Annotated in this window: 53 protein-coding genes (2 of these 53 only partly in view); 24 read left to right on the forward strand and 29 right to left on the reverse strand. The window is 67.8% G+C overall.

Annotated elements, in window-relative coordinates:
• A protein-coding gene (ada, locus tag AC3WL8_RS05870) for a bifunctional DNA-binding transcriptional regulator/O6-methylguanine-DNA methyltransferase Ada (protein ID WP_492377996.1) crosses the window boundary here: on the forward strand, positions 1-712 show its 3' portion. It extends 359 nt beyond the left edge of the window; 712 of the gene's 1,071 nt are visible here — the last part of the coding sequence; its start codon lies beyond the left edge, outside the window; the stop codon is at positions 710-712.
• Between the two features lie 11 nt (positions 713-723).
• On the opposite strand, the gene AC3WL8_RS05875 is transcribed toward ada, so the two are convergent.
• Positions 724-2,460 (reverse strand): FAD-dependent oxidoreductase, encoded by a 1,737-nt coding sequence (locus AC3WL8_RS05875; protein WP_013952724.1) that lies wholly within the window; start codon positions 2,458-2,460, stop codon positions 724-726.
• Between the two features lie 195 nt (positions 2,461-2,655).
• On the opposite strand from AC3WL8_RS05875, the gene AC3WL8_RS05880 reads away from it, so the two are divergent.
• The 3 genes from AC3WL8_RS05880 to AC3WL8_RS05890 all read left to right on the forward strand — a co-directional run bounded on the left by AC3WL8_RS05880 (position 2,656) and on the right by AC3WL8_RS05890 (position 5,266).
• Positions 2,656-3,387, forward strand: coding sequence for a YceH family protein (locus AC3WL8_RS05880; protein ID WP_211981200.1), 732 nt, complete (start codon positions 2,656-2,658; stop codon positions 3,385-3,387).
• A 226-nt stretch (positions 3,388-3,613) separates the two neighbouring features.
• Positions 3,614-4,516, forward strand: coding sequence for a patatin-like phospholipase family protein (locus AC3WL8_RS05885; protein WP_211981199.1), 903 nt, complete (start codon positions 3,614-3,616; stop codon positions 4,514-4,516).
• 150 nt (positions 4,517-4,666) lie between these two features.
• Positions 4,667-5,266 carry a TetR/AcrR family transcriptional regulator gene (locus tag AC3WL8_RS05890; protein ID WP_013952721.1) on the forward strand — a complete coding sequence of 200 codons (600 nt, stop codon included), beginning with the start codon at positions 4,667-4,669 and terminating at the stop codon, positions 5,264-5,266.
• A 9-nt stretch (positions 5,267-5,275) separates the two neighbouring features.
• Here the strand turns inward: AC3WL8_RS05890 and AC3WL8_RS05895 are convergent, their stop codons facing one another.
• Positions 5,276-5,782 carry a hypothetical protein gene (locus AC3WL8_RS05895; protein WP_211981197.1) on the reverse strand — a complete coding sequence of 169 codons (507 nt, stop codon included), beginning with the start codon at positions 5,780-5,782 and terminating at the stop codon, positions 5,276-5,278.
• A gap of 212 nt (positions 5,783-5,994) precedes the next feature.
• Positions 5,995-6,237, reverse strand: a complete 243-nt coding sequence (locus AC3WL8_RS05900; protein ID WP_228772383.1) for an Hpt domain-containing protein — start codon at positions 6,235-6,237, stop codon at positions 5,995-5,997.
• 136 nt (positions 6,238-6,373) lie between these two features.
• On the opposite strand from AC3WL8_RS05900, the gene AC3WL8_RS05905 reads away from it, so the two are divergent.
• Genes AC3WL8_RS05905 through AC3WL8_RS05915 form a run of 3 tightly spaced genes read left to right on the forward strand, consistent with a single transcriptional unit; the run spans position 6,374 to position 7,907 of the window.
• On the forward strand, positions 6,374-6,586 hold the full coding sequence (locus AC3WL8_RS05905) for a hypothetical protein (RefSeq protein WP_249221354.1): 213 nt from the start codon (positions 6,374-6,376) through the stop codon (positions 6,584-6,586).
• Positions 6,587-6,600: 14 nt separating this feature from the next.
• Positions 6,601-7,698: an ATP-binding protein gene (locus AC3WL8_RS05910; RefSeq protein ID WP_492377997.1), complete on the forward strand. Its 1,098-nt coding sequence runs from the start codon at positions 6,601-6,603 to the stop codon at positions 7,696-7,698.
• Positions 7,695-7,907 (forward strand): hypothetical protein, encoded by a 213-nt coding sequence (locus tag AC3WL8_RS05915; RefSeq protein WP_492377998.1) that lies wholly within the window; start codon positions 7,695-7,697, stop codon positions 7,905-7,907. The genes AC3WL8_RS05910 and AC3WL8_RS05915 overlap by 4 nt, the downstream gene beginning before the upstream one ends.
• 44 nt (positions 7,908-7,951) lie before the next feature.
• Here the strand turns inward: AC3WL8_RS05915 and AC3WL8_RS05920 are convergent, their stop codons facing one another.
• On the reverse strand, positions 7,952-8,425 hold the full coding sequence (locus AC3WL8_RS05920; protein ID WP_010812428.1) for an Lrp/AsnC family transcriptional regulator: 474 nt from the start codon (positions 8,423-8,425) through the stop codon (positions 7,952-7,954).
• 229 nt (positions 8,426-8,654) lie between these two features.
• On the opposite strand from AC3WL8_RS05920, the gene hppD reads away from it, so the two are divergent.
• The 8 genes from hppD to AC3WL8_RS05960 all read left to right on the forward strand — a co-directional run bounded on the left by hppD (position 8,655) and on the right by AC3WL8_RS05960 (position 18,797).
• Positions 8,655-9,734, forward strand: a complete 1,080-nt coding sequence (gene hppD / locus AC3WL8_RS05925; RefSeq protein ID WP_013952717.1) for a 4-hydroxyphenylpyruvate dioxygenase — start codon at positions 8,655-8,657, stop codon at positions 9,732-9,734.
• Positions 9,735-9,921: 187 nt separating this feature from the next.
• Positions 9,922-11,316 (forward strand): amino acid permease, encoded by a 1,395-nt coding sequence (locus AC3WL8_RS05930; protein ID WP_492377999.1) that lies wholly within the window; start codon positions 9,922-9,924, stop codon positions 11,314-11,316.
• A 108-nt stretch (positions 11,317-11,424) separates the two neighbouring features.
• Positions 11,425-12,621: an amino acid aminotransferase gene (locus AC3WL8_RS05935; RefSeq protein ID WP_013952715.1), complete on the forward strand. Its 1,197-nt coding sequence runs from the start codon at positions 11,425-11,427 to the stop codon at positions 12,619-12,621.
• A gap of 236 nt (positions 12,622-12,857) precedes the next feature.
• The gene (locus AC3WL8_RS05940) at positions 12,858-13,430 is read left to right on the forward strand and encodes a 2Fe-2S iron-sulfur cluster-binding protein (RefSeq protein ID WP_211981195.1); all 573 of its coding nucleotides are present in this window, start codon (positions 12,858-12,860) and stop codon (positions 13,428-13,430) included.
• A 9-nt stretch (positions 13,431-13,439) separates the two neighbouring features.
• A complete protein-coding gene (locus tag AC3WL8_RS05945; RefSeq protein WP_211981193.1) occupies positions 13,440-14,438 on the forward strand; it encodes an FAD binding domain-containing protein in 999 nt (332 codons plus the stop codon).
• Positions 14,435-16,648, forward strand: a complete 2,214-nt coding sequence (locus tag AC3WL8_RS05950) for a xanthine dehydrogenase family protein molybdopterin-binding subunit (protein ID WP_492378000.1) — start codon at positions 14,435-14,437, stop codon at positions 16,646-16,648. The genes AC3WL8_RS05945 and AC3WL8_RS05950 overlap by 4 nt, the downstream gene beginning before the upstream one ends.
• A gap of 111 nt (positions 16,649-16,759) precedes the next feature.
• Positions 16,760-17,620 (forward strand): MipA/OmpV family protein, encoded by an 861-nt coding sequence (locus AC3WL8_RS05955; RefSeq protein WP_371827397.1) that lies wholly within the window; start codon positions 16,760-16,762, stop codon positions 17,618-17,620.
• A gap of 175 nt (positions 17,621-17,795) precedes the next feature.
• The gene (locus AC3WL8_RS05960) at positions 17,796-18,797 is read left to right on the forward strand and encodes a Bug family tripartite tricarboxylate transporter substrate binding protein (RefSeq protein ID WP_211981187.1); all 1,002 of its coding nucleotides are present in this window, start codon (positions 17,796-17,798) and stop codon (positions 18,795-18,797) included.
• 138 nt (positions 18,798-18,935) lie between these two features.
• On the opposite strand, the gene AC3WL8_RS05965 is transcribed toward AC3WL8_RS05960, so the two are convergent.
• From AC3WL8_RS05965 to AC3WL8_RS05995, 7 genes are all read right to left on the reverse strand, one after another.
• Positions 18,936-19,730, reverse strand: coding sequence for an SDR family oxidoreductase (locus AC3WL8_RS05965; protein WP_211981185.1), 795 nt, complete (start codon positions 19,728-19,730; stop codon positions 18,936-18,938).
• 229 nt (positions 19,731-19,959) lie between these two features.
• Positions 19,960-21,102 carry a 3-deoxy-7-phosphoheptulonate synthase gene (locus AC3WL8_RS05970; RefSeq protein ID WP_249221276.1) on the reverse strand — a complete coding sequence of 381 codons (1,143 nt, stop codon included), beginning with the start codon at positions 21,100-21,102 and terminating at the stop codon, positions 19,960-19,962.
• A gap of 502 nt (positions 21,103-21,604) precedes the next feature.
• A complete protein-coding gene (locus AC3WL8_RS05975; RefSeq protein ID WP_041228607.1) occupies positions 21,605-22,330 on the reverse strand; it encodes an SDR family NAD(P)-dependent oxidoreductase in 726 nt (241 codons plus the stop codon).
• A 327-nt stretch (positions 22,331-22,657) separates the two neighbouring features.
• The gene (locus AC3WL8_RS05980; protein WP_041228606.1) at positions 22,658-23,461 is read right to left on the reverse strand and encodes an ABC transporter permease; all 804 of its coding nucleotides are present in this window, start codon (positions 23,459-23,461) and stop codon (positions 22,658-22,660) included.
• A gap of 5 nt (positions 23,462-23,466) precedes the next feature.
• Complete coding sequence (locus AC3WL8_RS05985; RefSeq protein WP_492378006.1) at positions 23,467-24,300, reverse strand: ABC transporter permease; 834 nt, start codon at positions 24,298-24,300, stop codon at positions 23,467-23,469.
• Between the two features lie 6 nt (positions 24,301-24,306).
• Positions 24,307-25,164, reverse strand: a complete 858-nt coding sequence (locus AC3WL8_RS05990; RefSeq protein WP_211981182.1) for an ABC transporter ATP-binding protein — start codon at positions 25,162-25,164, stop codon at positions 24,307-24,309.
• Between the two features lie 225 nt (positions 25,165-25,389).
• Positions 25,390-25,764 (reverse strand): heavy metal-responsive transcriptional regulator, encoded by a 375-nt coding sequence (locus AC3WL8_RS05995; RefSeq protein WP_018314485.1) that lies wholly within the window; start codon positions 25,762-25,764, stop codon positions 25,390-25,392.
• A 99-nt stretch (positions 25,765-25,863) separates the two neighbouring features.
• Here AC3WL8_RS05995 and AC3WL8_RS06000 point away from each other — a divergent pair, with 99 nt between their 5' ends.
• Positions 25,864-26,691 (forward strand): SDR family NAD(P)-dependent oxidoreductase, encoded by an 828-nt coding sequence (locus AC3WL8_RS06000; RefSeq protein ID WP_492378001.1) that lies wholly within the window; start codon positions 25,864-25,866, stop codon positions 26,689-26,691.
• A gap of 349 nt (positions 26,692-27,040) precedes the next feature.
• On the opposite strand, the gene AC3WL8_RS06005 is transcribed toward AC3WL8_RS06000, so the two are convergent.
• The 6 genes from AC3WL8_RS06005 to imuA form a co-directional block, all read right to left on the reverse strand.
• On the reverse strand, positions 27,041-29,221 hold the full coding sequence (locus tag AC3WL8_RS06005) for a phosphocholine-specific phospholipase C (RefSeq protein WP_211981180.1): 2,181 nt from the start codon (positions 29,219-29,221) through the stop codon (positions 27,041-27,043).
• Between the two features lie 48 nt (positions 29,222-29,269).
• Entirely contained in the window at positions 29,270-29,455 is a 186-nt protein-coding gene (locus tag AC3WL8_RS06010; RefSeq protein ID WP_211981179.1) for a hypothetical protein, read from the reverse strand.
• Between the two features lie 228 nt (positions 29,456-29,683).
• Entirely contained in the window at positions 29,684-30,643 is a 960-nt protein-coding gene (locus tag AC3WL8_RS06015) for a MurR/RpiR family transcriptional regulator (RefSeq protein ID WP_249221275.1), read from the reverse strand.
• A gap of 238 nt (positions 30,644-30,881) precedes the next feature.
• Complete coding sequence (locus tag AC3WL8_RS06020; protein WP_211981178.1) at positions 30,882-34,292, reverse strand: error-prone DNA polymerase; 3,411 nt, start codon at positions 34,290-34,292, stop codon at positions 30,882-30,884.
• Positions 34,289-35,860 carry a Y-family DNA polymerase gene (locus AC3WL8_RS06025; protein WP_013952698.1) on the reverse strand — a complete coding sequence of 524 codons (1,572 nt, stop codon included), beginning with the start codon at positions 35,858-35,860 and terminating at the stop codon, positions 34,289-34,291. Before AC3WL8_RS06025 ends, AC3WL8_RS06020 begins: the two co-directional genes overlap by 4 nt.
• A complete protein-coding gene (gene imuA, locus AC3WL8_RS06030; protein WP_249221274.1) occupies positions 35,793-36,692 on the reverse strand; it encodes a translesion DNA synthesis-associated protein ImuA in 900 nt (299 codons plus the stop codon). The genes AC3WL8_RS06025 and imuA overlap by 68 nt, the downstream gene beginning before the upstream one ends.
• A 346-nt stretch (positions 36,693-37,038) precedes the next feature.
• On the opposite strand from imuA, the gene AC3WL8_RS06035 reads away from it, so the two are divergent.
• Positions 37,039-37,299 (forward strand): helix-turn-helix domain-containing protein, encoded by a 261-nt coding sequence (locus AC3WL8_RS06035; RefSeq protein WP_013952696.1) that lies wholly within the window; start codon positions 37,039-37,041, stop codon positions 37,297-37,299.
• Positions 37,296-38,615, forward strand: a complete 1,320-nt coding sequence (locus tag AC3WL8_RS06040) for a type II toxin-antitoxin system HipA family toxin (protein WP_211981176.1) — start codon at positions 37,296-37,298, stop codon at positions 38,613-38,615. The genes AC3WL8_RS06035 and AC3WL8_RS06040 overlap by 4 nt, the downstream gene beginning before the upstream one ends.
• An 18-nt stretch (positions 38,616-38,633) precedes the next feature.
• Here AC3WL8_RS06040 and AC3WL8_RS06045 read toward each other — a convergent pair whose 3' ends face one another.
• Positions 38,634-39,542 carry a substrate-binding periplasmic protein gene (locus AC3WL8_RS06045; protein ID WP_013952694.1) on the reverse strand — a complete coding sequence of 303 codons (909 nt, stop codon included), beginning with the start codon at positions 39,540-39,542 and terminating at the stop codon, positions 38,634-38,636.
• Positions 39,543-39,624: 82 nt separating this feature from the next.
• The gene (gene pedF / locus AC3WL8_RS06050) at positions 39,625-40,104 is read right to left on the reverse strand and encodes a cytochrome c-550 PedF (RefSeq protein ID WP_492378002.1); all 480 of its coding nucleotides are present in this window, start codon (positions 40,102-40,104) and stop codon (positions 39,625-39,627) included.
• Positions 40,105-40,380: 276 nt separating this feature from the next.
• On the opposite strand from pedF, the gene AC3WL8_RS06055 reads away from it, so the two are divergent.
• A complete protein-coding gene (locus tag AC3WL8_RS06055) occupies positions 40,381-42,369 on the forward strand; it encodes a sigma-54-dependent Fis family transcriptional regulator (RefSeq protein WP_013952692.1) in 1,989 nt (662 codons plus the stop codon).
• A 30-nt stretch (positions 42,370-42,399) separates the two neighbouring features.
• On the opposite strand, the gene AC3WL8_RS06060 is transcribed toward AC3WL8_RS06055, so the two are convergent.
• Both AC3WL8_RS06060 and AC3WL8_RS06065 read right to left on the reverse strand, forming a co-directional pair.
• Entirely contained in the window at positions 42,400-43,362 is a 963-nt protein-coding gene (locus tag AC3WL8_RS06060) for an MBL fold metallo-hydrolase (RefSeq protein WP_211981171.1), read from the reverse strand.
• Positions 43,362-44,321 (reverse strand): alpha/beta fold hydrolase, encoded by a 960-nt coding sequence (locus AC3WL8_RS06065; protein WP_211981169.1) that lies wholly within the window; start codon positions 44,319-44,321, stop codon positions 43,362-43,364. Before AC3WL8_RS06065 ends, AC3WL8_RS06060 begins: the two co-directional genes overlap by 1 nt.
• Before the next feature lie 92 nt (positions 44,322-44,413).
• Here AC3WL8_RS06065 and pqqA point away from each other — a divergent pair, with 92 nt between their 5' ends.
• The 5 genes from pqqA (at position 44,414) to pqqE (ending at position 47,637) form a co-directional block, all read left to right on the forward strand.
• A complete protein-coding gene (gene pqqA, locus AC3WL8_RS06070) occupies positions 44,414-44,488 on the forward strand; it encodes a pyrroloquinoline quinone precursor peptide PqqA (RefSeq protein ID WP_010809778.1) in 75 nt (24 codons plus the stop codon).
• Between the two features lie 132 nt (positions 44,489-44,620).
• On the forward strand, positions 44,621-45,538 hold the full coding sequence (gene pqqB / locus AC3WL8_RS06075) for a pyrroloquinoline quinone biosynthesis protein PqqB (RefSeq protein ID WP_013952689.1): 918 nt from the start codon (positions 44,621-44,623) through the stop codon (positions 45,536-45,538).
• Positions 45,535-46,245, forward strand: a complete 711-nt coding sequence (pqqC, locus tag AC3WL8_RS06080; protein ID WP_013952688.1) for a pyrroloquinoline-quinone synthase PqqC — start codon at positions 45,535-45,537, stop codon at positions 46,243-46,245. Before pqqB ends, pqqC begins: the two co-directional genes overlap by 4 nt.
• Positions 46,242-46,514, forward strand: coding sequence for a pyrroloquinoline quinone biosynthesis peptide chaperone PqqD (gene pqqD, locus AC3WL8_RS06085; RefSeq protein WP_010809775.1), 273 nt, complete (start codon positions 46,242-46,244; stop codon positions 46,512-46,514). The genes pqqC and pqqD overlap by 4 nt, the downstream gene beginning before the upstream one ends.
• Positions 46,486-47,637 (forward strand): pyrroloquinoline quinone biosynthesis protein PqqE, encoded by a 1,152-nt coding sequence (gene pqqE / locus AC3WL8_RS06090; RefSeq protein ID WP_492378007.1) that lies wholly within the window; start codon positions 46,486-46,488, stop codon positions 47,635-47,637. Before pqqD ends, pqqE begins: the two co-directional genes overlap by 29 nt.
• An 80-nt stretch (positions 47,638-47,717) precedes the next feature.
• On the opposite strand, the gene AC3WL8_RS06095 is transcribed toward pqqE, so the two are convergent.
• From AC3WL8_RS06095 to AC3WL8_RS06130, 8 genes are all read right to left on the reverse strand, one after another.
• Entirely contained in the window at positions 47,718-48,041 is a 324-nt protein-coding gene (locus AC3WL8_RS06095) for a c-type cytochrome (protein ID WP_013952685.1), read from the reverse strand.
• A gap of 120 nt (positions 48,042-48,161) precedes the next feature.
• Positions 48,162-49,904: a PQQ-dependent methanol/ethanol family dehydrogenase gene (locus AC3WL8_RS06100; RefSeq protein WP_153953953.1), complete on the reverse strand. Its 1,743-nt coding sequence runs from the start codon at positions 49,902-49,904 to the stop codon at positions 48,162-48,164.
• 201 nt (positions 49,905-50,105) lie between these two features.
• The gene (locus tag AC3WL8_RS06105) at positions 50,106-51,077 is read right to left on the reverse strand and encodes a quinoprotein relay system zinc metallohydrolase 1 (protein WP_492378003.1); all 972 of its coding nucleotides are present in this window, start codon (positions 51,075-51,077) and stop codon (positions 50,106-50,108) included.
• Positions 51,074-51,853 carry a quinoprotein dehydrogenase-associated SoxYZ-like carrier gene (locus AC3WL8_RS06110; RefSeq protein WP_228772386.1) on the reverse strand — a complete coding sequence of 260 codons (780 nt, stop codon included), beginning with the start codon at positions 51,851-51,853 and terminating at the stop codon, positions 51,074-51,076. The genes AC3WL8_RS06105 and AC3WL8_RS06110 overlap by 4 nt, the downstream gene beginning before the upstream one ends.
• A 17-nt stretch (positions 51,854-51,870) precedes the next feature.
• Positions 51,871-52,683 (reverse strand): ABC transporter permease, encoded by an 813-nt coding sequence (locus tag AC3WL8_RS06115; protein ID WP_013952681.1) that lies wholly within the window; start codon positions 52,681-52,683, stop codon positions 51,871-51,873.
• A 7-nt stretch (positions 52,684-52,690) separates the two neighbouring features.
• Positions 52,691-53,896 (reverse strand): type 1 periplasmic-binding domain-containing protein, encoded by a 1,206-nt coding sequence (locus AC3WL8_RS06120; protein WP_492378004.1) that lies wholly within the window; start codon positions 53,894-53,896, stop codon positions 52,691-52,693.
• Complete coding sequence (locus AC3WL8_RS06125) at positions 53,889-54,917, reverse strand: PQQ-dependent catabolism-associated beta-propeller protein (RefSeq protein WP_013952679.1); 1,029 nt, start codon at positions 54,915-54,917, stop codon at positions 53,889-53,891. Before AC3WL8_RS06125 ends, AC3WL8_RS06120 begins: the two co-directional genes overlap by 8 nt.
• Positions 54,914-55,529, reverse strand: the 3' portion of a protein-coding gene (locus AC3WL8_RS06130) for an ABC transporter ATP-binding protein (RefSeq protein WP_013952678.1). The gene runs 161 nt beyond the window's last position; 616 of the gene's 777 nt are visible here — the last part of the coding sequence; its start codon lies off the right edge, out of view; the stop codon is at positions 54,914-54,916. Before AC3WL8_RS06130 ends, AC3WL8_RS06125 begins: the two co-directional genes overlap by 4 nt.

The raw sequence follows: 55,529 nt of genomic DNA on the forward strand, positions 1-55,529 counted from the left end.
CTTCCACCGCCTCTTCAAGGCCGCCACCGGCCTGACGCCGCGCGCCTATGCCGCCGCGCATCGCGCCAGGAAGCTGCGTGAGCAACTGGGCACCAGCGACTCCGTGACCGAGGCGATCTACGACGCCGGCTTCGGCTCCAACAGCCGCTTCTACGAGACCTCGGACGCGGTGCTGGGCATGACCCCGACGCGCTACCGCGCGGGTGGGGCTGACACCGATATCCGCTTTGCCATCGGCCAGTGCTCGCTGGGCGCGATCCTGGTGGCCCAGAGCGAGCGCGGTGTCTGCGCGATCCTGCTGGGCGACGATCCGCAAACGCTGGTGCAGGACCTGCAGGACCAGTTCCCGCGCGCCAACCTGATCGGCGGCGATGCGCAGTTCGAGCAACTGGTGGCGCAAGTGGTGGGCTTTATCGAGGCACCGTCTATCGGCCTGGCGCTGCCGCTGGATGTGCGCGGCACCGCGTTCCAGCAGCGTGTATGGCAGGCCCTGCAGGAGATCCCTGCGGGCAGCACCGCCAGCTATGCCGAGATCGCGGCCCGCATCGGCGCGCCGCGTGCGGTGCGCGCGGTGGCGCAGGCCTGCGCCGCCAACCACCTGGCGGTGGCCATTCCCTGCCATCGCGTGGTGCGCAGCGACGGCAACCTGTCGGGCTACCGCTGGGGCGTGGCGCGCAAGCGCGAACTGCTGGAGCGCGAGGCGCAAGCCTGAGTGGCGCGCGCTCAGCGCGCCACGGCTGCCTGCACCCGAGCCAGGTAGTCGTGGATCTGCGCCACCACCGCCGCGCCCTCACCCACCGCCGCGGCGACCCGCTTGGTCGACCCCGCCCGCACATCGCCGATGGCAAACACGCCCGGCACGCTGGTCTGCAGCGGATACGGCACCGCCGACGCGCAGCCAAGCTCGCCGCCGCCGGTGCGCACGAAGCCCTTGTCATCGACCTCGACGTTGCAGGTGCGCAGCCACGAGGCATTGGGATCGGCGCCGATGAACAGGAACAGGTGCCGCACGTCCATCGTGACCGGGGCCGGGCTTTCCGCCCGGCATTCGTAGCGCACCGAACTGAGCCACCCTTCCCCCGCCAGCGCGCTGATCTGCGCGTGCGTGTGCAGCGTGATATTGGGCAGCGAACCGATGCGGTCGATCAGGTAGCGCGACATGGTGGCGGCCAGCCCCGGCCCGCGCACCAGCATATGCACGTGTGCCGCGTGCGAGGCCAGGTAGACCGCTGCCTGCCCGGCCGAATTGCCGCCGCCCACCAGCATCGCCGGCTCGTTCTTGCACAGCTTGGCCTCCACCGGCGAAGCCCAGTAGTACACGCCGCGACCTTCAAAGTGCTCCAGCGCGGCGATGTCCGGGCGCCGGTACTGCGCGCCGGTGGCAATCACCACGGTGTGGGTCGGAATCATGCGGCCATCGGCCAGCTCCAGCCGGATCGGGTCCGCGCCGCAATGCAATGCCTTGACCTCCAGCGGGATGGCGATATGCGCGCCAAACTTCAGCGCCTGCACGAACGCGCGCCCGGCCAGCGCCTGCCCGGAGATGCCGGTGGGAAAGCCAAGATAGTTCTCGATCCGGGCACTCGCGCCCGCCTGCCCGCCCGGCGAGCGGCAATCGATCACCGCCACCGACAAGCCTTCGGACGCGGCATACACGGCCGTGGCCAGCCCGGCCGGCCCGGCGCCGACCACCACCACGTCATAGACATGGGCCGGATCGAACTCCGGCAACAGCCCCAGGCACGAAGCCAGCTGCCCTTCGTCCGGCGCGCGCAGCACGCGGCCGTCGGCGCAGATCACCAGCGGGAAGTCGCTGGCGGGCGCGTTGGCATAATCGAGCAGCAATGAGCAGTCACGTTCCGCGTCGATATCGATGACCGTATGCGGGTAGCCGTTGCGCCGCAGGAAGGCCTGCAGTGCCACCAGTTGCGGCTCGGTACCGTGGCCGACCAGCACCGGCCCGCTGCCGAATTCGATCAGCCCCACGCGGCGCAGGATCAGCGCGCGCATGATGCGCTCGCCCAGTTCGGCCTCGGCCACCAGCAGGGCACGCAGCCGCTCGGGTGTGATTGAATAGCCCTGGGTATCGGTCACTGCCACGCCGTCGACCAGCGCCGGGCGGCCGCTGAGCGTGCCGACCTCGGCCAGGAAGTGGCCGGGTCCCTGCTCGGTGATCTGGTGTTCGCGGCCCAGGCCGTCGCGCCGCATCAGGCGCACGCGGCCGCTGCCGATCAGGTACATGCCCCGGCCCGTCTCGCCGATGGCAAAGAGCTTCTCGCCCGCGCGCCAGCTCTGTGGCGTGCCAAAGCGCCGCACGCGCGCCATGTCGTCGGCGCTGAGTTGCGGGAACATCTGGTGCCAGCGTGACTCAAGCGTGGAATACGGCGCTTCCAGGCCGCCACCAGCTTCCGGGCCGGTGTCCTCATCCGGTGCCATTGCCTCCGACTGCGAAATCGCCATGCTCCCTCCCCGTCTGGACCCGCGCCTGCCCTGGCGCATCTTCCCGGTTGCCGCCGCGCGGCCTATCGATAGTAGACCGCGGCGCGCAGAATGCGAGGATCGCACGGCGCAGTTGCGGATTGCGCCGGCTTGGGATTGAATGAGCGCCTCGGCGTGTCGGCATTCGCCGTCACCTTCAGCAAAAAACCAGTCTTGATGCAATCCAACCATGATTCCGACGCCAGCCAGACTGGCGACCGTCCCGCCCGTCCGGCATTGCGCCCCCTGACGCCTGTCGAAGGCCGCGTGCTCGGCGTGCTGGTCGAAAAACAGCACACCGTGCCCGATACCTACCCGCTGTCGCTCAATGCGCTGGTCTCGGGCTGCAACCAGAAGACCGCCCGCGCCCCGGTGATGAACGTCAGCGAGGCCGAGATCCTTGAAGCCATCGACGGCCTCAAGGGCCTGAGCCTGGTCTTTGAAGGCAGCAGCAGCCGCGTGCCGCGCTTCGAACACAATATGCAGCGCGTGCTAGCCGTGCCCAGCCAGTCCGTCGCGCTGCTGGCGCTGCTGCTGCTGCGCGGCCCGCAGACCGCAGCGGAGCTGCGCCTGAATACCGCGCGCCTGCACGGCTTTGCCGATATCTCGTCGGTCGAGGCCTTCCTTGACGAACTGGCCAGCCATGCGCCGCCCTTTGTCGTCCGGCTGCCGCGCGCGCCGGGCGCACGCGAAAATCGCTGGATGCACCTGCTGAGCGGCGAAGTGAGCGCCGCAGCGGATGCCGACGATGCCGAACGCACCACCGGCGGCGCCACCGCCTCGCCGGGCGAGCTCGAACAGCTGCGCGCCGAGCAGCAGGCCCTGACCGAGAAGGTGGCGAAGCTGCAAAGCCTGGTCGAACACATGGCCGGGCAACTTGGCATCCCCGTCGACGAGTTTCTCGACTGACACCCCGCCTGCGCCATACCTGACGGTACCGAACACCCCGCTGCCAGACAGCATTGGTGGTTGGTGGATATTGTAGGCGGTTAATTGCGTTATTAGCTTGCGAAGGCGGAGCCACAGACTCAGACCGTAGCGCGGCAGACGACTTGCCGTTCGACCTGCCCGATGGCCCGGATGTCGCCTATGCTTTGCTCAGGACCGCAGACTGGACAGGGAGACCGGCGCAGACATGGACAAGACAGCCTTCGTATTTGCCGGCGGCGGCAGCCTGGGTGCGATCCAGGTCGGCATGCTGCGCGAACTGGTGGCGTGGGGCGTGATGCCCGATATCGTGATCGGCGCCTCGGCCGGCGCCATCAACGGCGCCTACTTTGCCTGCAATCCGGGCGTGGCCGGCGCCGGCCGGCTTGACGCGCTGTGGCGCGGCATCCGGCGTTCGGACATCCTGCCGTGGAGCTGGCGCAGCGTCTGGAGCATGTTCGGCGGCAACCGCGGCCACCTGGTCGAGGCGGCCGGGCTGCGCGCGCTGCTGGCGCAGCACTTCGGGCCGCGGCGGCTGGAGGCAGCGGAACTGCAGCTGCATGTGGTGGCGACCGACATGCAAAGCGGCGACGAGGTCTTGCTGTCCAGCGGCAGCATCGTCGACGCGGTGCTGGCCAGCGCGGCCATCCCCGGCGTGTTCCCGCCGGTACAGTTCGAGGGCCGCACGCTGATCGACGGCGGCGTGGCCAACAACACCCCGGTATCCACCGCGGTCGCACTGGGTGCCACGCGCGTGATCGTGCTTCCCGCGGGCTTCACCTGTGCTGAGCGCCGCCCGCCGCGCGGCGCGCTGGAGCATGCGTTCAACGCGCTCTCGCTGCTGGTGGCGCGCCAGCTCGTGCACGACCTGCAGCACTTCGCCGACCGCGCGCAGATCAGCGTGGTGCCACCGCTGTGCCCGCTCGACATCTCGCCCTACGACTACTCCAAATGCGGCGAACTGATCGACCGCGCCGCGGCCACCACCGCGCAGTGGCTGCAAGGCAAGGGGCTGGACAGCCAGCGCATACCTAGCGCGCTGGCGCCGCATTCGCACGACGAAGCGGCGCCTAGCTGCAGCGCCGACATCCCGGCGTCGGCGCCCCACTGAAGCGGCTGAGCACGGGTTGGAAGTACACGAACGGATTGTGCCGCGACGCATACTGGTCGCCCTTGTACCGGCCCTTGTCGACGCGGACCAAGGCCTGCCCACGCTGCCCGCGCGCCAGGCTGCCCTCTGGCCATTGCTACAATCCGACAGATGTCCACCCAAGCCGAACGCAGCGCCAGCACCCGCCAGTCCCTAATCGACGCCGCCGCGGCCTTGCTCATCGAGCAAGGCTATGCGGCCTTTTCAGAAGCGCGCGTGTGCGAGCTGGCCGGCAGCAGCCGCGGCTCCCTGCGGCACCATTTCCCCGAAGGCCGCTATGACCTGCTGCCAGCCATGCTCACCTGGCTGCTGGAGCGCGAGGCGGCGCGCCTGGCCGCGCTGGGCCCGCTCAGCCCTTCGCTGCGCCTGCACCTGATGCTGCATGTCCTGGCGACCCGCCCACAGCGGCATACCTCGCTGGCCATACTGGAGGTGTGGATGGCAACGCGTGGCGACGCGCGCCTGGCCACGGCCGTGCGTGCGCCGCTGGAGGCCGTGCCGCAGATGCTGTTCGGCCAGCCGCCGGACGCGCCGCCAGAGCCGGAATGGCTGGCGCTGCGCTGTTTCCTGCACGGCGCCACGCTGCACAGCTTTGCACCGGACTATGACGGCCAGGACTTGTCCGCAGCGGTGCGCTGGCTGATGGCGCGCCTGCCGGCCCCGGCCGGGCTGGACGCCTTGCTGGCGCGCATGCACGCGGACTGGTTGTGAAGCGCCGGATCAGGGCAGCCGCGCCAGCAACCGGTCGCCCAGCGTAGGCGGCAGCGCCAGGCGCCCTGCCTTGCCAGGCGCCGCGGCATCGAAGACCACGGCCTGGCCGTCCCAACTGAGCCGCACCGGCCCGCTGCTGTTGAAGGTGCGCTGGGCCAGCACGCGGTTGCGCTCCACGCCGTAGATGCGCAGCAACACCCGCTCCCGGCCCAGATAGCAGTATTCCGCTGCGTACCGCGCAGCAGCATCCAACGACGGCAGGTGCCGGCAGTTATGCGCGCCGGCCCGCTCCCAGGCGCCGTGGCCATAGGCAATGGCGGTCCAGATACCACCGAGCGCCAGCAGCCGCCCCGCGGTGACCCGTGCCAGCCGCTGCGCGCGGGCCTTGCGCCCGTCCGGGGTGGCCAACACGTGCGACACCACGCGATACACCGCCAACCCCAGCAGCAGCATCGTCACCGCCGCCAGGTGGAAATAGAACGCCGAATCCGGCATTGACGCCATGATCTGACCCATGCCCGCTCCCGGAAAATATCGTCAAACTACCGTCCCGCCGAAATTAAAATCTGGCGCCCGTGCCGTCATATAAATCCGCACCGCATTAATCGGCGCCATTAATTCCAGAATATTGAAAATCGCCGCCCTGATATATCCGAGCATAATCAACCGACCTCACCGGGCCAATCCGGTGTATTCCCGCACCGGACCTGCCGGCGACCGCCGCGGTCTTATTTTTCTGATGGCAGCGCCGCGAGCAGGATGAGCAGCCGCGCTACCGTAGGCGCCACGATCGCGGCCAGCGCAGCAGCGTTGGCGGAATCGCCGTCGCCGGCGGCGTGCTCCAGGCGCTGGGCGAAAGCACGCAAGCCGTGGCAGCCGACGTAGTGGGCAGATGCCTTGAGCCGGTGGGCGACGCTGCGCACCGTGTCGAGCGCACCGTCCGGAGGGCGGCCCGCGCCAGCGCCCGCCATGGTGCCATCCCTGGCTGATAGGCCTGTTGCCTCGCCCGAGGCACCTGCCCTGCAACCAGCCCCGCCACCGGCGATCCGCACGCCAGCGCCCCGCAGCGCCCCACCACCGCACGCAAGGCCACAGGCGCATTGGCAGGTGCTGGGGTGGACGACCGGACTGCTCTGCCTGCTGACGACATGCCTGCTGGCATGGATCTTCGTGCTGTATCGCGAGGTGCGCCGGCGCCGGGCCGCGGAGATTGCGCTGAAGGACAACATCGCGATCCAGTCGGCGCTGCTCGACGGCATTCCCCAGCCCGTCTACCTGCGCGATGCCTCGCTGCGGCTCATCACCTGCACGTCGACCTGACCGAACGCCACGACATGCTGGCCGAGCTGGCGCACGCCAAGACCGAAGCCGAGGCCGCCAACCGCGCCAAGTCCACCTTCCTGGCCTCGGTCAGCCATGAGATCCGCACCCCGATGAACGCCGTCACCGGCATGCTGGAGCTGACCCTGGCGCGCTGCCAGCTGGCCGAGCAGGAACGCCTGCAGCTGGTCACCGCGCACAAGTCGGCGCTGGGCCTGCAGGCGCTGATCGACGACATCCTGGACCTGTCCAAGATGGAGGCCGGCAAGTTCAGCATCCACCCGGCACCCGTTTCGCTGCCCGGGCTGGTCAAGGATACGCTGCTGATCTTCGGTCCGGTGGCGGCGCAGAAGGGCCTGCCACTGACCAGCGGCATCGGCGCCGCCGTCGCGCCACTGCACCAGGTCGATGCGCTGCGTTTCCGTCAGATCATGGCCAACCTGGTGTCCAACGCGGTGCGCTTCACCGACAGCGGCACGATCCATGTCAGGCTTGACGCGCTGGCGCCTCGCGACGGCGTGCAGCAGGTCATGCTGACCGTCTCCGACACCGGCATCGGGATTCCCGCCGACGCGCAGGCGCGGATGTTTGAACCCTTCGAACAGGTGCATGACCGCACCCGCCCCCATGCCGGCGGCACCGGGCTGGGGCTGGCAATCTGCCAGCGCCTGGCCAGCGCGATGGGAGGCCAGATCTCGCTGTCCAGCCAGCCGGGCCAGGGCACGCGCGTCATGGTGACGCTGCCGCTGACGCTTGCCGTCGCCACGGAACTGCCCGAGCCGGTGCCGCCGCCCACGGCGGGCTGCGCACGGCGCCGGGTCAACGTCCTGGTGGTCGAGGACCATGCGCCCAACCGGTTGCTGCTGCAGCGCCAGCTGGAACACCTGGGCCACCGCGTAAGCACCGCCTGTGATGGCCGCGAAGCGCTGGCCAGGCAGGACCAGGCCAGCTTCGACGTGATCGGGTGCGACTGCGCCATGCCGGTCATGGACGCCTGGCATTCGCACGGGCGGTGCGCGCGCGCAAGGATGCCTGCGGCGGCGTGCCGGCGATCGGCTGCACGGCGAGCGCCGTCGCGGCGGACCACGCCGCGGCACTGGCGGCGGGCATGAATGCCGTGATCGTCAAGCCGGTTGGCCTGCAGGTGCTGGATGCGGCGGTGGCAAAAGCCTGCGCCAGTGGCTGCCGGGCGCGCAGGGTGGCCGTGCCAGTGCAGGCCAGCACGCCCGATCGCCAGGCCGGCACGCGTGACGAGGCCGCCCACTGCGGCGTCAAGCCCGGCTCGCGGTCCGTCATGGTGCGCATGTGTGCCGGGCGATGAACGTGCAGTGCGACCGCCTCGACCAGCCGGAAGACTAAGCCCGCTCAGGCCTCCAGCGGCACCGCGCTGGTGCACTTGATCTCGTCCAGGCACACGCTGGACTTCACGCCGCTGACACCCGGGATACGCATCAGCGTATCGAGCAGGAAGTCAGACAGCGACTTCAGGTCCTTGGCGACCACCTTCAGCACGTAGTCGATATCCCCGGTCACCGAGAAGCATTCCTGGATCTGTGCCAGCTCCGCCACCAGGCGCTTGAAGTTGGACAGGTCGCGGATATGCCCGCGCTCCATCGTCACATGGATAAAGGCCACCACGCCAAAGCCCAGCGCCGCCGCATCCAGCCGCGCCTCGTAGCGCTTGACCAGCCCGGCCTCTTCCAGGCGGCGGTGGCGCCGCAAAGTCTGCGCCGGCGACAGCGCGATGGCCTCGGCCAGTTCCAGGTTGGAAGCCCGCCCCTGCTCCTGCAACACCCCCAGCAAGCGGCGATCGGTACGGTCCAGCTCGATCGATTGCACTTTGATTTCCTCATATCAGCGATTCACGCAATCAGATTTCATAATCTAGGGTTTCCCTGCCTGTTTTACGAAATCCAATTTTGCCGTCCGGAATATACACTGCATCCCAAGCAAGCGCACTACAGGCATGTCCTGTAAGAGGTTCCGCCGAGCCGACTGACACCGGCACGACCCCGCCGCCAAGTGCCGCCGCCACAATATTATTTCCCGCCCCTTTAGTGAGAAAGCCATGGCCGACCTGTTTGACAACCCGATGCAGCTGATGGGCTTCGAATTCGTGGAATTCGCCTCGCCCACCCCCAACGTGCTTGAGCCGCTGTTCGAGCAGATGGGCTTTACGCTGGTGGCAAAGCACCGCTCCAAGGACGTGGTGCTGTACCGCCAGGGCGAAGTGAACTTCATCGTCAACCGCGAGCCGCACAGCCACGCCGCCTACTTTGCCGCCGAACACGGCCCGAGCGCCTGCGGCATGGCTTTCCGCGTCAAGGATTCGCACAAGGCCTACGCCCGCGCGCTGGAACTGGGTGCACAGCCGGTGGAGATCCCGACCGGCCCGATGGAACTGCGCCTGCCCGCGATCAAGGGCATCGGCGGCGCGCCGCTGTACCTGATCGACCGTTTCGAGGAAGGCAAGTCGATCTATGACATCGACTTCGAATTCATCGAAGGCGTCGACCGCCACCCGGTCGGCCACGGCCTCAAGCTGATCGACCACCTGACCCACAACGTCTACCGTGGCCGCATGGCTTATTGGGCCAATTTCTACGAAAAGCTGTTCAACTTCCGCGAAATCCGCTACTTCGACATCCAGGGCGAATACACCGGCCTGACCTCCAAGGCGATGACCGCGCCGGATGGTAAAATCCGCATCCCGCTGAACGAGGAATCGTCCAAGGGCGCCGGGCAGATCGAAGAGTTCCTGATGGCCTTCAACGGCGAGGGTATCCAGCATATCGCCTTCCTGACCGACAACCTGATCGAGGTCATCGACCGCCTGCAACTGGCAGGCGTGCCGCTGATGACCGCGCCGAACGACTACTACTACGAAGCACTGGACAAGCGCCTGCCCGGCCACGGCCAGCCTGTGGAGCAACTGAAGTCGCGCGGCATCCTGCTGGACGGCACCACCGAAGGCGGCAAGCCTCGCCTGCTGCTGCAGATCTTCTCCAAGACCGCGCTCGGCCCGGTGTTCTTCGAGTTCATCCAGCGCCGCGGCGACGAAGGCTTCGGCGAAGGCAACTTCAAGGCCCTGTTCGAGTCGCTGGAACGCGACCAGATCGAACGCGGCACGCTCAAGGTCGAGGCCTGACCGGCATCGGCCTTCCCTGACCGGCAGCCCTTGACGGGCACAGCCGGGTCCGGAAACGCGCACACCACCTTCGCGGCAGTCACCCTGCCGCGCGGGTGGTGACGTCCCCCAGGCCCAAGCGTTCGACTCAATACAAGCCAGAAACGCGGGCCCGCATTCCATGAGAATGGGTAGAGGAAACAACTGAATGCATGCAAGCAGCAATGACGGCACGCTCAAGCGCGGCCTGAAGAACCGGCATATCCAGCTGATCGCGCTGGGTGGCGCCATCGGCACCGGCCTTTTCCTGGGCATCGCCCAGACCATTAAGATGGCGGGCCCCTCGGTCCTGCTGGGCTATGCGATCGCCGGCATCGTGGCGTTCTTCATCATGCGCCAGCTGGGCGAGATGGTGGTGGACGAGCCCGTTGCCGGCTCGTTCAGCTACTTCGCCGACAAATACTGCGGCCACTTCGCCGGCTTCCTGTCGGGCTGGAACTACTGGGTGCTGTACATCCTGGTGAGCATGGCCGAGCTTTCGGCCGTTGGCATCTACGTGCAGTACTGGTGGCCCGAGATCCCGACCTGGGTCTCGGCGCTGGCCTTCTTCGTGATCATCAACGCGATCAACCTGTCGAGCGTGAAATCCTTCGGCGAGATGGAGTTCTGGTTCTCGATCATCAAGGTCGCGGCCATCATCGGCATGATCGGCTTCGGCGGCTACCTGCTGGCGTCCGGCAATGCCGGCCCGCAAGCGAGCGTGGCCAACCTGTGGCAGCACGGCGGCTTCTTCCCCAACGGCATGGGCGGCCTGGTGATGGCCATGGCGGTGATCATGTTCTCGTTCGGCGGGCTGGAGCTGGTGGGCATCACCGCGGCCGAGGCGGATTCGCCCGAGAAGACCATCCCCAAGGCCACCAACCAGGTGATCTACCGCATCCTGATCTTCTACGTGGGCGCGCTGGCAGTGCTGCTGTCGCTGTACCCGTGGGAGAACGTGGTCACCGGCGGCAGCCCGTTCGTGCTGATCTTCCACGCGCTGAACAGCAACTGGGTGGCCAATGTGCTGAACGTGGTGGTGCTGACTGCGGCGCTGTCGGTCTACAACAGCGGCGTGTACTGCAACAGCCGCATGCTGTACGGCCTGGCCCAGCAAGGCAACGCCCCCAAGGCGCTGCTCAAGGTCAACCAGCGCGGCATTCCGCTGACGGCACTGGCGTTCTCGGCCGTGGCCACCGCGGCCTGCGTGGTGATCAACTACTTCATGCCCGGCAAGGCGTTTGAGATGCTGATGGGCCTGGTGGTGTCGGCGCTCATCATCAACTGGGCGATGATCAGCCTGATCCACCTGAAGTTCCGCGCCGACAAGCGCCGCGCGGGCCAGGCCACGAAGTTCCAGAGCTGGGGCTATCCGCTCACCAACTACCTGTGCCTGGTGTTCCTGGCCGGCATCCTGGTGGTGATGTACCTGACGCCTGGCCTGCGCCTCTCGGTCTACCTGATCCCGGTGTGGCTGGTGGTGCTCGGCGTGAGCTACCTGGTGCGCCAGAAAAACGCGGCCGCCGCGCTGCAAAGCGGCGTGGCCGCCCAGCAACTGCGCTGAGCGGCAAGGCGGCGCCTGCAGGCTGCGGGCGCCGCCGGTTAGAATTCAGGCTGCGCGACGCCCCCTGCGCCGCGGCAGCTGCCCCCCGACCCAATTCCATCGCACCCCATGTTTGCACACATCGAGGCATTTCCCGGCGATCCGATCCTCTCGCTCAACGAGGACTTCCAGCGCGACCCGCGTACCGACAAGGTCAACCTGAGCATCGGCATCTACTTTGACGACGAGGGCCGCCTGCCGGTGATGCAGGCCGTGGCCAAGGCCGAAGCCGCGCTGCTGGCCGACATGGGCCCGCGCCCCTACCTGCCGATGTCGGGCCTGGTGGCCTACCGCAACGCGGTGCAGGCGCTGGTGTTCGGCGAAGACTCGCCGGCGCGCGCCGCCGGCCGCATCGCCACGCTGCAGACGCTGGGCGGCTCGGGCGCGCTGCGCGTGGGCGCTGATTTCCTCAAGCGCTACTACCCGCAGGCGCAGGTGTGGATCAGCGATCCCAGCTGGGAAAACCACCGCGTGGTGTTCGAGCGCGCCGGCTTCACCGTCAATACCTACCCGTACTATGACGACGCCACCGGCGGCCTGAAGTTCGACGCGATGATGGACGCGCTGCGCGCCATCCCCGCGGGCAGCATCGTGCTGCTGCACGCCTGCTGCCACAACCCGACCGGCGTGGACCTGAACCAGGACCAGTGGCGCCAGCTGATCGCGCTGCTCAAGGCCAACCAGCTGCTGCCGTTTGTCGACATGGCCTACCAGGGCTTTGGCGCAGGCCTGGAAGACGACGCCTTCGCCATCCGCGAGCTGGTGGCGCAGGATGTGCCCTGTCTGGTGGCCAACTCGTTCTCGAAGAACTTCTCGCTGTACGGCGAGCGCTGCGGCGGCCTGAGCGTGTTCTGCAACACCGCCGGCGAAGCCGCCAACGTGCTGGGCCAGCTGACCGGCGCGGTGCGCGCCAACTACAGCAACCCGCCCACGCACGGCGCGCGCGTGGTGGCCAAGGTGCTGACCACGCCCGAGCTGCGCCAGCTGTGGGAAGAAGAACTGGCCCAGATGTGCAACCGCATCGCGCGCATGCGCGAGGCGATCCACCACAACCTGCGCGACCATGTCAGCGGCGAGGCCCTGTCGCGCTACCTGACCCAGCGCGGCATGTTCACCTACACCGGCCTCACCGCCGACCAGGCCGAGCGCCTGCGCGAGCAGCACGGCGTGTACCTGCTGCGCTCGGGCCGCATGTGCGTGGCCGGGCTGAACGAGCGCAATGTCGGCATCGTGGCCAAGGCCATCGGGAGTGTGCTGCAGGGCTAAACCTGACGGCAGACGGCATTACCAGGCGGCGCCTTCGGGCGCCGTTTTTTTTGCGGCGCATGGGACGCGCCAGCGTAATTTCTACAAACGCCGTGGAGTTTTTGACTTTCCAGCCACGGCTTCCCCTGGCTTTCCTCAGGCCATCGCCACGGCCATCCCCGGCACTGAACTTGCAGCCTTCCTGCATCCCAGGCGCCGTCCCCCACCGTGCCGGAGTCCCCACAGAAGGCCCGCAAATGTCCGAAGACAAGGCCCCCGCCCAGTGCAGCACCGCCCTGCCCCCCGGCGCCGCTGCCCGCCCGGTCACGCTGCATATCAACGGCAAGCCCTGCACGCTGCAGCTGGAGCCCCGCTGCACGCTGCTTGACGCGCTGCGCGAAGTGATCCACCTGACCGGCGCCAAGAAGGGCTGCGACCGCGGCCAGTGCGGCGCCTGCACGGTGCTGGTTGACGGGCGGCGCATCAACGCCTGCCTGACGCTGGCGGTGATGCAGGAAGGCCGCCAGATCACCACCATCGAAGGCCTGGCCAGCGGCGACACGCTGCATCCGATGCAGGCCGCCTTCATCGCGCACGACGCGCTGCAGTGCGGCTTCTGCACGCCCGGCCAGATCTGCTCTGCGGTGGGCATGCTGGCCGAGGCGCAGGCCGGTGAGGCGAGCGCGGTCCAGTCGCTGCGCCCGGCGGCCCTGCCGCTCAGCGACGATGAAATCCGCGAGCGCATGAGCGGCAACCTGTGCCGCTGCGGCGCCTACCCCAATATCGTTGCCGCGGTCCGCGAGGTCTGCAACCGGCACGGCAGCCGCTGAGGACCGGGCATGAATCCTTTTTCCTATGAACGGCCCGAGTCTGTCGACGACGCCATGCGCCTGGGCGGCCAGCCGGGGGCGCGCTATGTCGCCGGTGGCACCAACCTGCTCGACCTGGTCAAGGCCGGCGTGGAAGCGCCACGGCTGCTGGTAGATGTCAGCCGGCTGCCGCTGGCCCAGGTGGCAGCGCTGCCCGACCGCGGCCTGCGCATCGGCGCGATGGTCAGCAACACTGATGCGGCCAACCACCCACTGGTGCGCGAACGCTATCCGCTGCTGGCGCAAGCGCTGCTGGCGGGCGCCTGCGGGCAACTGCGCAATATGGCCACGGTGGGCGGCAACCTGCTGCAGCGCACGCGCTGCCACTACTTCTACGATCCCGGCTTCCCCGCCTGCAACAAGCGCAAGCCCGGCTCCGGCTGCGGCGCGCGCGATGGCATCAACCGCATCCACGCCATCCTGGGCGCAAGCGAGCAATGCATCGCCGTGCATCCGTCCGATATGTGCGTGGCACTGGCCGCGCTGGAAGCCGTGGTCGTGGTACGCGCCACCACCGGCGAGCGCCGCATCCCCATGGGCGACTTCCACCGGCTGCCTGGCGACACGCCGCAATGCGACACCATGCTGGCGCCGGGCGAGCTGATCGTCGCCATCGACCTGCCGCCTTCGCCCTATGCCGCCCATGCCCACTACCTGAAGGTGCGCGACCGCGCCAGCTTTGCCTTTGCGCTGGTCTCGGTGGCCGCGGCGCTGGAAATCGACAGCAACACCGTGCGCAGCGCCCGCCTGGCGCTGGGCGGCGTGGCGCACAAGCCGTGGCGCGTGCCGGCGGCGGAGCGGGCCCTGGCGGGCCGTCCGCTGAGCGCGCACAGCGCCGCCGAAGCCGCGCGGCTGCTGCTTGATGGCGCGCATCCCTATGCCCACAACGCTTTCAAGGTGGGACTGGCGCAACGTGCCGTGCTGCGCGCGCTGCAGGTCGCCAGCCGGCCGCAAGGAGCCTCAGCATGAGCGTAACCGGGGCCCCCCTCGACCGTGTCGACGGCATCCCAAAGGTCACCGGCCGCGCCCGCTATACCGCCGACCATCCGCTGCAGGGCCTGGCCCATGCGGTGATGGTGACCAGCACCATCCCCTGCGGCGAGATCACGTCGATGGACACCGCCGCCTGTGAGCGCATGCCAGGCGTGCGGCTGGTGATGACACCCTTCAATGCACCGCACCTGCCCAAGGGCGGAAAGGCCGCCGCGGACATTGCCACGGCCAGGCACGTCATGAGCCTGCTGCAGGACACCGCCATCCACTACAACAACCAGCCCATCGCCGTGGTCGTGGCCGACACCCTGGAGCAAGCGCGCGACGCCGCCCGCTGCCTGCCGGTGCAATACCGGCGCGCCGACGCCGTGCTGGACTTTGCGCAGGCCCGCACACAGGCACGCAAACCCGACGAGGACGAGGACGGATCGGCCGACAGCCATCGCGGCGATCCTGACGCCGGCCTGCGCAGCGCCGCCGCCGTGGTCGACACGGTCTACACCACGCCGATGGAAAACCATAACCCGATGGAGCCGCACGCCACCATCGCCGTCTGGGACGGCGGCGAGTTGACGCTGTACGACGCGACGCAATACGTCACCGGCGTCCGCAAGGTCGCATCGGCCACGTTCGGCATTCCCATGGAGAAGGTTCGCGTGATCTGCCCATACGTAGGCGGCGGTTTCGGCTGCAAGGGCTCGGTATGGTCCCACGTGATGCTGGCCGCGATGGCGGCGCGGCAGGCGGGCTGCCCGGTGAAGCTGGTGGTGGACCGGACGCAGATGTTCGGCACCGTAGGCGCGCGGCCCCTGACTGAGCAGCATCTGGTCGCTGCCGCGGCACAGGACGGCGCGCTGAGCGCAATCCGCCACGATGTGACCGCCGGCACCTCGATGATCGAAGACTGGCTTGAATCCGCGGCGCTGATCACGCGCCGGCTCTATGCCTGCCCCAACCTGCAGACCAGCCAGCGGCTGGTCAAGCTGAACATCGGCACCCCCACTTTCATGCGGGCGCCGGGCGAAGCCACTGGCAGCTTTGCGCTGGAATGCGCGCTGGACGAGCTGGCGGAACAGCTCGGCATCGACCCGGTCGCGCTGCGCCTGCGCAACCACGCCGATACCGACCCTGAGAAGCAGTTGCCGTTTTCCAGCAAATCGCTGCGTGAATGTTATCGGGAGGCCGCCGAGCGCTTCGACTGGGCGCGCCGCAACCCCGAACCGCGTTCGATGCACGCCAACGGCAAGCTGGTGGGCCTGGGCATGGCCACCGCGACCTATCCCACCTATCGTTCGGGCGCCAGCGCGATGGTGCGCCTGCTGCCGGACGGCACCGCACTGGTACGCTCCGGCTCGCAAGACCTCGGCACGGGCACCTATACGGTCATGACGCAGGTCGCAGCCGACGCACTGGGGCTGCCGCCCGAGCGCGTGCGCTTTGAACTGGGCGACACGGCCTTCCCCGAGGCCCCGGTGTCGGGGGGCTCGCAGTCGGTCGCCAGCGTCGCGCCTGCCGTGCAGCAAGCAGCCGCGGCCGCGCGCGGGCAACTGATCCGGCAAGCCGTGGCGGACCCGGCCTCGCCGCTGTCGGGCGTGCCGGCGAAAGACGTGGAGATTGCCGACGGCTGGCTGCAACGCCGCTCCGATCCGACGCAGCGCGAACCCGTGTCCGCGCCGATCACCCGCGCAGGTGGCCACGCGATCGAAGCGCGGGCCAGCGCCAAGCCCGGCAAGGAGCGGAAGCAATACGCAATGCACGCCTTTGGCGCGGTCTTTGCAGAGGTCCATGTCGATCCAGACCTGGGCGAGATCCGCGTCCGCCGCATCGTCGCCAGCTACGGCGTGGGCCGGCTGCTGAACCGCAAGACCGCGCACAGCCAGCTCAAGGGCGGCATTATCTGGGGCATCGGCATGGCGCTGCATGAGAAGACCGAGCTGGATCCCGTCACCGGGCGCGTGGCCAATGCCAACCTGGCCGAGTACCACGTGCCGGTCAATGCCGACGTCGGCACCATCGACGTGACAGTGGTGGACGAGGACGATCCACATATCAACGCGCTGGGCACCAAGGGCATCGGCGAGATCGGCATCGTCGGCGTGGCCGCGGCCATCGCCAATGCCGTGTACCATGCCACCGGCCGGCGCGTACGGGACCTGCCGATTACGCTGGACAAGCTGCTGGACTGAGACCCGCCCAGGCCCCGGGTGGTTGCGCTGGCCGCCATCCAATGGAAAGATGTGGCCCACGGGCCCCGCGCCCGCAACCTGACTGCCCGCCTGGCGGGCTTGGAGGCTGCCGTGACCGAGCTCTACCCCAAGCGTCCGTCCTCGTGCATTGCCCTGCTGCTGGCCGCCGGCGCCGTCCTGGCCCCGGGCCTGGCCAGCGCCCAGACCCCGGCACCGCTGGCGGAATGGCAGTTCTCCGCCGGCATTCCGCTCCAGAAGCTGTTTGAAGACACCGTCCCCGACTGGCAAGTCCGGCTCGGCGCCGCGGCCATGGTGCGGCCGCGCTACGACGGCTCGTCGGAATACATCGTCATCGGCGGGCCCAGCATCGATATCCGCTACCGCGACCTGGCCTTTGCTTCGATCGGCGAAGGACTGGGCGTGAACCTGCTGCGGGGCAAGAACTGGCGCGCGGGGATCGCGCTGACCTACAACCTTGGACGGCGCGCAAAGGAGGATTCGCCGCACCTGGACGGCATGGGCAATATCAACCCGGCGCCGGAAGGCAAGCTGTTCGCGGAATACGCGGTCTCGAAGGAATTCCCGCTGGTGCTGCGCATCGACGCGCGCCGCAGCCTGGGCGGCAGCGACGGCTGGGTCGGCGATATCGGCGCCTATATGCCGCTGCCGGGCAGCTCCGAAAAATTCTTCTGGTTTGCCGGCCCCACCGTGACGCTGGCCGACTCGCGCTATATGAACGCCTGGTACGGCGTCAGCGACTCGCAGGCCCGCGCCGGGCGGCCCGCCTACCATGCGCGCGGCGGCATCAAGTCCTACGGCTTCGGCGTCAGCGCGGTGTGGTATTTCAACAAGCACTGGTTTGCCACCAGCGACATCGCGATCTCGCAGCTGGCCGGCGATGCGGCGGACAGCCCGATCACGCGCAAGTCGACCAACGGGGTCTTCGACCTGTCGATCAACTACGAATTCTGAGCCGGATCGTCAGCCGCGCCGTGCGGCTATCGCACAGTGGATGGCTGGCGTCCGCGATTTGGACGGTATTGCCCCGGAACCTCAATACTGCGTCCCGCATAATTGGCCGACCGGAATATCCGGCCGCAGCATCCCCGCCAGGGGATAGTCGAAGAAGCCAAGGAAGGAGATGTAGTTGAAGTCCAGCATCAAGCATCGCGTATCGCGCAGCGCGCGTTTAGCCGCCATGGCCATTGCCGGCCTGGCCGCCGCCCACACCGCCCCCACTGCCCTCGCCGCCGAAGCGTGGCCGGCCAAGCCGATCAAGGTAATCGTGCCTTACACGCCTGGCGGCTCCACCGACACCGTCTCGCGCGTCGTGTTCGAAAGAGTCTCGCAGCGGCTGGGCCAGCCGATCATCATCGAGAACAAACCCGGCGCCAACAGCACCCTGGGCGTCGGCGTGGCCGCGCGCTCGGCGCCGGACGGCTACACCTTCGTGTCGGTGCTGGCCGCCTACAGCGCGAACATGTCGCTGTATTCCAAGCTCAGCTACAAGCCCACGGACCTGGTGCCGGTGGCGGAAATGGCCGAGCTGCCGCTGTTCCTGTTCTCCAGCAAGAAGCTGCCGGTCAAGACCGTCGCCGAACTGGTCGACTACGGCAAGAAGCACCCCGACACGCTGACCTTCGGTTCCAGCGGCGTCGGCAGCTCCGCGCACCTGACGGGCGAGCGCCTGGCGATGGAATCGAAGCTCAAGCTGACCCACGTGCCGTACAACGGCAGCGCGCCGATCCTGCCCGCGCTAGTGTCCGGCGAAGTCTCCGTGGCCTTCGACCCGCTGCTGGTGCCGATGCCGCATGTGAAGTCGGGCAAGATCAATGTGCTGGCCGTGGCCTCCGCCAAGCGCTGGCCCGGCGAGCCCAACATCCCGACCATGGAAGAAGCAGGTTTCCCCGGCTTCGTGATGAGTTCGTGGACCGGGCTGATGGCGCCGGCTGGCACGCCGCAACCGATCGTGGCCCGCATGGCCAAGGAAATCGCCGCGGCCACGCGCAGCCCGGAGGTCACGAAGAAGCTGACCGACCTGGGATTTGTGCCGGTAGGCGGTACGCCTGAGGAGTTCCGCAAGCTGATCGAGCGCGATACTACGCGCTATGCGGAGATTGTTAAGGCGGGGAAGATTACGCTGGATTGAGGTTGCAGACCGCAATACATGCCCGGGTATAAACGTGGCGAGCTACCAGGCTCGCCATGTTTTTTTTGGATGGCGACTTCCGAGGTAAATGAAGGTCTCTTGTCGACTGAAAAGGAACGCTGCTTCGCTGGTTAATACTCAATAGGCTCTCGTGAACCCGCCATCGTGCAGCAGGTTCACGCCAGTCATGTGATCGGAGAAGGGGGATAACAAGACTTCGACCGCCAGGGCGACCTCCTCAGGCCTTCCATACTTTCGCAAGGGGATGTTCAATGTTTCCTCGGCTAACCGTTCAGAGAAGGTCACGCCAGCCTTGGTGGCGCGCAGGTCGATCGATGCCACATAGTCTGGGGTCAGGGTGCCACCGAGGGAGAGGGTATTGACGTGAATTCCTCGTTCGCCCATCGCGAAAGCGAGCGTCTTGGCCTGAGCCAGCCAGGCACAACGCAGGACATTGCTGGTGGCGTAGTTTCCAAGGGCTTGCACTGAGGTGATGGCAGAAATGATGACAATTTTTGCCCCGCGTCCTTGGGAAGGATCTGGCCGCATTGTGGAGATCGCGCTCTTAAGGAGTTCGAGGGGGCCGATAAAGTTGCTCTGGAACAATTGTCGCCACATGTCCGCCGGAGGCTGGCAATCGCCGGTGGGCCGCATTTGCGGGGGCATCAATACGACGCCGTCGAGAACGGTTCCGTCCGTCGCAAGCTCATGGGAAAAAGATGCGATAGAGGCATCACTGGACATGTCGACGGAGATCCAGCGATGTGACGGGAGGCCCGGCCTGTCCAGCGCCGCGCAAGCGGCTTGCAGCTTGCTAATGTCGCGCGCGGCAAGAATCAGCGAATAGCCTGAGTTCGCCAGCCGTAAGCAGACGGCGCTCCCGATGCCTCCGGTAGCACCCGTCACCAGGACTACCTTGCTTGTCTCGGACATGTCGCTCTCCTTCGGTAGCCTGGTGACAGGCTTGCCATGCCCACGCAGCACGCCAGACAGGCCGATTGGCAGACATTCTGCAGGACATTCCGAACTGGACGGGCACGCCCGTCCCCGCCTGTGTCCGTTAGTTATAGTGGACGCGGCGTGTCGCCGGCGGAAGTAACTCCAACCGAGCTGTCAGCTGCCCTTCCGGATACTGGAGGCATGCAATGCCCTGACGTCTTTCCTACGGCTGCGAATCCGGCCCGCGGCGCAGACTGACCGCCTCGCTAAGCATGTCCAGCACCGCCACCGAGTCGTCCCACCCGATGCAGGCGTCGGTGATGCTCTGCCCGTATGACAACGCGGAAGGACTGTGCACGCCCGGGGTGAACTTCTGTGCGCCGGGGAACAGATGGCTTTCGACCATTACCCCGAAAATGGAGTCACTGCCGCCGCTTATCTGTTGCGCCACGTCCCGCGCGACATCGACCTGCCGCAGGTGTTGTTTGCTGCTGTTGGCGTGGCTGCAATCCACCATCAGCGAGTTGCCGAGCCCGGCCGCTTCCAGTTCCCTGCAGGCGGCCGCCACGGAATCCGCATCGTAGTTCGGGGCCTTGCCGCCACGGAGAATGACGTGGCAGTCCGGGTTGCCCTTGGTATGCACCGTCGCCACCTGCCCGTTCTTGTGCACGCCCAGGAAGTGATGTGGACGCGATGCGGCCTGGATAGCGTCGATGGCAATCCTGATGTTGCCGTCAGTGCCATTCTTGAAGCCAATCGGTGCTGAAATGCCCGAAGCCAGCTCGCGGTGCACCTGGCTCTCGGTGGTGCGGGCACCAATCGCGCCCCAGCAGATCAGGTCGCCTATGTACTGGGGCGAGATCACGTCCAGGAACTCGCCGGCCGCCGGCAACCCGAGGCGATTGATATCAACCAGCAGGCTGCGCGCGATGCGCAGGCCCTCGTCGATGCGATAGCTTTCGTCCAGATACGGGTCGTTGATCAGTCCTTTCCAGCCCACCGTGGTACGCGGCTTCTCGAAGTACACACGCATCACGATCTCCAGGGTCCCGGCGTAGCGCTGGCGCTGCTCCATCAGCCGCCGTGCGTACTCGAGTGCCGCCTGCGGGTCGTGGATCGAGCAAGGTCCCATGATCACAAGCAGCCGGCCATCCTTGCCATGCAGAATGCGCGAGATGCGCTGGCGCGTCTGGGTGACCAGGGATTCGACCGGCGTGCCCCGGATGGGGAAGAAACGGATCAGGTGTTCAGGCGGGGGCAGCGGAATGATGTCTTCGACGCGGGCGTCGTCAGTCACGCTGGTGCGGTCCGGCGGCGCCTGCCAACCCTCGGCAATGGTCAACGGAGATTTCTGTGGATCATTCATGGCTAGCTCCTGGAGAACTGGGACAGGAAGACCGCCGGCGGGTGCCAGTCAGGCGCAGCAGCGGAATCCGGAATATGTCGTTGCGATGCGGCAGGTAGCGACGGCGACGGCTCCTGAGGGACGGCCCAGGCGCGCTGGTGCGCGTCAGCAAACGCCGCATCCAGCCAGGACCTGGCTATTCTCACCCCCTCAGCCCTTATCGTCATGCATCCTCCCGAGGCCACTGTCGTGATTATCAGCCCGGCGCTGCGCAAAGCCAACCATGGCGATTGGCAAACCAGCCAATCAGCGGTCCCGGCTTTTGCGGGGGAACTACGATGTCAGGCCGCCCGCCGAATGCCCATCGCCGGGGCAAGACGGCAGCCGTGCGCGCCACGAAGCTTGGCTCGAAAGCCGTCTGTGTCGCGTGCTGCGATTTGGGGAAGATCAAGCCGTTGACGCCCGGGTCGGAGTGGATTATCGAATCGATCTCACGACATGCCAACCGAAGATCCGCACTTCCTTAAAATCGCGCTCGCCCACCGGACATGTCAAAGACAGCGCCTGCATTAAAGCGGCTGGCGTCCGAACATAGCCACGCTACCAGGTGCGCAGCCTCGGCCGGATCACCCAGGCGCCCGGCCGGGCTATCAGCAACCATGGCCGCCACCTCGTGGCTGCCGAGCGCGTGAATCATGTCGGTATCCATGGGCCCGGGTGCCACGCAATTAACATAGATGTTGCGCTTCACCAGTTCGCGGCCGATTGCTTTGGTTAGAACGACCACGCCGCCGCTGGCCGCGGAGTATGCAGCCAGCCCCGCCAGCCCCTCCTTGCCAGCCAGCGAGCCCATATTGATGATGCGGCCACCTCCCCAGCGCAACATGTGCGGCAACATCGCCTGCACGACGTACATGGTCCCTAGGAGATTCACGGCGATGATGCGATGCCATTGTGAGGCTTCGTGATTCTCGAATGGCTGCATTGGGCCAAGGTAGCCGGCAGCGTTGACCAGGATGTCGAAGCGATATCCCGCATCGACCAGTCGCGCCAGCGCCAGCCCCACCTGCCCGGCATCGGAGACATCGACGACCTCAGTGCTGGCACCTTCCATCTGGAACGGCACGATATCCCAAGCATGCACACGCGCACCACTGTCGATCAGTTGCGCAACGATCGCCCGACCGAGCCCCTTTGCACCGCCGGTCACCAGCGCTGCCTTCCCCGATAGATCATAGATATTTGACACGGCATCCCCAGCGCGCCATGGCTGCGTAGAAGCGGTAGCGCGCACGGCAGACGCCGCCCCCGCTTTATGACGCAGGCAATACCCTGAGCCTTGCCTCGTCGCGTCATCGGCGACAGGACTTGCCATGCAACCCACCCGCCGATCCCTACGGTACTAGCCCTCGTCGGGCATGCTCTGTTCGCTTCCAGACAAATACTTGCATGGTCGAAGGCGGCCACACAGACATGGTGTTCGCCGGCCGTCAGATGTCAGCGGAGTCCCTCTCGCGGTCGTCAATCTGCGCCACCGTGGGCGATGAAGCTCAATAACGGCCCAGACCGTGACCAGCTAGCTGCCAGTCGACGTGTAGTGGCGCAGCCCGATACGCCATGCGCCGATGGCCGCCAGGAGAAAAACGAAACCCGTCAACGGTGACACCAGCCCTGTCCAGGTCGGCGCACCGATCGGATCAGGCTTGCCCAATATCGCCAACGCAGGGTAGTAGGCGACGCAGGCCAGCGGCACAGCAAAGGTCAGCACGTACCGGAACCACCGCGCATACAAGGCCACCGGATATTGCGTCGCCTGTACGCCACCGTATGTGAGCACATTGGCGATCTCGAGGCTCTCGATGGTCCAGAAGGACAGCGTACCCTGCAACACGAGAATGCCAAGAAACAGCGCCACGCCGCCTGCGACCGCAAACAGGGCAATGGCGATTGATGCCGGTGTCCACGCGATGCCCACCTGCACCGTTGCAAAGGCCAACACCATCAGCCCTTGCAGCAATCGCCCCAGGCGGCTGATGCGGACGTCATGCCCCATTAATTGCAGAGCCAAAGGGCGGGGCCGCAATAGCAAGCGGTCGAATTCGCCGGTACGCAAAAAGGTCGTGCCCAGCACGTCGAATCCGCGCCCGATGGCATCGGCGATGGCGAACATGCAGTTCACCAACCCGTAGAACAGCGCCACTTCGCCGATTCGCCACCCCTGCACGTCGCCGAAGCGGTCGAACAGGGCCCAGACCGCGATCACCTCGATCCCGGTGGCAAGAAACTGACCCAGCGTGAGCATCAGCGCCGACGCGGGATAGCGCGCCTGGCTGCTCAGCGAGGCCATCGCAAGGCGGACGAACAATGCCAGCGAGCCCATGCGCCTCATCCGCCTTGCACGTAGAGCCGGCGCATCGTTCGGCTCATGGCCGCATGGCCGGCAGCGACCAGCAGCACGATCCACAGGCATTGAAGGCCCAATCCGGCGACCGCTTCCGCGCCGCCGAGTTGCCCGAAGTAGATGCGCGCCGGAATATCCATCACGCCAGCCAACGGTTGCATCAGCAGCACGGTTTGCCAGGCGTCGGGGAGCAGCGCCAGAGGCAGCAGGTTGCCTGAGAACACGACCACGACCGGCCCCGCCAGCGTATTGATGCCTCGTTCATTGAGCGCCGCAGCCGCCGCGATGTTGAGCAGCATCACAAGCGAGGCGGACAACAGCAGCGCAAACAGCATCGAGACGATGAAGCCCATGCCCGCTGCCGGCCCCGCGGGCGGCTGCAAGGCCCAGTCGCCAAACCCGGCCAATGGCAGCGCGATACCCGCAAACGCGGCCATCAACGCCATGCGCGGCAGCACGCGCGCCGCGATCCACCCGGCCGAGCGCGCAAACCACAGCGCATAGGCATCCACCGGCCGCAGCCTGTCGTAGGCCACCGCGCCGGTGCGCACCGCCTGCGCGACTTCCGGATCGCCCAACCACGGCAGCAGCGCGAGCAGGCCTTGAGCCAGCCATGTATAGGTGATGGCCTGTGCGAGCGACAGCGGCGCACTCGCCGCCGCGCTGCCGTAGAACGCCACCAGAATCATGACCTTGATACCACCCCACCAGCACTGCGTAAGGAAACCCGCGTAGGCCGCCACCCGGTACTGCAGCATCTGCAGGAACCGGCACCTGAACGCCGCGAGATAGGGACGCACGAGTTCGCGCGGCGCCATCATGGACTAGGCCTCGGCCGCGCCGTGCATCGCGTAGAAGCGCGCGATGACGGCCTCGATGGTCATGCCCTCGTCCTCCGCGTCCTCGGGGAGGCCCTCGTCCAGGCGGCGTGCAGCCACCACCTGCGACCGCAACGCCTCGACCGCGCAGTCGGCCAGCACGCGGCCGTGGCCAATGACGATCACCCGCCTGGCCAGCGCCTCGATGTCATGCATGTCGTGCGTGGTCAGCAGCACGGTAGTGCCGCGTTCCTGGTTGGCGCGCCGCACGAAGTCACGGACCGCGAGCTTGGAAGGCGCATCCAGCCCGATGGTGGGCTCGTCCAGGAACAGGATGTCGGGCTCATGCAGCAACGCCGCCGCGATCTCGGCGCGCATGCGCTGCCCCAGCGACAGCTGGCGCACAGGCTGGTCGAGCAGGCGTTCGAGATGCAACAGCGCGACCAGTTCGTCGCGCGTACGGGCAAAGCGCACCGGGTCGACCCGATAGATGTCGCGCAGCAGCGCGAATCCCTCACCGACCGGAAGATCCCACCAGAGCTGCGTGCGCTGCCCGAACACCACGCCGATGCGCGCCACATGCCGCTCGCGGTCATCGAACGGGACGCGTCCGTCGATTTCAACGCGGCCGCCGTCTGGCCGCAAGATGCCCGCAAGAATCTTGATGGTGGTCGATTTGCCCGCACCGTTCGGGCCAATGAAGCCCAGCAGTTCCCCGCGCTGCAGTTCGAACGACACCCCGGCCAGCGCATCGACCGTGCGATAGCGCGGCCGCACCAGCGCGCGCAACGCACCGAGCACGCCCGGGTCGCGCTCGTGGATGCGGTAGGTCTTTCGTAGATGACTGACGACGATCTGGGGCATGGCTGGGCACGATGAGGGCGGGGGATTTTACACGAAGTGCGGGCCGTGGCCTACCCCCCCCTTTCCGATCTCGCGACCGCGGTGCGGCTGTGGGACTGCTTGCCTTGCCACGAAAATCTGTGGAGGAGTCCCGCTATCTAAGGTGAACGAAGGTCTCTTGTCGACCCAAAGCGGCCATTGACGTTCCTGTTCGAGGCAGCATGACACTTGCACGGCCGCGACTCATCACGCTATTTCTTCTTCGACACAATCGCCGCCAACTTTGGCCAACGCATTCAGCAACCCTGTTCGCAGCGTGATCAACGCAAGACTCTTTGCGTCGAGTTCGGCGAGTTTTGCTTGCAGGCACGCGACCTTTTGGTCAACGCCGAACGTCGGACTTTCCCATACATGGACAACGTCGCCAATTTCCGCCAGCGTGAAGCCCAACTCCTTCGCGTGGACGATCAGCCGTATCCGCTGTAACGAAAGTTCGGAATAGCGCTTGTAAGTGTTCGTCGCGTTAGGTTGTGTTGGTTTGTCCAGCAGACCCATACGTTCGTAGTAACGGACGGTGTCGCGCGATACACCCGCCCTCTTGCATAGCTCGCCGATGCGCATGCTGCCTCCAATCAATGTCGTGGAACGACATTTACGCTTGACCGTTGCCTATAGTCAACGGTTTAGAGTGCAACTCCCGTTCCACTCCATCAGCAAGCTATGAGCAAATCTTTCAATTTTGGCGGAAAAACAGCACTCGTCACCGGTGCATCGTCGGGTATCGGGCGCGCGTTTGCCTATGCGTTGGCCGAACGCGGTGCGAGACTCCTGCTGGTCGCACGCTCTCACGACAAGCTGCGCAATCTGGCCGCAGAACTGCGACGCGACTATGCGTGCGACGCCGATTTTCTGACGGTCGACCTGAGCGCGGCCAACGCCGTCGACACGATCGATCTTCATCTGAAGCAGACCGGCACGGTCGTCGATGTGCTAATCAACAATGCGGGCTTCGCAGCTTACGGGCGCTTTGAAACGATTCCGTTGACGTGCCAGCGCGATGAAGTTCTGGTGAACTGCATCGCCGCGATCGAGCTGACTCATCTTCTGCTGCCGGGGATGCAAGCGCGATCCGACGGCGCAGTCATCAACGTCGCGTCAACCGCGGCATTCCAGCCCGATCCGTATATGGCCGTCTACGGCGCGACGAAGGCCTTTCTCCTGTCATTTTCGGAAGCTGTTTGGGCTGAGAACCGGCATCGGGGCATCCGGGTCGTCGCGCTATGTCCTGGCGCGACGCAAACGGCCTTTTTCGACGTTGTTGGCGCGAAGGAGGCTGCTGTCGGCGTGTCGATGCCGGTCGCGAACGTGGTGCAGGATGCCTTGTGGGCGCTCGATCGCAATCTGAGCTATTGGGTTGTGGGGGGGCGAAATCGACTGCTGGCGAACTTGCAGAGACTACTGAGCCGCCAGATGTCGGCTCGGCTCGTTGAAAAAATCCTTCGGCCAAGAGAAGTTCAGGATCTCGCGGCAACAGATCTCAAGGCGTAGGGCTGCGCCGTTTCCAGATGGTAGTCTCGACGTCGCGATCCTCAGATCGTCTTCGGCGGATAGCGAACGGCTGCAACTGGCCGACAAGCGACCTCCGCCGATCACTACTCGAACAGCTGCTGACCCGCGCAACGGATGAGCAGCGCTGGACGGCAAACGGCGTGAGCCAGCTGGTCTCGCGCCGATTGCCTCTTCCGGATGGTCGACGGCAGCCTCAAAGAGGCTGGGCGGCCCACCAGCGATGCAAGCTGCAGATCCGCACGAGATCCGGAGCTTCGAGGCGATTTGCCATCACCGCGCAAAACTGCGATCCGGCACGCATTCCGGCCCGACCGCAGCGACCGGACGCTCAGCCGAGCCCGGTTGCCATCGCCGGGTCCGTCACGCCATGCTGGCCGGTCTCCAGGCGACCTGCGAAGCGCCGTTCGAATCCGCTTTCGGCTTCCGTGACCGTGAAGTCGTACCAGTTGCCGCTCTCCTGCAGCGGCCAGTGGTGCTCCACCTCGGCGCCGGCCGTGATATGGAGTTGCCACGGACCGTCATTACGATAAGCGTTGGGCGTCACCACCAGCGTCAGCGGCTTGCCGCCACCGTTGACTGCGCCCTTGCCGTCGTTGCGCGCCGACAGGTAGACACTGCCCTTGTCCAGGTCGTAGCAGACGCGTACCTCAGGGGCATCGGCCATGGCGTCCGCAGGCAGCTGGCCCTTGAACATGCGCACGAAGCCGTTAGGCCCGTAGACCGCCAGGTCATAGCGCCCGTTGTCCGAGGTGCGCGCATCCCATTCATCGTCCAGCGTCTTGCCGGGCTCGACCGTGTAGCGGCGCGGAATCTGGTCCAGATGGAGCCGGTCGTAGACATGGAAGACCGTGCCCTGCTCCCCCGTATTGCTGAAGATCAGCTTCAGCTTGCCTATGGTGGGCTCGGCCTGCGCACTCGCATGGAGGACATAGGGCAGCGCGCGCGAATACTTGGTGCCAGTCTCCTGGAACAGCGACGCCGGCACGGCCGGTGCCGCCGCCTTGGGTTTCGCCAGCTGCTCGGCGATCACCTGCTGGTAGTTGCTGGTATCCGGCAGCGTCGGAAACACCTGGTCATTCGGCGTCCTGAAATCGAAGACGGAAGTCAGGTCGCCGGCCACTGCGCGGTGCCACGGGCTGATCGCGGGCACCGTGATGCCGAAGCGCTGTTCCAGGAAGCGCCCCATCGAGGTGTGGTCGAACACCTGCGAGTTGATCCAGCCGCCGCGCGTCCACGGCGAGATCACATACATCGGCACGCGCGGGCCGAACCCGTACGGGCGCAGGCGGATGGTCTCGCCGCTGGTGGTGGTGCCGTCGAGCGCCGTATTGCCGGCGGTGTCGAAGTATTCGCCGGTGACGTCGACAGTCGACTTGCCGTGCAGGACACCATTGGCGTCGTAGGACGGCACCGCGGCCGGCGGCATATGGTCGAAGAAGCCGTCATTCTCATCGAAGGTGATGAAGAACACGGTCTTGCTCCAGACCTCCGGATTGGCGGTTAGCGCCGTCAGCACCGTGTTGATGAAGGCCGCGCCTTCGGTTGCGCTCGACGGGCCGCCCGGATGTTCGGACTGCGCCGGCGTCGGCAGGATCCAGCTCACGGCCGGCAGCGTGTCGTCCCGCACATGCGCGGCCAGCTGCTCGATGGTCCAGCTGCTCATGCCGTTGTCGTAGAGCGGATTGCCCGGCTGCGATTCACGAAAGCTCTTGAAGGCGAGCCCGCCATGCAGCAGGCCGCCCCAGTTGGCGTTGGGGTTCTGGTAAATGCGCCAGCTGACGCCCTTTGCCTGCAGCATTTCCGGCAGCGTGGACCACTGGAAGGCGGAACCCTTGTATGTGTAGCCCGGCGTGGGCAGCTTGCCGCCCACGCTGCAGCGCAGGTTGTTGACCTCCGCATCGTCAAGCGTGCAGTTGCGCCCCGCCTCGCGCATCGCGGGGTTGTAGTTGGAGCCCGACATGAAGGTGATGCGGTTCGGGTCGGTGCCACCGGCGTGGCTGCAGTGGTAGGCGTCGCAAAGCGTGAAGGCCTCGGCCAGCGCGTACTGGAACGGAATGTCTTCACGACGGTAGTAGCCCATCGAATGGTCGTTCTTGTACTTGGCCCAGAAGCCGAAACGGCCCTGGTTCCACGCATTCTGCGCATCCATGAAGCTGTGCGGCGTGCCGGAGACGCGCAGCGCGTTGACGGTCGCGCTGTCGAGGTGGAACGGCGTGATCTCGCGCGTGCCGTTCGACTCGTACCACACCGGCTTGCCTGACGGCACCGGCACCGGGAAGCGGTCGCCGAAGCCGCGCACGCCGCGCATGGCGCCGAAGTAATGGTCCAGGGCGCGGTTTTCCTGCATCAGGATCACCACGTGCTGCACGTCCTGGATCGTGCCGGTATTGACCGCAGCGGGAACGGCGAGTGCGCGCGCGATACTGGGCGGCAGCATCGACAGAACCGAAGCAGCGGCCGCGCTTTTGACGGCGCCGGTAAGGAAGGTGCGTCGATCGATTTTGGTCATGATCGGGGAATGGTAGGTGCGGACGATGGGGGGAGGATCGCGGGCGTGTCAGGGTGCGCAGTGCATGCCCTTCTTCGACGCTGCCGCGTCGTCGGCTGCTGCCGCCTGCATGGTTGTCTTGACGGCCTGGGGAGTGATGCTGCTGCTATTCTCGCCGCCACCGCACGCGGTGAGGGCAAGGGACAAGAGCGCCGCGAGCAGCGCGGCACGGCCATACCACAATGGCTTTTTCATGAGGACTCCTAGTGTTCGAGGGTCAGGGGGACGGGGCTGACGCGACTCGAAGACTAGGTTCCCCATGTGACATACAAATGAATATTGCTCAATTCATTTGTTTGCACATTTGAATTATCCTCATTCCTTGGACGTGGAACAGCACCCGCTCCCGCCACTGACGGGAGCAAGGCTGGACGACAACTGCGGCAGGAGAATGTCAGGATGCCGGCGCGGGCCGGCTGGGGCTCAATATCGCTTGAGCGACAGGACGTCGAACGTACGCCGCAGCGTTTCGACGGAGGTGTCGTAGTCGGTAAGCGCGAGGCAGGCGATCAGCACATCGATGATCGCCAGTTGCGCCAGGCGGCTGGTCATCGCCTCGGTCCGGAAGCGGGTCTCGCGCGCCATCGTGAACAGCACGACGTCGGCGAAGGCCTGGATCGGCGACTTGCCGAAATTGGTGATGCAGATGGTGCTGGCACCGCTCTCCCGGGCCAGCCGCGTGGCCGTCACGGTTTCGTGCGTGCTGCCCGAATGCGAGATGGTCAGCGTGGCAACCCTGGGGCCCGCGAGCGATGCGCTGATGGCCTGGATATGCGAATCCACGACCGCCTTCACGTTGAGCCCGATCCGCAGCATGCGGTACTGCGCATCCTCGGCGATCGGCGCCGCGCTGCCAATGCCATAAATCTCGATGCGTTCGGCCGCCCTGAGCAATGCGACCGCGCGCTCGATCGCGGCCACGTCGAGCACGGCGCTGGTGTCATGCAGCGTCTGGACGTTGCTCTGGAAGATCTTGCGCATGACCGCCGGGCAGGTGTCGCCGGGCTCGAGGTCTTCGTGGATGATCTGGACCCCCTGCACCAGTTCCTGCGCCAGCAGGATCTTCAGTTGCTGGAAGCCCGTCGCGCCCAGGCTCTTGCAGAAACCGACCACGCTGCCCTCGCTCGCACTGGTGCGCTCGGCCACTTCGCTGACCGACATATGGATCACGGTCTGCGGATACCGGGTCACGAAATCGGCAATGCGCTGCCCGGCCGGCCCCAGCGAGTCCCGCATGCTGTGAATGCGCGCGAGCATCGCCGACGTGGTGGCCGACGGCGGTGCTGGCTCGGCGGTCTGCGCGGCCTCCGTTCTGGCCGATGACGCCTGCGACGATGATTGCCGGCTCTGCGCTACGCCCGCGCCGCGGCGGCCCTTTACCATGGGCCCCGCCCGCCCACGGACTGACGGTAGGGCGCGAAGCCAGGGTGGCAAAACGGAATCGGCATCAATCGACCTGCAAAAGTGTATGGTGAATTCAGTGTTCCGGATGAAACCGGCAAGGCACGGCACGATGATAACTGTTTGCGTTGACGGTACCGTTTTCCGTTGCCCCTGCCACAGAACTGGTCGCGAGCGCCCGGCTTCCATGCAGAGTGTTGCATCCGGTCCGCTGTCCGTCTCAATGAAAATCCCGGCTCCCCACCATCAACCGCCCCAGCATCGGGCTTAGATCCACCAGTTCCTTGGCCACCAGGTGGCGCACGTCGCCCTGGCGCTGCCAGGTGCCGACCACGCCCAGCAGCGTGGCGCCCAGCACCTCCTTGCGCTGGCGCTCGACCAGGTCGGGCCACAGGATCAGGTTGACGGAGCCGGTCTCGTCCTCGATGGTGGCGAAGATGGTGCCGCTGGCCGTGGATGGGCGCTGGCGCACGGTGACGATGCCGCAGGCGCGCACGCGGCGGCCGTTGGCGCAGCGCGCGAGCTGGCTGGCAGTGGCAAAGCGCATGGCCGCCAGCTTGTGCCGCAGCAACGCCAGCGGGTGCGACTTGAGCGACAGGCCCAGGCTGGCATAGTCCGCCGTCACGTCTTCGCCGAGCCGGGGCGCGGGTAGCGCCAGCGCGGCTTCGGCGGGCGGCGCTTCGTACAGCAGGTCGCGGTGCGCGGCATGCGCGGCGGCGGCGCGGGCCTGCCAGCGGGCTTGGCGGCGGTTGCCGGCCAGCGGTGCCAGAGCGTCGGCGGCGGCCAGCACGTCGATGTCGTGCCGGTCCAGGCCGGCGCGCAGCGCCAGGTCTTCGACGCTGTCGAACGGACGCTGGGCGCGCGCGGCCTCGATGCGCAGCGCGGCCGCTTCACGCATGCCCTTGACGCGGCCCAGGCCCAGGCGCACGCGCGGATGCTGCGGCCTGGTGCGGGCCTGCGCGTCGGCGACATCGGCCTCCACCGGCTCCAGCGTGCTGTCCCAGTGGCTGAGGGTGACATCCACCGGCAGCACCTGCACGCCATTGCGGCTGGCGTCCTGCACCAGTTGCGACGGCGAATAGAACCCCATCGGCTGGCTGTTCAGCAGCGCGCACAGGAAGGCGGCCGGATGATGGCACTTGAGCCAGGCGCTGACATAGACCAGCTTGGCGAAGCTGGCCGCGTGGCTCTCGGGGAAGCCATACTCGCCAAACCCCTCGATCTGCTTGCAGATCGCCAGCGCGAAGGATTCCGGGTAGCCGTTGCCGGTCAGCGCGCGCACCAGCGCGTCCTGGTGCTGGCGCAGGTCGCCGCGCCGCCGCCAGGCCGCCATCGATCGGCGCAGCTGGTCGGCCTGCCCTGGTGAAAAACCGGCCGCGTCGATGGCCAGCTGCATCACCTGCTCCTGGAAGATCGGCACGCCCAGCGTGCGGCCCAATACCTTTTCGATGACCGGGTTGAAGTAAGTGGGCGGCTTGCCGGTGCGGCGGAAGGCCTCGCGCCGCTTCAGGTAGGGATGCACCATGCCGCCCTGGATCGGGCCGGGCCGCACGATGGCGACTTCCACCACCAGGTCGTAGTACTTGCGCGGCTGCAGCCGCGGCAGCATCGATTGCTGCGCGCGCGACTCGATCTGGAACACGCCGATGGTCTCGGCCTTGCAGATCATGTCGTAGGTGTCCGGGTCTTCCTTGGGGATGTCTTCCATGCGCGCCGGCAGCCCCGCTCGCGCCGGGTCCGGGTTGGGGATCATCTGCAGCGCGCGCCGGATCGCCGACAGCATGCCCAGCGCCAGCACATCGACCTTGAGCAGGCCCAGCGACTCCAGGTCGTCCTTGTCCCACTGGATCACGCTGCGGTCGGCCATGGCCGCGTTCTCGATCGGCACCAGCCGCGACAGCTTGTGCCGCGCGATCACGAAACCGCCCACATGCTGCGACAGGTGGCGCGGAAAGCCACGCAGTTGCGCGGTCAGGCTGGCCCACTGCTGCACCGCCGGCGATTCGGGATCGAGCCCATAGCGGGCGATCTTCTCGACAAAGCCGCGGCCGCCGTCCCACCAGGCCTGGCCCTTGACCACCTGCTCCACCACGCTGGCATCGATGCCCAGCGCGCGGCCCACGTCGCGCAGTGCGCTGCGCGAGCGGTAGGTGATCAGCGACGCGGCCAGCGCGGCGCGGTGGCGGCCGTATTTCTTGTAGATGTACTGGATCACCTCTTCGCGCCGCTGGTGCTCGAAGTCCACGTCGATGTCGGGCGGCTCATCGCGCTCGCGCGACAGGAAGCGGCCGAACAGCAGGTTGGCCTGCTCGGGGCTGACCTCGGTCACATACAGGCAGAAGCACACCAGCGAATTGGCGGCCGAGCCGCGCCCCTGGCACAGGATGCCCTCCCCGCGCGCAAAGCGCACGATGTCGTGCACGGTGAGGAAGAAGGGTTCGTAATGCTTTTCCTCGATCAGCTGCAGTTCTTCTTCCAGCTGTGTCTCCCACTCCGGCTTCAGGCCGTTGGGAAAGCGCTCCAGTTTGCCGCGCGCGACCTCCTTGCGCAGGTAGGAGATCGGCGTCTCGCCGGCCGGCACCAGTTCCTCGGGGTATTCATAGCGCAGCATCCCCAGCGAGAAATCGCAGGACTCGGCAATCTTCAGCGTCTGCGCCAGCGTCTCGCGCGGGTACAGGCGCGACAGCACCTGGCGCATGCGCAGGTGCTGCTCGGCATTGGGCGCCAGCGCCATGCCGCATTCGGCCAGCGGCTGGCCCAGCCGGATCGCGGCCAGCACATCGGACAGCGGCTTGCGCGAACGCACATGCATAGTGACCGCGCCGGCCGCCGCCAGCGGCACGCCGGTCTGTGCCGATACTGCTTCCAGACGCGCGCGATGCAGTGCATCGGCATGGCCCTGCAACTGCTCCAGCGCGATCCAGGCGCGTTCGCCGAAGACCGCGCGGCACCACTCGGACTGCTCGCGCAGCAGTTCAGGATCGGCGCAATAGTCGGGCAGCAGCAGCGCCACGCAGCCGGGCATGCCGCGCAGGTGCGCTTCGTCAGCGGCAGGCGCGGCCAGGTCCTCGGGATGCAGCCGGTAGGTGCCCTTCTGCGCGCGCCGCCGGCCCAGCGTGATCAGCTCGCTCAGGTTGCCAAAGCCCTCGCGGTGCTGGGCAATCAGCACCAGCCGCAGCGGTGGGCGCGCCGAACCATCGGCCGGGGTCAGGCTGAAGCGGCTGCCGATCAGCAACGCGAAGGCATCGGCAGCGCGGGCCAGCGCCTGCAGCCGTTGGTGGCGGCTGGCGTGGGCATGGGGATCGTCATCGCCGGCGTCAGGCTCTTCGTCATTGTCCAGCAGCGGCTCATCCACGCCCTCCTCCCCGCGTGCCGCGCTGCGCGCCACCGCATCGTGCAGGCGCTTGCGCAAGGTCTCGATGGCATCGTGCGCGCGCGCGGTGCCGGCCACCGAGCATTCATCGGTCAGCGCCAGCCCGCTGTAGCCCAGGCGGAAGGCGCGCTCGATCAGCTCGCCCGGGTGCGAGGCGCCGGTCAGGAAGGTGAAGTTGGAGATGCAGTGCAGCTCCACGTAATCCGGCAACGCCGGCAGCAAACCCGGCAACGAGGCAGGCAAGGACAGCGCGCTCATGCGAACAACCCATGCAGGAACCAGCGGTACTCGCCGCCATCGTCCTGCGCCGCATGGCCCGGGCGCTCGCGGAAGATCCAGCAGCGCAGGCCGTCGGCGCGCTCGGCGATAAAGTAGTCGCGCGTGGCCAGCGCGCCGTCCCACCAGCCGGCCTCGATGCGCTCAGGGCGGCTCAGCAGCGCCAGCGGGCCGCCGTGGCAGGGCCGGTGGCGCTGCACCGGCAGCGGCAACGGTTGCGGCAGCAGCCACAGCGGGCGCTCCGGCTGCGGGCCCGGCAGGCTGGCGGCCTTGTTGCCGCCGGGCTCGTCGACCGGGCACCAGCGGTTGGCGCGCTCGGGCCGGTGGTCGGCCAGCGGCCGCGGCTGCAGCACGTTGTCGCGGCCCAGCCGCGCCATCAGCGTATCGAGCAGGCGGCCCAGGTCTTCCGGCGTGCCGCCGGGCTCGGGGAACAGCGCATCGCTTTGCGGCACGCATGCGGCCATCGCCTCCACGCGCAGCGCCAGGCCAGTCACCGGGGCGTGGAAATTGAGCTTGTCGAGCTTCTCGCGCAGCAGCCGCGACAGGTGCGCGGGGTCGCGGCTGGGCTGGGCCAGGCCCACCGGCACCTCGGTGCCGTCGGTGTCCACGCCGCGCCGGTAGCGCTCATGCTCCAGCACCAGCACGCAGCGCGTGACGCCGGCCTGCTGCACTGCCAGCCAGCCCGCCAGCGCCAGCAGCAGGCGCTGCGCGCCGGTCAGCACACCCTCAGCGGATTCGATGCGTCCCGGCAGGTCCATGCGCTGCGCAAACGCGGGCGGTGCCACAAACCAGACAAAGCGCGCCGGCGTGTCGCCATAGGCCTGGTCCAGCCGCGCCAGCAGCGCCGGGCCCAGCCGGCGCGTCAGGCCCGCGCGCGGCAGGCGCCGCACCTCGCCCAGCGTGCGGCAGCCGATGCCGTCCAGCCAGGCCGGATCGGCCAGCGTGTGCAGCGCCTCCACCGGCAGGCGGTCCAGCAGCCGGTGCAGGCGCGCCATGCCCACCGCGCGGCGCCCGGGCCGCACCACGCCGCGCCGCGTGCGCCGCAGCGGCTGGCGCGCCAGCCACGCGGCACCGTGCGCGGTCGGACCGGAGCCCACCTGGGCAAAGGTGCCAAGCTGGCGCACGCAGGCGCGCACCGCGCGGCACAGCGCGCGGTGGCCGCCAAACAGGCGCAGGCTGGCGGTGACATCCAGCATCACCGTGGCCGACTCCGGTTCCTCGTCGACGGTCACGCCCGGCGTGAAATGCAGCAGCGCCAGCGCCACCGCCTCCATCAACGAAGCTTCCGCGGCCAGGTCGCGCTCCAGCTGCACGATGTCGGCCGACAGCGCCTGCACGCCGCCGCGGCGCATGCCGTAGCGCACGCCGAGCTGCATCGCCGGGCCGTTGGCCAGCACCACCTGCTCGCGCGCCATCACCGCCACCGGCAGCGCATGGTGCAGCGTGGCGGTGGCGGCAGGCGGGCTCACGGCGGGCGCCAGCTCAGGCCAGTTGGGCTGCAGGGCGTCCAGGGGCAGGCGCGGCAGGTGCACCGCGATCCAGTACGACATCGGAAGAAGATGGAGAAGACGATTCAGACAAGGCAGGTGCTCCTGCCGGGACAGGCCAGGCGGCTGCGCGCGTGGCCGCTGCCATCCCGTCCAGGCGCAGCAGCAGCGGCGTGTCCCGCACCGGCCCGCGCCGCTTGTGGAAGGTGATCGACAGCACATTGCCGGGCAGCGGCGCCAGCAGCAGCCGCAGCACCGCCGGCGACGACTCGCGCAGCGCCGTGGCCGGGCGCAGCGCCCATGCCACCGCGTCGCCGGTCTGCGCCAGCACCTGCAGGCGGCGCAGCGCCTCGGGGCGGGCCGCGGGCAGCCAGACCAGCACGCCGCCAAAGGCCTGGCTGCGCAGCACCTGCTCGGCCGCCCACAGCATGTCGGCCTGTTGCGCGACCTTGCCGGCGCCGGCCGGGGGGCGCATCCAGTAAAGCTGGCGCGCCGGCAGCCCGGCCGCGGCCAGCCCCATCGCATTGGGCAGGTAAGGCGGCGCCACCAGCGCGATGCGGCGCCCCGCCCCGGCCAGCGCGCGCAGCGCCGGCAGCAGCAGGCGCAGCTCGCCCGCGCCACCCTGCGCCGTCAGCAGTTCCGTCAGCCCGCCCGCCGGCCAGCCGCCGCCGGGCAGCTCCGCCGACAGCGCGTCATATCCGGTCGGGCATACCGCTGCACCGCCGGCACGGCCCAGCTGGCCGGCCCGCCACAGCCCGGGATAACGCTGCTCGAGCACCGACAGCGCCTGCTGGCGCGAGGCCGGGGCAGACGGGGCAGGCTCCGGGAGCGCCGGCGCAGGGAAAAGAAGGCCCTCCGCCGCCATGGGCGGGGCTGCGTGCGATTGCGCAGTCATGTGGAGTTGGCGTCGCTCGCCGGGGCGGCGAGGAACTAGTATGTTTACGATAACTGTATATTTATACAGTATCTGGTGCCAGCGCAAGGGGTAGCGGCGAGGGGTGGCCTGGGGGACACCGGGGAAGTGAGACGGGCGGGCGGCGGCCCGTCTTCATGTGCTCCCCAGCCGGTTTCATCCCGGGCGGCGGTCCGCAATAGAAAAAATAATTCTATAGCATTAATTTTCTAAAATATATCTACTATCGAATGATATGTGCCTGGCTATCGGCGCGCCGATGTATCATACTAAGACATGCATACATCAGCGAAATAATGTTATGTCATTAGTTTCCCAGTGCCGCGACATGCGTAAAGCGAGAGGCAAGACCCTGACCGATCTCGGGCGGGTGCTGGGCATGGCAAGCCAGAACCTGTCGGCGATCCTGCTGGGGAAGAAGGACAGCCGCGCATCGACCCTCGAAGCCCTGGCGGCCGCGCTGGATGCGGAATGGGTCCTGGTGCCCAACGAGCGGGCACAGGAAGTCAGGCAAGTCCTCGAAGGCAAAGGCAGCGGGCCCGACCGCAGTGCCCGCAGCGCGGTCGACATCTTCCTGGACCAGGAATGAGCTACGAACTGCATCCGCGCTTTCTTGAGGTCCGGCTGTACGACCAGCTATGCGGCTACCTGTGCGAGGCGAGCGGCAATGTCCGGTTCGTGCCATCCGAAGCCTTCCGGGGCGACACGCGCCGCCCCACGCTGAGCCTGTCGATCAGCGTCCCGACGGAGGCCGGCCGCAAGGCCACCGCCGAGGTGCTGGACAACCCCTTTCATCCTGCCGTCTACAGCACGGGCCATGAACTGCCGCCCTACTTTGCCGGCCTGCTGCCCGAGGGCGAACTGCGCAAGCGGCTCGAGGCAACGCGGAGCAATCCCGATGACAAGGACGATTTCGGCATCCTGGCATCGGCCGGAAATGATCTCCCCGGGGCCGTCGTCATCGTGCCGGCGGACATCGGCGCCTTGCCGGAGTATGCGCGGACGTATGGCGTGACCGGCGGCGCGGACAACCTGGAAATTGCCGTGGTGGAGGGCGCCACGCAGGGCGCGGCCTCGGTGTCCGGCGTGCAGAACAAGCTGGCCCTGTCGACAGTGCTGCAGAACAAGCGCTACACGCTGCCAGCCAAAGGCAGGCTGTCCGACATCATCGCCAAGCTTCCTGCCCGGAACGATGATTCGCAGGTATTCAACGAATCGATCTCGATGCAGCTCGCGGCCGCCGCCGGCGTCCATGTTGCGCCGACGAGAGTGCTGCCAGTCTCGACCATCGAGGTCGAGGGACTGGTTGAATCGTTGGGCGAAAACCTGCACTACCTTGCGGTGGACAGGTTTGACCGCACTCCGGCCGGACGTGTGCACGCCGAAGATGGCTGCCAGATGCTGGGCAGGATGCCAGCGAAGAAGTACGCCGGCATCGAGAGCTACATTCAGCTCGTTGCCACCCTGTATCGCCTGAGTCCGAGCGGGGTCGAGCATGCCCGGCAGTTCTTCCTCCGCCAGGCGGTCAACACGCTGATCGGCAACAGCGATGCGCACCTGAAGAACTTCTCGGTAACCTATCACAACGGGGTCTTGCCAGAACTGTCACCGGCGTATGACATCGTCTGCGTGGCCGCCCTTCCCGGCTTTGCGACCTATGGCCAGAACGTTGCCATCGACAAGCGGCAGCGTGAAGAAACCCTGGCAACGTATGAGACCATCGCGGAAAAGGCCGGCGTCCCGCGGCGCATTGCGACCGCCGCCGTCAGGGAAGCCGTCGCGCTGGCGCATGCCAACTGGCCGCGCATGCTGGACGACCTGGGCGCGCCGCAGGCCATCCGCAATGTCGTTGCCGAGCGACTGCAGACGCTGCCGCTTGCGCGGGCCGGCAGGCCGGCCAGGTGAGGCGCCCGCCAGCCACCCTCACGGCGCCTGCATCGACACCCCATAGCCGGCAAAGATGCGCGCCAGCTCGCCATTGCTGCGCAGCGCGCTCAACGCCTTTTCCAGCGCTTCGGCCAGTTCCCGCTCGTCTGCCTTGACCGCCAAGCCGACGGCCCACCCGCGCTGCGGCAGCAGCGGCGCGCTGGGTTCCGTCGCGGCAAAGCGCGCCCCGGATTGCCCCGCGGCCTTGAGCGCGCTCTCGTATTGGGCGCGCGTCACCATCGCCGCCACGATCTCGCCGGAAAACAGCGCGCGCAATGCCGCGTCGGCTTCGGGGTAGATCCTGACCTTGTCGCGCAAGGCGCCGCCCGCGCCGGACAGCAGCGCATTGGCCCCGGCCGAACCGGCTGCGGCGCCAGTCGGCTGCCCGGCCAGGTCTTCCAGGCCGCGCACCGCCGGCACGCGCTCGCGGTCCTGCACCAGCACGAAGGTCTCGCGGTAATACGGCGCGAAGATCAGCGCCTTGTCGTTCTCGCGCATGAAGGCGCGGTCGACCGGCACGTGCAGCATCACGTCGGCTGGCCCGTAGCCAAGGTAATGGCCGCGCCAGACCATGGCACGCAAGTCGTCAGCCATGTTTTCATCCGCATCGAACGGCATCAGCGCCACCGACAGGCCCAGCTCCTTGCCCAGTGCCCTGGCCAGGGCCACATCGATGCCCGCGACCTGGCTGCCCGCGATCGCGGAGAACGGCGGCAAGCCTTTGTAGACCGCCACCTTGAGGGTGCCGGCCTGGCGGATCCTGGCCAGGTCGGCCTGGGCCGGTTGCGCGCAGACGAGCGCGGCGGCAGCCAGCAAGGCGCCGCACAGCCAGCGCACGGCGCCGGCCGGCGCCGCCGGCATGGGGGACACGGAAAGCCTAGGGCCGCGGACAGGGCTGGCAGGCATGGGATGGCTCCTGGAAGATGCGTTGACCCGGCACTGCGGGCCGGGGCTGGACAACGGGAAGGGCTGCCGGCGCAGCCGCCCCTCACTCGCGGCGCGACTCCAGGTAGGTCTTGATGGCCCACACCGCCTCCTGGCTCAGCACGCCGTCGAACGGCGGCATGTACACGCGGCCGTCGCGCGTGCGGCCCTTGCGCACGGTGGTGGTGTAGAACTGCGAGATCTCGCTCATGCACGCCTCTTTCTTCTTTGCATCCGCCAGTGAGACGCAGTCGCCGTCAAGCTTGCGCAGGTCCGGCGCGATGCCCCCTGACACCGCTTCCAGGCCATGGCAGCGCGCGCAGTTCTGGTTATAGGCCGAGGTGCCGATGCGCAGCGCCTCCTTGTGCGCATCGCCGCTGCGGTAGGGATTGTCCGGGCGCCATTCGTCGCCCAGTTGTGGTAACGCTTTGGTATCGACGGCCTGGGGCGTTACGTCGCCATGGGCCAGCACAGAGCCGGCCGGGACAGCGGTCAGGGACCCGCAAAGCGCGAGCAAGGCAAGCAGGCGGCGCTGCGTTTTCATGGATGTCTCCTACAGTGGATGGGTCTTGGTGGTTTGCCCCATTTCCGCAAGAGCCATACCAGCCAGCCGGACCCGGCCCGGAGGCGCCTGCAGGCAGGCTTCGCCGCGCCGCCATCGCTCTGTGCAACGCAGCATCGCGGCACGGGTGTCCCGGATTGCCACACCCTGGCAAGTGTTTTGCTTCATGACGCAACACTGTCGACCATGCGCCTGGCGAAGGCGCCGACAGCGACCCGCGCAAAGATCGCGGGCGGACTTTCCACAGGAGACAGAGAAATGACCTTCCAGCCGGAACCGGCCCGCCCCGCGGCGGGCGCCCCGGGTGACACGAGGCAGCCCGAGCGCGACGAACTGATTGCCCAGGCCCACCAGCGTTCCGAGTCCTATGGCCTGCGTCCCTATGAATCGCCCGACTTCTGCCCGGTGCTGCAGAGCGAGCTGAAAACGCGGATCGAGCGTAGCCAGTCACTGTTCGCCTATGCGCTGCCGGTGATGGAAACGCTCTACGACCAGATCGTGAATACGCAGAGCATGGTCATCCTGACCGACGCCGATGGCCTGATCCTGCACTCGATGGGCGATGACGACTTTCTGGCCCGGGCCAACCAGGTCGCGCTGCGCCCGGGCGCGGAGTGGTCGGAAGCGCGCCGCGGCACCAACGCCATCGGCACGGCCCTGGCCGAGAACCGGGCCACGCTGGTACACGGCGCCGACCACTTCCTGGAGGCCAACCAGTTCCTGACCTGCTCGTGCATGACCATCCTCGACCCTTACGGCAAGACCGTGGGGGCGCTGGATGTGACCGGCGACCAGCGCGGTTTCCACAAGCACACCATGGCGCTGGTGCGGATGTCGGCGCAGATGATCGAGAACCAGCTGTTCGGCAACGCCTTCCGCGACATGGTGTGCATCCGCTTCCATTCGCGCGCGGAGTTCCTGGGCACGCTGGTGGAGGGCATTGTCTCCTTCACGCCCGGCGGGCGTTTCCTGTCAGCCAACCGCAGCGGGCAGTTCCAGCTTGGCCTGTCCAATGGCGCCCTGCATGCGCACACCTTTTCCTCGCTGTTCGGGCTGTCGATGTCGCAGCTGTTCGACGCGGTGCGCGCGGCCCATGCGGGCATCGTCCAGCTGCACCTGCCCAGCGGCGTCAAGGTCAGCGCCCGGGTCGAATGGAAGTCACCCGCCGCATCGCTGCCAGGCAACACCGATGCCGGCCACGCAGCCCCGCCCGGCACGGCCGCCGCACCGCGCAGCCTGGCCGCAGGCCCGGCCCGCTCGCCCGGGCTGGACGACCTGGACACGGGCGACGCGCAGATCCGCGCGGTCATCGGCAAGCTGCGCAAGGTCATCGGCAAGGATATTCCGGTGATGGTGCTGGGCGAGACCGGCACCGGCAAGGAACTGATGGCGCGCGCCATCCACGCCGACAGCCCGCGCCATGCCGGGCCGTTCATTGCCGTGAACTGCGCCTCCATCCCGGAAAACCTGATCGAGTCCGAGCTGTTCGGCTATGAAGAAGGCGCCTTCACCGGCGCCCGCAAGAAGGGCGGCATCGGCAAGATGCTGCTGGCCAACGGCGGCACGCTGTTCCTGGACGAGATCGGCGACATGCCGCTGCATCTGCAAGGACGGCTGCTGCGCGCGCTGCAGGAACGCGCGGTGTCGCCGCTGGGCAGCAGCAAGGTCATCCATGTCGACGTCTCGGTGGTGTGCGCCACCAACCGCAACCTGCGTGATCTGGTCGCCAACGGCCAGTTCCGCGAAGACCTCTACTACCGCCTCAACGGGCTGGTGGTGCGGCTGCCGGCCCTGCGCGAGCGCGGCGACCTCGACGCGGTGGCCGCCAGGCTGCTGCGCCAGGAGCAGGCGGGTGTGCAACCCGGCGAGCCGCCCCGCATCCGCGAGTCGGTGATGGAGATGTTCCGCCGCTACCACTGGCCGGGCAATATCCGCCAGCTGTGCAACCTGCTGCGCACCGCGCGGCTGATGGCTGAAGGCGAAGCCGAGATCACCGAAGACCACCTGCCCGACGACTTCCTCGATGACCTGCGCGAGCGCCAGGGGCATGCGGCGGTGCCCGCGGCCCATATGCTGCCGGGCGCGCAGCCCACGCGGCTGGCCGATGTCGAGGCCATGGCCATTGTCGCCACGGTCAAGGCGCACAACGGGAATATCTCTGCGGCGGCCAAGGCGCTGGGGATCTCGCGCAATACGGTCTACCGGAAAATGGAAGAGGCCCGCGGGCTGCCCCACCAGGCCGGCTGATCCCGGCCACGCACCAGGGCAGCCGCGCGCTCAGGCCAGCGGTTCGCCCTGCATCCACTGGTCTTCCAGCTCGCGCCAGGCGCGCTGCACGTTCAGCGGGTGGCGCGACTGGAAATGGCGCCAATGCCGGAACGGTTGCGCCGCCACGGCGTCGCTGGCGCGTGAGGCATCGCTGCCCGCGGCCAGCGCGGCGCCGATTCCGTCCGCCAGCGCATCCAGGTAGGCCAGCGTCGGCGCCAGCGTCTGGGCGGGCGTGCCCGGCGCAGTGCCCACCACCGTGCGCGCCGGCAGCTCCTGCAGCCGCCGCAGCGCACGGCGCCACCCCTGCAGGGAGGCCTCCTGCATCTCCGGCACGCGCTCGCGGTAAGCCAGGCCGCCCGCACACAGCAGCTGCAGCCGCGGCGCGTAGAGCACCGTATCCGAGGCACTGTGCGCGTTCGCGTAAACCTGCACCTGCCAGGCGGTAGCGCCGGTGTGCAGCCAGCCATCGGGCTGCAGCGCGGGCTCCGGCAGCACGATCGCGGCGCCGCGCATGGCACCGTTCCCGAGCAGCGTGGCCATGCGGGCCAGGCAGGCCGCGCAGCGTTGCCGCATCAGCGCAGCCGTGGCGGCGGAGGCCAGGAACACGGGCCGGGGCCGCAGCCGTGCGAACGCGGCATTGGCCAGCACGTTCTCCGGGTGGGCGTGCGTATTGACCACCCAACGCACGGGCTGCGACGTCAGCGCCCGGATGGCGCCGAGCAGCGCACCGCCCCACGTCGCCTGCGGCCCGGGGTCCACCACCAGCACGCCCGCACCGCTCAGATGGACCAGGGTCGGCACCACTTCGGCGGCGTTGGCGCGCGTCACTTCGGCATTGCCGGCGCGGGCCACGTACACGCCTGGCTGCAGCCGCTCCAGCGTGACCCGCGTGCCGGCAGCGGCCGCCGGCCGCCAGCCGTTCATGGCCAGCGCAAGCGTGGCGCCAAGAAAGCCGCGCCGCGTCGTGGGCATCACCGCTGCCAGCCAGCGGCGCGGATCGCGGCCACCAGCGCGTCGCGCATGAGCCCGGCCGCCAGGTGTCCGCCGTCCACCCAGGCCAGCCTTGCGCCCGGCATGGCGGCCTGCAGGCGCAGCGCGTTGGCAGGACGGCAGACCTTGTCGGCGCGGCCATGCAGCAGCGTCACCGGCAGGCCATGCGCGCCGATGACCCGCGCCGCCCTGAGCAAGGCCGGCTTGCCCAGTCCGGCCCGGTTGCGCAGGTAGTGCGCCTGGATGCGGTATTTGTTCACCGCGGCCATGCGCTCACGCCGCGGCTGCCGGCGCGTAGGCGACGCAGGGGAAAGACCCAGCAACGCCTGTTCGCTCGCCTGCCACGCCGCGGCAGTGTCCCGTTTTTGAACAGGCGTACCACTTTGCAACAGCCGTGACACAGTGAGCAGCCGCGCGCGCGCATCGGGCAAGCGCTCGCCCCGTGCCTTGACGCAATGCAGCATGCGGCTGCCCCCATGGCGCGGCGAAAACAGCGCGAGCACATCGTCGCGGCCAGTCAGGAAGGTGCCGCGCAGGACCACCGCCGCCACGGCGTGCGGGCATTGCGCCGCGTACGCCAGGGCAAGTGCCGCCCCCCATGATCCGCCCACCACGCCCCAGCGCTCGATGCCCAGCGCGCGGCGCAGCTGCTCCAGGTCGGCCAGCAGCGCGCCCACGGTATTGCGGCGCAGGCAGCCAGCCGGCCTGGAGCGGCCGGCGCCGCGCTGATCCGGCATCACCACGCGGTGCCGCCGCGGGTCGAACCATTGCGCCATGGCGGCAGAGCAGCCGCTGCCCGGCCCGCCATGCAGCACCAGCCACGGCTCGCCGTCCGCGGTGCCGGCCAGCCGCACATGCACGCGCTGGGCGTCGGGCGTACGCAGGTAGAAGGTGGTGGCCGTGCTGGAAAAGCCGGCGGATATCGTGGATGCGTCGGGCATGGATGTTGCCTTGAGGGAATGCGGCAGTCGGGCGGCAGCCAGGCGCCGCGGCAAGACGATATTCACTAACCATGCCACCCAAGGAGAGAGACATGCGCTGGACCACCCCCGCCTACACCGAGCTGCGGCTTGGCTTTGAAATCACGATGTACATCGCCAACCGCTGAACGTGCCGCGGCGCCTGCGACCGGCGGTGCGCCGACAGGCAAGCCGCGGACCGCAAGCACAACCAACGCAGGCAGGCGCCAGGGCTGGCGCCTGCTCCGTGAAGCCATGACCCAACACCAAGCGCTCACGCCATGACAAGCATCCGGGTACTGGGGTCGGCCGCCGGCGGCGGCTTTCCGCAGTGGAACTGCAACTGCCACAACTGCGACGGCGTGCGCCGCGGCACGTTGCGCGCCACGCCGCGCACGCAATCCTCGATCGCGCTGACGGGCGACGGGCCTGATGCCATCCTGGTCAATGCCTCGCCCGATATCCTGCAGCAGCTGCGCCAGGCGCCCGCGCTGCAGCCCGCGCGCGCGCCGCGCGACACCGCCATCGCCGCGGTCGTGCTGATGGATGCGCAGATCGACCACATCACCGGCCTGCTGATGCTGCGCGAACACCGCCAGGCGCTGCCGGTCTATGCCACGGCCGCCGTCCTCGACGACCTGGGCGCGGCCTTCCCGCTGACGCGCATCCTGTCGCACTACTGCGGCCTGCAGACGCACGCCCTGCCCTGCGACGGCACCGCGTTTTCAGTCCCGCCGCTGGACGGCATGACACTGACGGCGATACCGCTGGAGAGCAAGGCCCCGCCCTACTCGCCCAACCGCCACGCGCCGCGCGCGGGCGACAACATCGGCCTGCGCATCGAAGACCGCCGCAGCGGCCGTCGCGCCTTCTACGCGCCCGGCCTGGGCCGCATCGACGACCACGTCTTTGCGGAGCTGCACAGCGCCGACATCGTGCTGATCGACGGCACCTTCTGGCGCGACGACGAGATGCAGGCGCCGGGCTTCTCCGGCAAGAGCGCCGCCGACATGGGCCACCTGGCCCTGTCCGGACCCGGCGGCATGATCGAGGTCCTGGGGCGGCTGCCCGCCAGCCGCAAGATCCTTATCCATATCAACAATACCAACCCGGTGCTGGTGGAAGACTCGCCCGAGCGCGCAGAGCTGGCGCGGCACGGCATTGAGGTGGCGTACGACGGCATGGAAATCGCACTATGACATCTGCCATTCCCTCCAACTCCCTCATCGCCTGGACCGAGGCCGAGTTCGAGGCCCGCCTGCGCGCCATGGAAAGCGGCTACCACATCCACCATCCCTTCAACCAGCGCATGGCGGCGGGCCAGTGTTCGCCAGCGCAGATCCGCGCATGGGTGGCCAACCGCTTCTACTACCAGGACAACATCCCGCTGAAGGACGCCGCCATCCTGTCCAACTGCCCCGAGCGCGACACCCGCCGCGAGTGGGTGGTGCGCATCCTTGACCACGACGGCACCGACACCCAACCCGGCGGCATCGAGGCCTGGCTGCGCCTGGGCCAGGCGGTGGGCCTGGAGCGCGAAGCGCTGCTGAGCCACCGGCACGTGCTGCCCGGGGTGCGCTTTGCCGTCGATGCCTACGTCAACTTTGCGCGCCGCGCGCCGTGGCAGGAAGCCGTGTGCTCGTCGCTGACGGAGATGTTCGCGCCCGCAATCCACAAGGAACGCCTGGCCGGCTGGCCCACGCATTACCCGTGGATCGAGGCCGCCGGGCTGGACTACTTCCGCTCTCGCATTCCGCTCGCGCAGCGCGACGTGGACCATGGCCTGCGCGTGACGCTGGGCCACTTCCGCAGCGCGGCGCAACAGCAGCGCGCCCTCGACATCCTGCAGTTCAAGCTCGACGTGCTCTGGTCGATGCTCGACGCCATCCAGCAAGCCAACCCATGACAGCCAGCACGCAAGACCTCGCCAGACCGACCCTGCACCGGACCTTTCGCCTGCAATGGGAAGCGTCCCAGCAAAGCTGGGTGCTGCTGTACCCGGAAGGCATGGTCACCCTCAACGACAGCGCCGCCGCGATCCTGCAGCGCTGCGACGGCAGCCACACGCTGGACATGCTGATCGACGACCTGCAGGCCGCGTTTGGCGTGCAGGGCATCGCCCCGGAGGTACATGCCTTTGTCAAACATGCCATCGAACGCGGCTGGCTGGTCTGAGGTCCCGCCCGGCCCGCCGCTGTGGCTGCTGGCCGAGCTGACCTACCGCTGCCCGCTGCATTGCGCCTTCTGCTCCAACCCGGTGGACTATGCCCGGCATACGGCCGAGCTGAGCACCGCGCAATGGTGCGATGTGTTCAGCCAGGCGCGGGCGCTGGGCGCGGTGCAGCTCGGGCTGTCCGGCGGCGAGCCGCTGCTGCGCAAGGACCTGGAGATACTGGTCAGGCATGCGCATGGCCTGGGCTTCTACACCAACCTCATCACCTCCGGCGTGGGCCTGACCGACGCCCGCCTTGCCGCCCTGCGCGAAGCCGGCCTGGACCATATCCAGCTGTCGTTCCAGGACTCCACCCGCGAGCTCAACGACTTCCTGTCCAGCACCCGCACGTTTGACCTGAAGCAGCGCGTGGCGCGCATGATCAAGGCGCACGGCTACCCGATGGTGATGAACTGCGTGCTGCACCGGCATAACCTGCCGCATGTCGGCACCATCATCGAGATGGCCCTGCAGATGGGCGCCGAATACCTGGAACTGGCCAACACGCAGTACTACGGCTGGGCCTGGGAGAACCGGCTGGCGCTGCTGCCCACCTATGAGCAGCTGCGCGAGGCCGAGGCCGTGGTCCGGCAGTACCGCGCGCGCATCGGCAGGCAATGCCAGATCCTGTTCGTCGTGCCTGACTACTTCGAGGCTCGGCCCAAGAAGTGCATGAACGGCTGGGGTACCACCTTCCTTGGCGTGGCGCCCGACGGCACCGCGCTGCCCTGCCACGCGGCGCGCATGCTGCCCCGCCTGGCGCTGCCCAATGTCACCACGCAGGGGCTGCGCGAGATCTGGACCGAAAGCGATGCTTTCCGCCGTTTCCGCGGCACGCAGTGGATGCAGGAACCCTGCCGTTCGTGCGACCAGCGCGAGCAGGACTACGGCGGCTGCCGCTGCCAGGCGTTCCTTGTCACCGGCGACGCCGCCGCGACAGACCCGGTGTGCGAGCGCTCCGGCGCGCACGACAAGGTCAGCGAGATCGTGCTGCAGGGCCGGCTGGCCGTGGCGCAGGCGCGCGAACAAGCGATGGTATTTCGCAGCGATGGCAACTCGCTGCGGCTGAGCAGCGGCCAGCGGTAAGAAAGAAAAGACCCCGGCATGGCAGGCGCCAGCCGGGGTACCTTGCCGGCAAGCCGGCATCGTCAAGACAGTCGCCGGCCTCAGCTGGCACTCAACACCCACTCCGCCAGCTTCTTCGCGTCATCCTCGCCAAGGCTGCCATGCGGCGGCATCGGAATCCGCCCCCACACGCCCTTGCCGCCTTCGCGGATCTTCTTTGCCAGCCGCTCCGCCGCCTGGCTGTCGCCCTTGTACTTGGCGGCCACCTCGGCAAACCCCGGCCCCACCAGCTTTGACTGCATGCCATGGCAGGAAAAGCAGCCGCTCTTGTCGGCCAGGGCCTGCATGTCGGCGGCCGTGCCGGCCAGTGCCGCGCCCGGCAGCAGCGCCGAAACCACCGCCAGCGCCATCCATTCCTTCTTCATACCTGTGTCCCTCTTCGTCCCATTTCGACCCGTTTCGTCCTGTTGCAACCGCGCCCGGCGCACGCCGCGCACCCATGATGCGATGCGCGCGTGCGCCGGACCGTGTCACCTCCCGCCGGCTCAGCTCTTGTGCAGCTTGAACACCCACACCGAGCCGCCCTGCTCCAGGAAGTTCACGCGCTTGGCCACCTCGCCGCCCCACAGCGGCACCGCACCGCCCCAGCCGGACACCACCGCCACGTACTGCTCGCCGTTCTCTTCCCAAGTGACCGGGGGCGCCACCACGCCGCTGCCGGTCTGGAACTGCCACAGCTCCTTGCCGGTCCTGGCGTCGGCCGCCTTCAGGTAGCCTTCCGGCGTGCCCCAGAACACCAGCCCGCCGGCGGTGGTCATCACCCCGCCCCACAGCGGCGCGCTGTTCTTGACCTCCCACATGATCTTGCCGCTCTTGGGGTTGATGGCCCGCAACGTGCCGATATAGTCCTCGTTCAGCGGACGGATGGTGAAGCCCGCGCCCAGGAAGGCAGCACCCTTCTTGTAGCTGATGGGCTCGTTCCAGATATCCATGCCCCACTCGTTGGCGGGCACGTAGAACAGGCCGGTCTGCGGGCTGTAAGCCATCGGCTGCTGGTTCTTGCCGCCAAGGAAGCCCGGCGCGGCAAACACGGACTTGCCCTTCTTCTCGTCGCTGCCGGCGGCGGGGTCGCCGGGACGGCCTTCGGCGATGTAGTTGGGGCGACCGCTCTTCAGGTCGATGCCGGTGGCCCAGGTGATCTTCTTGACGAAGGGGAAGGCGTTGACCAGCTTGCCGCTGGCCGCGTCGTTGACGTAGAAGAAGCCATTGCGGTCGGCCTTGCCGCCCATGCGCTTGCCGTCCAGGTCGAAGGTCACGAACTCATTGACGCCATCGAAATCCCAGCCGTCGTTCGGGGTGTTCTGGTAGTGCCAGACGATCTTGCCGGTGGCGGGATCCAGCGCCACCGTCGAGGCCGAGTAGAGGTTGTCGCCCTTGCGGATATGGCTGTTCCACGGGCCCGGATTGCCGGTGCCGAAGTACACCAGCCCGGTGGCCGGATCATAGGTGCCGCCCAGCCAGGTGGCGGCGCCGCCGGTCTTCCAGGTCTCGCCCGGCCAGCTTGCGTTGGCGGTGCCGGTCACGCCGTTCTCGGTCTTGTTGCCGTCCTTGTCGTACTTGTAGCCCATATGGCCTTCCACCACCGGCCGCGACCACACCAGCTGCCCGGTTTTGGCATCGCGCGCCTCGACCCGGCCCACCACGCCGAACTCGCCGCCCGAGATGCCGGTCAGCACCATGCCCTTGACGATCATGGGCGCCGCCGTGTACGAATAGCCGGCAGCGTAGTCTTCCAGCTTCTCCTTCCACACCACCTTGCCGGTCTTCTGGTCCAGCGCCACCAGCTGCGCATCGAGCGTGCCAAAGATCACCAGGTTGTCGTAGAGTGCCGCACCGCGGTTCACCACGTCGCAGCACGGCATGATGCCTTCGGGCAGCCGGTGCTCATACTTCCAGAGCTTACGCCCGGTCTTCAGGTCCAGCGCATAGATGCGCGAATACGAGGCCGTCACGAACATCTTGCCGTCATGGATCAGCGGCTGCGATTCCTGCCCGCGCTGCTTCTCGCCGCCAAACGAGAACGACCACGCCGGCACCAGCTGCCCGACGTTCTTCGTATTGATGCGCGACAGCGTGGAATAGCGCTGGCCTTGCGGGCCCATGCCCCACGACAACACATCGCCGGGGCTCTTTGCGTCGTTCTCGATCATGGCATCGGTCACTGCCGCCTGCGCGGCCAGACTGGCCGCGGCAGCCGCAACCGCCATCACTACTCGTAACGTCCTCATTGCCATCTCCTCTCTTGTTTTGGGTTTCCCTGGTGCGCCACTGCGCCACACACCAGACATGCCTTTGGCAATTCCCATGCCAGTCGCATCCCCCCACCAGCACGCCGGTTGCGGCCCCGCTGCGTGATGGCGGCCGTGCCAGCGCGCAACACTGCGTTGCAGCTGCTCCAGAATTGAACAGCCCGCCACGGCTGGCCGGCGTCAGTGCCCAAGCGCGGCTTCCTCGCGCGCCGGGTAGAGATGGCCGACGTTGCGCAGGTACTCCGCGGGCATCGCGGCCCAGTGCGCGTAGGGCTGCGGCACCGGCATCGCCATGACCTCGGCCAGGTCCCGCCCCTGCGCCGCGGCCTCGCGCAGGCGCGTATCCAGCCATTGCAGGTAACCGCGCGTATGCGCGATGGCCTCTGCGCCGCCGCCGGCCGCAGGCACTGGCCCGTGGCTGGGGACCAGCACGCGCGCCCCGCTGTCGGCCAGCAGCGCCTGCAGCCGGTCCAGGCTGGCCTGCCAGCGGCCGATATCCGCGTGCGGCGTGGTCGGAATGCGTTGCCGGAACACCAGTCCGCCGGCAAAGACCACGCCCGCGCTGTGGTCCAGCACCACCAGGTCGTCGCCGGTATGGCCGTCCAGGCGCACGAGCTCCAGCGTATGGCGCCCGATCGTGCGGCGGCCCGGCGCCAGCGCGTGGGCAGCCGGCACGGACTCGGTGCCGCGCATCCAGTCGCCGCACAGGCGGTAGAGGTTGTCGGCATAAGCGGCGCCCTCGCGCCGCGCCCCGTCGATGGTGCCGGCCAGGGCGCTGCCGCGCACATCGGCATAGGCCTGGTTGCCGAAGAAATAGTCTGGATGCAGGTTCAGGTTCAGCACCAGCCGCACCGGGGCGGCCGTGACCGATGCAATCGCCTTGCGCTGCTGCTCGCCATACAGCCGCGACGGGCCGGTGTTGATGACCACCACGCCGTCGCCGGTGTCGATAAACGCCGTATTGATGATGTTGCAGCCGTTGCCGGGCGCGAAGTCGGCATTGGCGCCTTCCAGCAGCCACACGCCCGCGGCGATCTCGCGCGGGGCCAGGCGGTAGTCAGGAGGCTGCAGCGCGGCCTGCTGGGCGAGTGCCGGCGGCACGGGCTGGCCCGCCAGGCATAGCAGCAACCACAGTAGCAATCGTCGCTTCATGGGGACACCCGCGCCGCGATGCGGTTGCCGTTGTTGTCGTGGCCGGCCACCGTCATGCCCGGCGGCACGGCATCGCGCAGGTCGAAGGAGAAGATCGGATTCTCGGCAACCGGCTCATGCAGCGTCAGTCGCAGCAGCGGCTGCCGGGCCGCGTCAGCCAGGACCAGGGTCTCGATATGGAACGCCGGGATACCTGCCGCCAGGCCGGTATCCATCGGATGCATCACGCGCAGCCGCACGCGTGCCGCGGCCCCGCCGAAGCCCGGGAACACGCGCGCGTCCACGCGGTTGAGCGTGCGGCTCCAGCTGCCGTCGCGGCGCGTGGCGCCGGGCACCGTGCAGCCCCCGCCGCCGGCATCGACCAGCACGCTGCCGACATGCCAGGTGCCATCGCGCGTGCGCGCCGCCACCCGCACCGGCGATGCCTGTTCCAGCTTGAAGCGGAACGACAGCGACGGGCGCACCCGCAGCGGTTCGAACGCCAGCACCTCGCGGATCGGGTTGCGGTCCACCGCCACCACGATGCGATCCACTTCGCCCAGCGCCGAGGCATCGAAGGCGATCGGCACGCGCATGGGGTCTTCCGCAAACGCCGGCCCGGTCACCCTGACGCGGCTGTCGAACACCACCGGGCCAGTCTGCAGCAGCTCCTTCTGGATCCAGGCCCATTGCGGCGACTGCAGCGGATCGCTGTGCGCGATGACGGCGTCCGCTGCCCCGGCAGCCGGTACCGCCGGACTGGCCATGCCCAGTGCGGCCGCCATCAGCAGGACCATGCCCCGCGTCCGGCGCCTCATGCCTGCTGCCCCCGGCGCGCCATGCCGCGCTGCGGGTCGTAGCCCTGCAGCGCCAGCGCGAAGAACACCACCGCGCTGCCCGCCACCACCGCCAGGCTCAGCGGTGCCACCTGCCCGTACAGCGCAAAGCGGATCGCCTCGACCGCGTGGGTGAAGGGATTGAAGCGGGCCAGCTGGTACACCAGCTCCGCGCCCGACTCCTGCAGCTTCCACAGCGGATACAGCGCCGAGCTGATGAAGAACATCGGGAAGATCACGAAGTTCATGGTGCCGGCAAAGTTCTCGAGCTGGCGCACATGGACCGACAGCAGCAGGCCCAGCGCGCCCAGCATCAGCGCGGCCAGCGCCATGGCGCCCGTCGCCGCCAGCAGGTGCAGGGACTCGAAGCGGATGCCGAAGGCCATCGCCACCAGCAGGAACGCGGCCATCTGCAGCAGCGACAGCACCGTGCCCGCCGCCAGCTTGCAACCCAGCAGCCAGCCCCGCGGCAGCGGCGCGGTCAGCAGCAGCCGCATCACGCCCATCTCGCGGTCGTACACCATGGCCAGCGACGACTGCATGCCGTTGAACAGCGCGATCATGCCCAGCAGTCCGGGCGCCACGTAGATCTTGTATTCGATGTAGGTGTCATAGGGCGGCGCAATGGCGACGCCCAGCGCGTTCTGGAAGCCCGCGGCAAACACGAGCAGCCACAGCAGCGGGCGCACCAGCGACGACAGCAGGCGCCCGGGCTGGCGCAGGTACTTGCGCAGCTCGCGCCCGCAAACCGCGCGCAGCGCGCGCCAGCGATGGATCAGGATGGAGGCCATGGGTGCGCTACGCGGATGGGGTCCGGCACGCCGTGTCGGCTTCATCGGCGCCCAGGGTGTCGAGGTTGTTCTTCGGATGCAGCACGCCTTCCACCGGGGCCATGCCGACCACGCCGTCAGGGTGAGCCAGCAACACCGGCTGGCGCAGCTGGCGGTCCCAGCGGCGGAACGACAGTGGCGGCCCCTTGAAGCCGTCCACCACCACCTGCCCGGCGGCAAGCGCCTGCGCCTGTCCGGCAAACCCGGCCCTGGGCAGGCGCGCCACGCTCTCGGCGATGGCCTTGACCGCCACCCATGCAGCCCAGTCGTAGCCGGTCATCGGACGGCCCGCCGCCCGCATGAAGCGCCGGTTGAGCTGCGGCCCGCCATTGCGCTCCCAGGCCCAGTGCCACGCCTGCGCGCCCAGCCCGCTGGCGCCCACTACCGGGCGCGGCAGCAGCGTGGCGTAGGGCACGCCGCGGGCGAACTCGCCGTCGGCATCGGCCACCACCACCACGTCATAGTCCACGCCGCCGGTCAGCAGGCCGAGGTTGGCCTGGTCGCGCTCACGCGGGTCGTTGGACAGCCTGAAGGTGCGCTGCCCCGACCAGGCAATGCCAAAGCGCCGCGCCGACATCACCAGCGCATCGCGCTGCGCCGCATCGGCCGCGGACGGGCCGCTCAGCAGCAGGGCGCGGCGCCATTTGCGCAACACCAGGTACTGCATCAGCGCATCCGCGCGCATGCGCAGGCTGGGCAGCGTGTGCAGCAGCACCGGCGCGCAGCCGGCGCCGCGCAACGCGTCGTCATCGGCGGACACGTTGAACAACAAGGCCTCGCCCGGCCTGACCGCGCCCGCGGCCGCCCTGACCGACGCCGACGGCAGGTCCAGCAGGATATAGCGCGTGCCCTGCCGCGCCAGCGCAGCGACCAGCGGGGCCACCTCGGCGCCGGTGCGGGCTTCCTGGACTTCCAGCCTGAGCGACTGGCCCGCGGCCTCGAGCGCCACGCGCGCTTCCGCGGCCGCCACCTGGGCGCCGTCGAGCGCACGGCCCTGCGGCTGGCCGGGATAGCGCTGCGCCAGGCGCCGGGGCGCATAGCGCGCGTCGTCGGCCTGCGACACGACCGCCACGCGCACCTCGGCAGCGTGCACCGCGGCAGGCAGCCACGCCAACGCCATGGCGCCCAACCCGGCACGCCACCACTGCCACCACGCACGCGAGCGCTCAGTCATCGATCGCCACCGAATGCGGCACCCGGCCCGCCTTGAGCGTGGCCACCGCCTTGCGGCTGGCGGTGTCCACCACGCTGACATCGTCGGACAGGCCGTTGGCGACATAAAGCCGCGCGTTGTCGCGGCTCAGCGCCAGCCCCCATGCGCGGCGGCCGACCAGCACATAGTCCTGCACCCGGCGCGACGCCACCTCGACCACCGCGACATGGTTGGCGCGGCCCAGCCCGATATAGGCGCGCGTGCCGTCGCCGCTGGCCGCCATGCCCACCGGGGTCACGTCCTCGGCGCGAAAGCCCCGGGGCGCGAAGGCGATGGTCTGGGCCACCTCGAAGGTATCGGTGCGGATCACGCTGACGCTGGCCGAGAGCTCGTTGGACACCCACAGCTCCTTGCCGCCGCGCACCAGCAGCAGCCGCCGCGGCCGGTTGCCGACCTGGATATTGCGGATCACCTTGCGCGAGGCCACGTCGATGACATGGACCAGGTTGGCCACCTCCGAGGTCACGTACACATGCCTGCCGTCGGCGCTGACCCTGACGCCCTCCGGCTCCTCACCCACCCTAAGCGCGAACACGCGCTTGCCCGAAGCCGTGTCGTAGGCCGACAGCAGCCCGTCCTCTTCATTCGAGACATAGAGCGTGCGGCCGTCCTGGCTGAGATCGAACAACTCCGGATCGTCCCCCACCGGCAGCGATGCCACGGTCTTGCGGCTGGCCACATCGACCACATCCACCCGGTTGTCGTCGCTGCAGGCCACGTACAGGCGCGTGCGGTCGGGCGACAGCTGCAGGTGGCGCGGGCGCTTGCACTGCCGCCATACCGCGACCAGTTGCCGGCTGCGGGCATCGAAGACGGCGAGGGCATCGTCCTTCTCGCTCGAGACGAAGACCTGGTTGGTAGCCTGGCCGACGGGGGGCGCGGCGCCGCCCTGCGCGCCTTCGGCCAGGCCGGCGGCAACCAGCAGCGTCGTAACCAGCAGCAAGGTAAAGGCAAACCAGACGGGGGATGGCATCTTGTTCATGCGGGTACGCGCCTCGCAGCCGGGTCAGTGACAGGGGCCGGCGGCGTCATGGCCAGGAAGGCGCCCTCCAGGGTGTCGCACGCCGCAGCGCCGCGCAGTGCGGCCGGGGTGCCGTCGAAACGCACGGTGCCGCGGTCCAGCACGATCACGCGGTCGGCGTGCTCCACCTCCTGCACCAGGTGGGTGGCCCACAGCACGCCGGCCTGCGCCCGCGCCGTCAGCCGCCGGGCATCGGCCACCAGCTGCGCGCGCGAGGCCGGGTCCAGCCCCACCGTCGGCTCGTCCAGCAGCAGCATGGCCGGTTCATGCAGCAGCGCGCGCGCCAGTTCCACCTTGCGCCGGTTGCCGCCAGAAAGCTCGCGCACCGGTGCGCGCGCACGCGCCGCCAGCCCGAAGTCATCGAGCAGCCGGGCGATGCGCTGCGCCGCCACTCGGCGCGGCAGCCCGTGCAGGTCCGCGTGAAAGCGCAGGTTGGCCAGCACCGGCAGGTCCAGGTCGATGGCCGGCTGCTGGAACACGATGCCCAGCCGTGCCAGCGCACGCACCGGATCGCGCCGCATGTCGCTGCCCATGACCGTGACCTGCCCCGCATCGGCCACGAACAGGCCGCTG

Source organism: Cupriavidus sp. FW305-F7, from assembly GCF_058782875.1.

What these genes read in the sequence shown, in the direction of transcription:
- AC3WL8_RS05875 (WP_013952724.1), bottom strand. Translation starts at nt 2,460, where the DNA reads ATGGCGATTTCGCAGTCGGAGGCAATGGCACCGGATGAGGACACCGGC.
- AC3WL8_RS05880 (WP_211981200.1), top strand. Translation starts at nt 2,656, where the DNA reads ATGCAATCCAACCATGATTCCGACGCCAGCCAGACTGGCGACCGTCCC.
- AC3WL8_RS05885 (WP_211981199.1), top strand. Translation starts at nt 3,614, where the DNA reads ATGGACAAGACAGCCTTCGTATTTGCCGGCGGCGGCAGCCTGGGTGCG.
- AC3WL8_RS05890 (WP_013952721.1), top strand. Translation starts at nt 4,667, where the DNA reads ATGTCCACCCAAGCCGAACGCAGCGCCAGCACCCGCCAGTCCCTAATC.
- AC3WL8_RS05895 (WP_211981197.1), bottom strand. Translation starts at nt 5,782, where the DNA reads ATGGGTCAGATCATGGCGTCAATGCCGGATTCGGCGTTCTATTTCCAC.
- AC3WL8_RS05900 (WP_228772383.1), bottom strand. Translation starts at nt 6,237, where the DNA reads ATGGCGGGCGCTGGCGCGGGCCGCCCTCCGGACGGTGCGCTCGACACG.
- AC3WL8_RS05910 (WP_492377997.1), top strand. Translation starts at nt 6,601, where the DNA reads ATGCTGGCCGAGCTGGCGCACGCCAAGACCGAAGCCGAGGCCGCCAAC.
- AC3WL8_RS05915 (WP_492377998.1), top strand. Translation starts at nt 7,695, where the DNA reads ATGAATGCCGTGATCGTCAAGCCGGTTGGCCTGCAGGTGCTGGATGCG.
- hppD (WP_013952717.1), top strand. Translation starts at nt 8,655, where the DNA reads ATGGCCGACCTGTTTGACAACCCGATGCAGCTGATGGGCTTCGAATTC.
- AC3WL8_RS05930 (WP_492377999.1), top strand. Translation starts at nt 9,922, where the DNA reads ATGCATGCAAGCAGCAATGACGGCACGCTCAAGCGCGGCCTGAAGAAC.
- AC3WL8_RS05935 (WP_013952715.1), top strand. Translation starts at nt 11,425, where the DNA reads ATGTTTGCACACATCGAGGCATTTCCCGGCGATCCGATCCTCTCGCTC.
- AC3WL8_RS05940 (WP_211981195.1), top strand. Translation starts at nt 12,858, where the DNA reads ATGTCCGAAGACAAGGCCCCCGCCCAGTGCAGCACCGCCCTGCCCCCC.
- AC3WL8_RS05945 (WP_211981193.1), top strand. Translation starts at nt 13,440, where the DNA reads ATGAATCCTTTTTCCTATGAACGGCCCGAGTCTGTCGACGACGCCATG.
- AC3WL8_RS05950 (WP_492378000.1), top strand. Translation starts at nt 14,435, where the DNA reads ATGAGCGTAACCGGGGCCCCCCTCGACCGTGTCGACGGCATCCCAAAG.
- AC3WL8_RS05965 (WP_211981185.1), bottom strand. Translation starts at nt 19,730, where the DNA reads ATGTCCGAGACAAGCAAGGTAGTCCTGGTGACGGGTGCTACCGGAGGC.
- AC3WL8_RS05970 (WP_249221276.1), bottom strand. Translation starts at nt 21,102, where the DNA reads ATGAATGATCCACAGAAATCTCCGTTGACCATTGCCGAGGGTTGGCAG.
- AC3WL8_RS05980 (WP_041228606.1), bottom strand. Translation starts at nt 23,461, where the DNA reads ATGGGCTCGCTGGCATTGTTCGTCCGCCTTGCGATGGCCTCGCTGAGC.
- AC3WL8_RS05985 (WP_492378006.1), bottom strand. Translation starts at nt 24,300, where the DNA reads ATGGCGCCGCGCGAACTCGTGCGTCCCTATCTCGCGGCGTTCAGGTGC.
- AC3WL8_RS05990 (WP_211981182.1), bottom strand. Translation starts at nt 25,164, where the DNA reads ATGCCCCAGATCGTCGTCAGTCATCTACGAAAGACCTACCGCATCCAC.
- AC3WL8_RS05995 (WP_018314485.1), bottom strand. Translation starts at nt 25,764, where the DNA reads ATGCGCATCGGCGAGCTATGCAAGAGGGCGGGTGTATCGCGCGACACC.
- AC3WL8_RS06000 (WP_492378001.1), top strand. Translation starts at nt 25,864, where the DNA reads ATGAGCAAATCTTTCAATTTTGGCGGAAAAACAGCACTCGTCACCGGT.
- AC3WL8_RS06005 (WP_211981180.1), bottom strand. Translation starts at nt 29,221, where the DNA reads ATGACCAAAATCGATCGACGCACCTTCCTTACCGGCGCCGTCAAAAGC.
- AC3WL8_RS06010 (WP_211981179.1), bottom strand. Translation starts at nt 29,455, where the DNA reads ATGAAAAAGCCATTGTGGTATGGCCGTGCCGCGCTGCTCGCGGCGCTC.
- AC3WL8_RS06015 (WP_249221275.1), bottom strand. Translation starts at nt 30,643, where the DNA reads ATGGTAAAGGGCCGCCGCGGCGCGGGCGTAGCGCAGAGCCGGCAATCA.
- AC3WL8_RS06020 (WP_211981178.1), bottom strand. Translation starts at nt 34,292, where the DNA reads ATGAGCGCGCTGTCCTTGCCTGCCTCGTTGCCGGGTTTGCTGCCGGCG.
- AC3WL8_RS06025 (WP_013952698.1), bottom strand. Translation starts at nt 35,860, where the DNA reads ATGTCGTACTGGATCGCGGTGCACCTGCCGCGCCTGCCCCTGGACGCC.
- imuA (WP_249221274.1), bottom strand. Translation starts at nt 36,692, where the DNA reads ATGACTGCGCAATCGCACGCAGCCCCGCCCATGGCGGCGGAGGGCCTT.
- AC3WL8_RS06035 (WP_013952696.1), top strand. Translation starts at nt 37,039, where the DNA reads ATGCGTAAAGCGAGAGGCAAGACCCTGACCGATCTCGGGCGGGTGCTG.
- AC3WL8_RS06040 (WP_211981176.1), top strand. Translation starts at nt 37,296, where the DNA reads ATGAGCTACGAACTGCATCCGCGCTTTCTTGAGGTCCGGCTGTACGAC.
- AC3WL8_RS06045 (WP_013952694.1), bottom strand. Translation starts at nt 39,542, where the DNA reads ATGCCTGCCAGCCCTGTCCGCGGCCCTAGGCTTTCCGTGTCCCCCATG.
- pedF (WP_492378002.1), bottom strand. Translation starts at nt 40,104, where the DNA reads ATGAAAACGCAGCGCCGCCTGCTTGCCTTGCTCGCGCTTTGCGGGTCC.
- AC3WL8_RS06055 (WP_013952692.1), top strand. Translation starts at nt 40,381, where the DNA reads ATGACCTTCCAGCCGGAACCGGCCCGCCCCGCGGCGGGCGCCCCGGGT.
- AC3WL8_RS06060 (WP_211981171.1), bottom strand. Translation starts at nt 43,362, where the DNA reads ATGCCCACGACGCGGCGCGGCTTTCTTGGCGCCACGCTTGCGCTGGCC.
- AC3WL8_RS06065 (WP_211981169.1), bottom strand. Translation starts at nt 44,321, where the DNA reads ATGCCCGACGCATCCACGATATCCGCCGGCTTTTCCAGCACGGCCACC.
- pqqB (WP_013952689.1), top strand. Translation starts at nt 44,621, where the DNA reads ATGACAAGCATCCGGGTACTGGGGTCGGCCGCCGGCGGCGGCTTTCCG.
- pqqC (WP_013952688.1), top strand. Translation starts at nt 45,535, where the DNA reads ATGACATCTGCCATTCCCTCCAACTCCCTCATCGCCTGGACCGAGGCC.
- pqqD (WP_010809775.1), top strand. Translation starts at nt 46,242, where the DNA reads ATGACAGCCAGCACGCAAGACCTCGCCAGACCGACCCTGCACCGGACC.
- pqqE (WP_492378007.1), top strand. Translation starts at nt 46,486, where the DNA reads ATGCCATCGAACGCGGCTGGCTGGTCTGAGGTCCCGCCCGGCCCGCCG.
- AC3WL8_RS06095 (WP_013952685.1), bottom strand. Translation starts at nt 48,041, where the DNA reads ATGAAGAAGGAATGGATGGCGCTGGCGGTGGTTTCGGCGCTGCTGCCG.
- AC3WL8_RS06100 (WP_153953953.1), bottom strand. Translation starts at nt 49,904, where the DNA reads ATGAGGACGTTACGAGTAGTGATGGCGGTTGCGGCTGCCGCGGCCAGT.
- AC3WL8_RS06105 (WP_492378003.1), bottom strand. Translation starts at nt 51,077, where the DNA reads ATGAAGCGACGATTGCTACTGTGGTTGCTGCTATGCCTGGCGGGCCAG.
- AC3WL8_RS06110 (WP_228772386.1), bottom strand. Translation starts at nt 51,853, where the DNA reads ATGGTCCTGCTGATGGCGGCCGCACTGGGCATGGCCAGTCCGGCGGTA.
- AC3WL8_RS06115 (WP_013952681.1), bottom strand. Translation starts at nt 52,683, where the DNA reads ATGGCCTCCATCCTGATCCATCGCTGGCGCGCGCTGCGCGCGGTTTGC.
- AC3WL8_RS06120 (WP_492378004.1), bottom strand. Translation starts at nt 53,896, where the DNA reads ATGACTGAGCGCTCGCGTGCGTGGTGGCAGTGGTGGCGTGCCGGGTTG.
- AC3WL8_RS06125 (WP_013952679.1), bottom strand. Translation starts at nt 54,917, where the DNA reads ATGAACAAGATGCCATCCCCCGTCTGGTTTGCCTTTACCTTGCTGCTG.